Genomic DNA, 54,917 nt, shown 5'->3' with positions numbered 1-54,917 from the left:
AGGCAGCCTTTTTTGTCGCCATTAAATTGCCCCAGTTTCCGTGAATCTGGATACCCTATTAGTGAAAAGCTAAGATGAAACTTCTCAGGGGGTAGGGGACAATAATGGGAATTTGGAGAATTTATATAAATGATTGGAAAAATATTCGTCAGGTGCCGATCGTTATTTTGTTAGTGGGGGCACTCTCGCTCCTTCCATCCGCATATGCTTGGATTAACATTAAAGCGATGTGGGATCCATACAGCAATACATCTGGAATTAAAGTAGCGGTTGCCAATGAAGATGAAGGGGCCGAAATTCGAGGGGAAAAAATAAACGTAGGAAATGAAATTGTGCAAAATTTAAAAAATAACAAGAAACTCGGCTGGATATTTGTTAATCGCTCCACCGCGGAGGACGGCGTGGAAAAAGGTAATTATTATGCTTATCTAATCATCCCAAGAGACTTTTCAAAGAAACTAACCAGCATCCTTGAAATTAATCCAACAAAGCCGCAAATTCTATTCGGTGTAAATGAAAAGATTAATGCTGTTGCCCCGAAAATTGCCAGCTCTGGGGCATCGGCCGTAACAGCTCAAATTAGTCAGGCCTTTGTGAAAACAGTTGGAGATGCTATTTTTTCAGGTTTTTATAAAGCCGGAATTGAGTTAGAAAAATCATTGCCATCCATACATAATATGGAGGACCAAATCTTTACATTAGAGAAGGCCTTACCGCAGATTGAGGCTATGGGAAAGAAAGCAATCGAGCTCGAGGAAAAGCTGCCCGAAATTAGAGAAAAGGGACAGAAGATAATTGAATTGGAACAAAGGATTCCCGAGATTAACCAGGCAGGCAGCAGTATTTTAAAAGTAGAAGCTAATCTGCCACTCATCCATGAAGCCGGCAATAAGGTATTGGCACTGCAACAGAAAATGGCCGATATGAATCGTATAAATGAAATTGTAACCCAAATTGGAGAGCAATTATCTGAAATAGAGGCAAATATTAACCAAACAATCAATCGTTCCGGGCAGGCCGCAGCTCAGGTTGAGACTAGTGAAAATCAGGCACAGTTAACACAGCTTCATGAGGAACTTGTAAGTATTCACAATTCCATTCAACAGGCACGGGGTGACCTCCAGCAAAAGATATCAGAAGGAGAAGCGATTGTTAACTCCTCTGCTAATTTTATTAAAAATAATCTCCCAACAATTGAGGGGAAAATTCATAAAGCGGCAGATTTTGTTCGTAATGATCTGCCATCTCTGGAAGATGATATTCGAAAAGCCGCTGATCTTGTTCGAACAAAGCTTCCTGAATTAGAAACAGCTGTCCATAAAGCTGCTGATTTTGCAAGAAATGACTTACCAGGCTTTGAAGCACAGATCAGGAGTACAGCTGATAAACTGCGAAGATTAAAAGGCAGTGTGGATGTGAATGATTTAATTCAATTTTTAAAGCATGACCCGCAAACAGAAAGCAACTTTTTATCTAATCCGGTTTTATTAAAAACAAAAAGGATATTCCCTATCCCTAATTACGGTTCAGCGATGACCCCATTTTATACGATGCTCGCACTTTGGGTAGGGGCAACATTCCTGATCGCCTCACTTCGAGTAGATGTGGAGGACAACAATCATCAGTTTAAGAGCTATCAGGTTTACTTTGGAAGGCTGCTTACCTTTCTGACAATAGGGATCCTTCAAGCTGTGGTTGTTTCACTTGGTGATCTATATATCATTCATACTTATGCCGTTGATAAGTTATGGTTTGTTCTCTTTAGTATCTTTATTGGGATTGTTTTTGTAATCATCACGTTTACCTTATGTTCTGTTTTTGGCACAATCGGCAAAGGGTTAGCAATTATTCTTTTGGTGCTGCAAATTTCAAGTTCCGGTGCCACCTTTCCTGTAAGTACTACTTCAGCCTTTTTTCAAAGGATATATCCTTTTATGCCGTTTACATATGCGGTTAGTTTGCTGCGCGAAACGGTAGGAGGAATGGTTGAAGAAGTGGTGGTAAGAGATGTGTTTTACTTGTTAGTCTTTGTGGCTGCCAGCTTTCTTTTAGCACTTGTCTTGAAAGAACCTCTGAGTAAACGAATCCAAAAGGCAGCAGAGTTGGCAAGGTCTTCAAATATTATTCAATAAGCAACCTTACTTTTGTAATAATCCAGCATCCGTTAGGGTGCTGTTTTTTCTTGACAAAAAACAAATAAATATGTTATTAAAATAATTGTTAGCACTCGGTAGATAAGAGTGCTAAAATATAAGTATATTTTGCAAAAAGGAGAGGTCTTGATGGAAACAAAGCAGTTTAAAGCAGAATCCAAACGATTACTGGATATGATGATTAACTCTATTTACACACACCGGGAGATTTTCTTAAGAGAGTTATTGTCAAATGCAAGCGATGCGATCGATAAAATTTATTATAAAGCCTTAACAGATGACACATTAACCTTTAACCAAGATAGTTACTACATAAAAGTCACTGCTGATAAGGACAATAGATTATTGATTATCACCGATACCGGCATTGGGATGACGAAGGAAGATCTTGAAAATAACCTTGGTACAATTGCAAAAAGCGGTTCGTTAGCTTTTAAAAAGGAAAATGAACTTAAAGACGGTTACGATATCATTGGACAATTCGGGGTTGGCTTTTATTCAGCATTCATGGTAGCAGATGAAGTATCAGTGATTAGTAAGGCTATTGGTAGTGATGAAGCCTTCAAATGGGAATCTAAAGGAGCGGACGGCTATACCATCACTCCATGTGAAAAGGATTCAGTCGGTACGGAGATTACGTTGAAAATAAAAGAAAATACCGAAGATGAGAACTATGATGAGTATCTTGAAGAGTATCGATTAAAGTCTATCATCAAAAAATATTCGGATTTTATTCGCTATCCTATTAAAATGGATGTAACAGAACGTAAGCTCAAAGAGGGCAGTGAGAACGACTTTGAGGAAGTAGTCGAAGAACAAACCATTAATAGTATGGTTCCTATTTGGAGAAAGAATAAGAAGGATTTAACCACAGAAGACTATGAACATTTTTACTCGGAAAAACGCTACGGTTTTGACAAACCGCTAAAACATATTCATATTAGCGTTGACGGTGCTATTAGATATAATGCCATTCTTTATATCCCTGAAAACATTCCGTTCGATTATTACACACAGGAATATGAGAAGGGGTTAGAGTTATATTCAAATGGCGTGTTAATCATGAATAAATGCGCTGATTTGCTGCCTGACTATTTTAGTTTCGTTAAGGGAATGGTGGATTCTGAAGATCTTTCATTAAATATCTCAAGAGAGATGCTTCAGCATGACCGGCAATTAAAGCTCATCGCCAAAAATATTAATAAAAAAATCAAAAGTGAATTATTGTCGATTATAAAAAATGAACGAGAAAAGTACGAAGAGTTCTTTAAAGCATTTGGCAGACAACTAAAATATGGTGTTTACAGTGATTATGGAACCCATAAAGAAGAACTCCAGGATTTGTTAATGTTCTACTCATCTAAGGAGAAAAAGTTGGTCACTCTTGACGAGTATGTATCAAGAATGCCGGAGGACCAAAAATATATTTACTATGCAACTGGTGAATCGAATGAAAGAATTGATAAACTGCCGCAAACGGAATTAGTTGCAGATAAAGGGTATGAAATTCTATATTTCACCGATGAGATTGATGAGTTTGCAATAAGAATGCTAATGTCATATAAAGAAAAAGAGTTTAAATCAGTTTCCAGCGGTGATTTAGGATTTGAAGCGGATGAAAATCAAGATACGGCTGCGGAGCAACAAGACAATAAAGAACTATTTGATTTTATGAAAAATGTTCTAAACAACAAGGTTAAAGATGTAAAAGTATCGAAACGACTTAAAACTCATCCTGTATGTTTGTCTACTGATGGGGCAGTATCAATCGAAATGGAAAAAATCCTTAACGCTATGCCAAATAGCCAAAATGTGAAAGCAGACAAGATCCTAGAAATTAATGTCCATCATGAGGTGTTTGCATCATTAAAAGATGCCTTTGAAAAGGACAAAGACAAGTTAACCTTATATACAAACTTGTTATATAATCAAGCATTGCTGATTGAAGGTTTACCAATCGAAGACCCAGTCGAATTTACAAATCAATTATGCAAAGTAATGGTATAAAAAAGGAGGGATTGCAGAAGGCTGCAATCCCTTTTTTACTACAAAATATGAACTCTAGTTCAAATTATGTAGAAAATATGATATAATCATATAAAGAACATATTTATGGTAATTCCTAATAGATTGGATGATTATATGGCAAAATAAAATGAATAAGGAGTGGTTGAATGACAGAATTAATGAAGGGAAATTTAAAGCATCGAAAACTTCCGCTAACAAGGATAATTGTGAGAATCATTATGATCACTATCGGAGCCATCCTTATGGCGACAGGACTAGAAATATTTTTAGTTCCGAACCATGTTATTGATGGGGGAATTACCGGTATCTCCATCATGCTTGCACATATTACCGAATGGAAATTGGGACTCTTTCTATTTGTATTGAACTTGCCTTTTGTGTATATGGGTTACAAACAAATGGGAAAAACCTTTGCTTTTTCAACCATTTATGGAATTATAGTTTTATCTATTTTTACTTCCTTTTTTCACCCTATTCCCCCTTTTACAGAAGATATCCTCCTGGCAACCCTATTTGGCGGAATGATTTTAGGCATTGGAGTGGGTCTGGTCATCCGTAATGGCGGGGCATTAGATGGCACAGAAATACTAGCTCTAGTCATTAATAAAAAGGTTCCTTTTTCGGTTGGACAAATTATTATGTTTATGAACATATTTATCTTAGGGGCAGCAGGATTTGTTTTTTCTTGGGACCGTGCCATGTATTCCCTTTTAGCATATGTAATTGCATCGAAAGCAATTGATACGGTTGTCCAAGGACTCGAAGAAACTAAATCCGTCTGGATTATTAGTGACAATGCGAAAGAGATTGGGGATGCCGTTAATGACCGTTTAGGACGGGGAGTCACCTACTTAAACGGTGAAGGCGCTTATACAGGTGATAATAAGAAAGTCATTTTCAGTATCATTTCCCGAATAGAAGAATCCAAACTGACGACCATTGTCGAGGAAATTGATCCTACAGCGTTTTTAGCCATTGCTGACATAGCGGAAGTTAGAGGCGGCCGTTTTAAGAAGCGAGATATTCACTGACTTATTACGGAATGGGTAAAGAAAAAGGATCAGTCACCAAGACAGATCCCCTTGAGTACACTTAATGACCTAGTTCAACATCATCAACATGGTTAATGTGCTTTCTGTTTATTAAAATGAACAGAACAGAGATTAGGACAAAAATACCTCCGACTATAAAAGGAATGGAAGGATTATAAATTTCTGCAAGCTTACCCGCCATAAATGGTGCAATCGCACCGCCAATAAAGCGAAGGAAGCTGTAAGCGGCCGACGCTGTTGAACGTTGTACCGGTGCAGCATTCATAACAGCAGTGGTAATGAGTGTATTATTATTACCTAATAATGCACCCGCCGCTATCACGCAAGTAATGATAACTGCTTGTGAAGATGTCCATGTTCCCATAACAAAAAGAAGAATACCGAACATGACTAGCATCGCACACATGGTTTTAATGGTTCCAAACATTTGTTGTAGTTTAGGAGCCATAAAAACAGAGGTAATCGCCAATAAGATACCCCAGCCCAGGAATACAAACCCAAGCCCATGTTCATCCAATCCCATGACAAATGGGGCATAAGCGAGAAGCGTAAAAAAGCCAAAATTATAAAGGGCAGCCGTGATCCCGAAAACCAATAACGAACGGTGTTTTAAGGCACGGAAAGGATCTGCAAGTGTTGTTTTCGCCTGGCTCTTTTGATCCTGTTTAGCCTTTGGCATCAATACAATTAAACCAATAAAGGCTATTATCATCAGTGATGCAACGCCAAGAAATGGTCCTCTCCAGGACATCGCCCCTAACCATCCTCCAAGAAGCGGGCCTACAGAAATTCCTAGTCCAATCGCAGCTTCATACAGAATGATGGCTTTGGCCGTTCCGCTATTGGATAACGACACAATAGCTGCAAGAGCAGTGGCAACAAATAAAGCATTTCCTAAACCCCAGCCTCCGCGAAGACTGACAAGCGCCCAAATTCCATTTGAAAAGCCTCCAAGTGCAGAGAAGACCGCAATAATGACAATCCCTGAAAGAAGGGTCCACTTGATGCCCAGCCTAGAGGAAATCATTCCGGTAATAAGCATTGCCACTGCCATTACCGCATTATAGCTGGTGAACAATAAGGTAACTTGACTATGTGAGGCATGTAATTGTTCTGCAATGGCAGGTAAAATGGGGTCAACAAGGCCTAAACCCATGAATGCAATAATGCTGGCAAAAAATACTGCCCACACTGCTTTTGGTTGTGTTAATAAAGATGCCTGTAACTCTGGATTTGCAGTGTTTTTGCTTGAGGTTGACGCAATCGATTGCGGTGTTGATGCCATTTACATTTCTCCTTTTCTCTGAATATTTGTTCCATCCATCGTTCGTCTATTTGGGAAATGCATCAATAAAGTAACGAAATATTTCGTACGAATACCCCCTTCAGGACAATTAGTTGTATGATGAAACTATATGATTGTATTATACAACTATTTTTTACTACGTCAATGATGTTTTCACTTGGCACGACGAAAATAAAAAATTAATTATCTTATGATATGATAATGTGTAGGAATATTGAATACTGTGAGGTTATAAAAAATGAATAAAAATGCCCTAGAAATGATCGAACTTGAATTGGCGATCCTGCTTCGCCGAACGACATCTGATAATAACCATAAAAAAGTTGGGAGTCTTGACCGATCTGCCTATCTGCTGCTTCGCCGCATTGCTATGAAAGGGGCAGTAGGCGTAAAGGTCTTAGCGGGTGAATTCCAATTAGATATATCAACAGTAAGCAGACAAGCAGCTGCTTTAGAGCAGAAGGGCTTCTTGTATAAGATACCTGATCTGTTAGATGGGAGGGCATACACCTTTCAAATTACCGAGTTAGGGAAAAAGGAATTATGTGAACATATGCAGGCTCGGATGGACCGAATAACAGAATTACTAAAAGATTGGCCTGAAGAGGAGTGTCGGGTTTTTGGTGAGTTGCTTAGAAAATTCAATTATTCGTTTTTAGAAGGATAAAACGATGGTGAAAGGCTATTAAATATGGATAGAGGCAACTGGCAAGTTGTGAATAAAAAGTTGCTGGTTACCTTTATTTTTTTATTTTAATGGCCCCTTTAATGGGGGTAACAGTTGGATAAAACGTTTAAAAGGAAGTTATTTAGTTAGACATAATGACAAAATTACTGATTATTTAGCAAAAACAACGAAATATTATTATATCGACAGAATAATTAGGGGTTTGATGCAAGAATTATAGCAGAAATAGAGACATAGCTCTTTTTTACTGTTATTATTTTTTTGTATCGATAGTTGTTTATAAAAAGGAGACAGAAAGCTATGATTACAAACAGAACCGAACAAGATTTCTTAGGAAAAAAAGAAATCCCAAAGGACGCCTATTATGGTATCCAAACACTTAGGGCGGTTGAGAATTTCCCTATCACAGGGTACTCCATTCATGAAGAATTGATTAAAGCTTTGGCAATGGTAAAAAAGGCAGCAGCAATAGCAAATATGAATACAAAGAGATTATATTCCGGGCTTGGTGATGTCATTTGTCAAGCTGCCGAAGAAGTGATGGCAGGAAAGTGGAACGACCAATTTATTGTTGATCCAATTCAAGGTGGAGCCGGGACGTCCATGAACATGAATGCAAATGAAGTAATCGCCAATCGAGCGCTTGAATTGCTTGGTCATGAAAAAGGAGCTTATATTCATTTAAGTCCGAATACGCATGTCAATATGTCGCAATCGACGAATGATGTTTTCCCGACAGCCATTCATATCGCTGCTCTAAAATTACTTGAAAAATTACTCGTGACCATGAATGATATGCTTGCCGTTTTTAATGAGAAGGCAAAACAATTTGAAAACGTTATCAAAATGGGTCGGACCCATTTACAGGATGCAGTTCCCATCCGACTTGGTCAAGAATTTGAAGCTTACTCTCGTGTTCTTGAACGTGATCTTAAGCGGATTTCAAACTCTAGAAATCATTTATATGAAGTGAATATGGGTGCCACAGCAGTTGGGACGGGCTTAAATGCGGACCCTCAATATATTATTGATGTGGTTAAACAGCTTGCCGACATTAGTGGATTGCCATTAGTTAATGCCGAGCATCTCGTGGATGCAACCCAAAACACGGATTCCTATACAGAGGTTTCGGCTGCATTAAAAGTTTGTATGATGAATATGTCAAAAATAGCCAATGATCTGCGCTTAATGGCATCTGGCCCGAGGGCCGGTCTAGCTGAAATAAGTTTGCCAGCCCGCCAGCCCGGATCTTCGATTATGCCAGGAAAAGTAAATCCAGTCATGCCGGAGCTCATTAACCAAATTGCCTTTCAGGTTATTGGAAATGATCATACCATTTGTCTTGCTTCTGAAGCTGGTCAACTGGAACTGAATGTGATGGAGCCAGTATTAGTGTTTAATTTACTGCAATCAATCAGTATTATGAACAATGGATTCCGTTCCTTTACCGATTATTGCTTGAAGGGAATCGAAGCAAACGAGGCCCGTTTAAAGGATTACGTTGAAAGAAGTGTCGGTATTATTACGGCAGTCAATCCGCATTTGGGGTATGAAGTAGCAGCTAGGATTGCTAGAGAAGCCATCGTCAGTGGCAAATCGGTTCGCGAATTATGTTTGCAGCATGATGTGCTTACAGAAGAAGAATTAGATCTTATATTAAATATATTCGAAATGACCAAACCAGGAATTGCTGGAGCAGCACTTTTAGATAGAGACTAAAAATATAAGCCCTCATCCCGATGTTTTAATTACGGATGAGGGCTTTTTTGTTTTAAAGACTAAATCAGGAAAATTCGAATGTAAATGTAACAAATGTTAACAATAAGGGAGATATATACAACTAAATTGTAAAGGATGGTGTTGGTTGATGGATACATTTTTATTGCTGATGACACTCGTTTCGATTGTCATCGTTGTTCTAGGAGTATCATGGTTTAAGTGGCATGCGTTTATCAGCTTGCTTGTAGCTAGTTTGTTTTTAGCGTTAGTATCAGGGCTATCGCTGGATAAAATTGTTGCAGCCTATGAAACGGGTGTAGGCGGGGTCCTTGGACATTTAATCGGGATTTTAGCTCTAGGAACCATTTTAGGTAAAATGATGGCAGACTCTGGAGCGGGCATGCAGATTGCTGAATATTTTATTCGCGTTTTTGGTGTTAATAAATTACCATGGGCCATGATGCTTTCAGGTTTTATTATTGGTATTCCCGTATTTTTTGAAGTGGGAATTTTAATTCTATTACCTTTAGTTATTTCGATTCACAAATCATCTAAACAAAATATTTTATTAATTGCCTTGCCGTGTATCGCAGGATTATCAATCGTTCATGGACTGGTTCCGCCGCATCCTGGGGCATTGGCAGCCATCAGTATCTACAAAGCAAATCTAGGGAAAGTCCTTTTATATTCGTTAATTATTGCGATTCCTGCCGTTATTATTGCTGGTCCATTGTTTGCAATGTGGGTTAACAAAAGAGTTGTACCACAAGGAGAACCAGAGTTGATTCGAATAAGTAAGGAAGCTAAATCATTACCAGGTACAGGTATTTCTTTTTTCATTATTCTGCTTCCAGTGTTACTAATGATTCTATCAGCGGTTGCTCCTTACTTAAAATTAACTGCGGGGATAACGAAATTTCTCATTTTCATTGGAAGTCCAATTATTGCCCTCTTGATCTCTGTCTTTGTTGCTTATTATTTCCTTGGCCTACGGCGAGGGATGGGGAAAGAAGTTATTAAAAAATTGACAGAGGAATGTTTATTGCCAGTTGGTTCCATCGCTTTAATCATTGGGGCTGGTGGTGGATTTAAACAAATACTAATCGAAAGTGGAGTAGGGGATACAATCGCACGGATGGCAGAGAATTTATCGCTATCACCACTTGTATTGGCCTTTTTAATTGCTGGTTTAATTCGAATTGCTACAGGGTCCGCTACAGTAGCCTTAACCACTGCCGCTGGAATTGTTTCGCCAGTGGTAGCTGGAATGACAGACGTTAATCTTGAATTGCTGGTTATCGCGACGGGCGCAGGATCGTTAATGTTTTCACACGTTAACGACGCCGGTTTCTGGATGGTTAAAGAATATTTAGGTTTAAGTGTTCCGGAAACCTTTAAAACGTGGACAGTCTTAGAAACCATTCTTTCTTTCGTGGCGTTTGGGGGAGCGTTGCTGTTGAATATGTTTTTTTAAGAGAGACTAAAAAGGTGCCAACTACTATAGGAATGTTGGTACCTTCTTTGGTAAAAAACAAAAAAGGGCTTAGCGCCCTTTTTTCTCTAGATAAGATAATCATTTTTGCTCTTTTTCCTTCTTTTTATCAGGTTTCCGCTCACTTAAAGAGCGATAAATTTGTGTATACATACTGCCTTGTTCAATATTCTCAAGGAAAAATGGACCAATCAGCTCTATGTATTCTTCGTCTTCAAACATTTTTTTATTTTGTAATTCCATTTCTGCTAATCCCTCATAAATCGATAGGATGGCATAGGTATGATCCTCTCCGGATATTGGTGTGAGAATCTCGAACTTGTGATCATAATTTTCAGTTCTGAACTTTTTAATTTCCCTTAAATTTTCAATACTTTCTTTAAACTTATCTTGTTTTATGACAAACGTCTGATGAACATAAACAGACATTTAAGCACCTCCAAAAATAAACAAAACCTTGATATTACTATTTACCTATCGCCTGTTTTTATTCAGACTTTTTAGTGCAAAATATTTATTTTTATGTTAACTCATCAGAAAAAGTACTTTTATTATTAGGATAAAGTGATAAAATGAACCCATGATATGTTAATCTATTACAGAAAAATGGAAATGTTATTGGGATAATTAGGATAAAATATGAAACAATTTTCAGTAATAATCGTCAAATTATATAGTAATAGATTAAATGGAAAATTCAAATTAAATCACGAGTAAAAGATGGGGGAAAATGAGCAGGTTTACTAGAATAATCGCGATCTTATTGGCAGGATGTTTATTGGGGTTAGCAGGATGTAGAGAGCAGACAACAAATGAAAAGGAAGCAATTGCAGCAGGGCAGCAAAAAAACACAACAGAGAAACAAATTAAAGCAGAGAAGAAAAAGAAAGTTGAAAAACCGGTTTTTGTCAATCTTATTGATCCGAATACTAAAAGTGTTGTAAAAACCTTTAAACCAAAGGATATAGGATTTGGGACAGACGATGAAAAATATAAAGCCGAATTAGCCTTATTAACAAGGGAATTGGCCAGGGGGACAAAAGATACCCCAGGTTATGATAAAAGAATGATCCTCGATAAGCTTGATGAGAATGGACAAGTGATTAAAGGTACGCCGCAAACAATCCTTGAAGAGAAAGAACTAACAGAAAAAATCATTCAGGCCTCTTTAAAAGGCGGCGACGTCAAAATTCCGTTGTATGCTACAGCCAGCGGTTACAAGCAGGAGGAGGCTGCTCAATTGGGGGAAGTAGTCGTTGCTTCTTATACTACCTACTTTAGTAGTGGAATGGTCGGCAGGTCTAAAAATATCGTGTTATCGGCAAAGGCGATTAATAATGTCATTCTTGGCACCGGAGATTCCTTCTCCTTTAACACCACTGTAGGACCAAGTGATGCAGAGCATGGCTATCAACCTGCACCGGAAGCTCTTGATGGCAAGTTAGTGGAAGGAATCGGCGGCGGTATTTGTCAAACCTCTTCCACGCTTTATAACGCCATTGATAAACTAGCTGTCAGTTATATTGAAAGGAATCATCACTCTCTGCATGTAGGATATGTGCCGACAGGAAGAGATGCAACCGTGTCTTACGGAGGGTTAGATTTTCGGTTTAAAAATACGACTGGCGTTCCTCTGCTGTTAAAAACGGTAGTAAGAAAAGGATCTATCACTGTGGAAATAAGAACAGCAAAGGTATACCAAGATCAAGTGAAAAAAAATTAAGCAAAAAAACTCCCTGCAATGGTCCGCATGCAGGGAATTTTTGTTAGGAATTTCCTCTTTTTCAATTACCTCATTTCTTCCCAATCTGCATAATGGCCACTGCCTTGGCACCCTGGGCATTCAAATGAATTAAAGTAGGCAAACTCATTATAAGGGTACACTGTATACCCTCTACCCTCACAATCAGGGCATTTGCCTTGTTCCTTCATAGTAGAGACATGATTTTGATATCTTGCCTCTTTCCATTGATTAAATGAGTTGAGTAGTCCCATTTTCTTCACCTCATCGTTTTTCATAGTATGGGGGAAAAATGGAATATTTATGCTTGCATGTTTTCTTATTAAAAAGGGGAATTTTACTAAGTTGTTGATATATATCATTTTGCTCCTGCTATATTATATGAGAAAGCTCCCCAAAAAGTGATTACTCTGACACAGAGCTTGTACTAAATTTGAAAAAAATTAGAAAAGAACGAACTTTGGACTATATAGATGCCCAATGTACGTTCTATCTTTTTCCTTATTGCTATAAAGGATTTACCTCAAAGTTTAATTTCTTTAATCGATACTGTAAGCTTTGACGACTTAATCCTAGTAACTTCGCTGTTTTGGAAATATTAAAATCATTTTTCTTGAGGACATGCTCAATATAGGTTTTTTCAAATAATTCCAGTTGTTCTTTTAATGGTACCGTAACATCTCCCGTTTCTTTCATAAAAGTTTCAACAGTTGAAAGGGGCATCATTCTTTCTTTCATCTGCATTTTATTGCGATACTGGTAGGGTAAATGGCGGTATATGATGAAATCTTCGCCGTCCATCATGATGTTCATGGCTGCTTCTATAATATGCTCAAGTTCTCGTACATTTCCATGCCAATCATATTCAAAGAAAGAATGTTTGACCTCCTCCGATAATCCTTTAACTTGCATTTGAAACCGTTCATTGTATTTTTCAATAAATTGTTCCACTAATAATGGGATATCTTCTTTACGATCTTTTAAAGGCGGCACAAAGATGGTTACTACTCCTAGTCGATAATACAAGTCTTTTCGCATCCGATTATTGGCAACCGCGTCAATCGGATCCTCATTCATATTCGCAATCACTCTGACATCAACGGTCGTGTCCTTTGTATCCCCAATCCTTCTTATTGTTTTTTCCTGAAGGACTCGCAGCAATTTTGCTTGAAGATTTAAATTTAAGGAGTTAATTTCATCAAGCAGCAATGTACCGCCATTCGCTTGTTCAAATAATCCAGGGGTATCCGTAGCCCCTGTGAACGCCCCGCGTTTTGTCCCGAACAGAAGACTCTCAATTAAATTATCTGGTAAGGCCGCACAATTTTGTGAAATAAAAGGTCCTGATAACCGCTCGCTGCCGTTGTGAATGCTTTGTGCAAAAAGTTCTTTCCCTGTACCGGTGTCACCAACAATCAATACATAGGATGAGGTTCTGGTCGCACGTTTAGCCGTTTCGATTACTTCTTTTATTGCTGGGCTGTTGCCGATAATATGATCAAAAGTATACTTAGAAGTTCCTTTTTTCATGTTGCCTTTGATTAATTTTTCCAGCTTCGTAACATCATTAGCAATTTCCACCGCACCCCGAAGTTCATGATCAGAATAGATCGGAATTGTGTTGTTAATGGTAGTAATTTCTCTTCCCTTATTATTAAAATAGGTTTGTTTTACGTTACTAGTTTCTTTTCCTTCTTGGAGCGCTTTTACTAGAGTACTAGATTGGTCGTCTTTAAACATAAACACGTCCAGTAAATTTTTATCCATGACATCCTGAAAATCCATCGATTCCATTTGCATCATTTTTTTATTATAAATAATCGTTTTCCCTGTTTCATCGACTGCATGGACTCCTACATCGATCTCGTCCAAGATCCTCTTATACATCCCATTTAAATAGACTAAGTCATTCTTTGATTTTTCCATTGTGTTATACTCCTTGTTTTTCCTCTATGCATCTATTAAATCAAAGAAAACATTATAACGCAAAATAATTTTGCTATTCTATTTAAAAAATTAAATTTTGCGCAAAAATAATTGGCTCTTACTACTGTAAAAAAGCTATTAAACTGCAAAATTAAAGTTGGCACGGAACTTGCATTATATTTTTACGTAAAACAAAAGGGGGAAAAACAATGTATCCATACTCACATGAACCATTTACTAATTTTACGGAAGAAAAAAATATACAGGCTTTTAAAGAAGCACTTGCCTTTGTCGAAAGCGAACTCGGAAAACACTACCCAGTTATCATTGACGGCGAATCCATCACAACAGAAGAAAAAATCCAATCAATCAATCCAGCCAATAAAGAAGAGGTTATTGGCAGTGTTTCAATGGCAAATCAAGAACTTGCTGAAAAAGCAATGCAAGCTGCCTTAGCAGCATTTGAAACTTGGAAAACATGGAGCCCAGAACATCGTGCCAATATCCTATTTCGTGCAGCTGCAATTCTCCGCCGCCGTAAACATGTATTCTCTAGCTATCTAGTAAAAGAAGCAGGGAAACCATGGAAGGAAGCAGACGCAGATACTGCTGAAGCAATTGATTTTATCGAGTATTATGCTAGACAAATGTTAAGCATTAAAGAGGGTGTACCTGTAAAAAGCCGAGCAGGAGAATATAATCAATTCAACTACATCCCGCTTGGAGTGGGAATCATCATTTCACCATTTAATTTCCCGCTTGCAATTATGGCAGGTACAACGGTTGCGGCAATTGTGTCTGGAAACACGGTTCTATTAAAACCGGCTAATTCCACACCAATCGTGGCTGCAAAATTTGTGGAGCTGATGCATGAAGCTGGACTGCCAAAAGGAGTTCTAAACTTTGTACCTGGCAGCGGTGCCCAAATTGGTGATTATTTAGTAGATCATCCGAAAACTCGATTTGTATCATTTACAGGTTCGCGCGAAGTAGGCTGCCGTATTTATGAACGTGCTGCAAAAGTAAATCCAGGACAAATTTGGTTAAAACGTGTAATTGCCGAGATGGGTGGTAAAGACACCGTTGTGGTCGATAATGAAGCGGATTTGGATCTTGCTGCAGCCTCGATCGTCTACTCAGCATTTGGGTACTCCGGTCAAAAATGTTCAGCTGGATCCCGCGCTGTTGTTCACCAAGATGTGTATGATGTTGTCCTTGAAAAGGCGGTTGCGCTAACAAAAACACTTACGATTGGTAATCCAGAATTACAAGATACTTACATGGGTCCAGTTATTGACGAAAGATCATTCAAAAAGATCATGAGCTATATTGAAATTGGAAAAGAAGAAGGCAGATTAATGACAGGCGGCGAAGGGGATAACTCCAAGGGTTATTTTATTCAACCAACTATATTCGCTGACTTGGATGAGGATGCCCGCCTTATGAAGGAAGAAATTTTTGGACCAGTGGTAACCTTCTGTAAGGCGCGTGACTTTGATCATTTGATGAAAATTGCCAACAACACTGATTATGGTTTAACAGGAGCACTTATTTCAAATAACCGCGAGCACATTGAAAGAGCAAGACAAGAATTCCACGTAGGAAATCTTTATTTTAACCGTGCATGTACGGGTGCCATTGTAGGCTATCAGCCATTTGGCGGATTCAATATGTCTGGAACCGATTCAAAAGCAGGGGGACCGGATTATTTACTGCTTCATATGCAGGCGAAAACAACATCAGAAATGCTTTAAGATTGTAAGGGGTGGGGGGCATACTTTGGTGCTCCCTAAGAATAAAGGGGGAAACGAACATGACGGTTACAACGAAAACGACGGAAATTATTGAACAAACAAATAAATTTGGTGCAAATAACTATCATCCACTGCCAATCGTTATTGCGAAAGCAGAAGGTGTTTGGGTGGAAAGTCCAGAAGGCAATCGCTATATGGATATGCTGAGCGCCTATTCTGCTGTAAACCAGGGGCACCGCCATCCGAAAATTATTCAGGCGTTGAAAGATCAAGCAGATAAAGTAACGCTGACATCACGTGCCTTTCATAATGACCAGCTCGGTCCATGGTATGAAAAAATTTGTAAACTAACAAATAAAGATATGGCACTTCCAATGAATACAGGTGCTGAAGCAGTCGAAACCGCTCTTAAAGCGGCACGACGCTGGGGTTATGATGTAAAAGGTATTGCTGAAAATCAAGCTGAAATCATTGCCTGCACAGGGAATTTCCATGGCAGGACTATGGGAGCTGTGTCGTTATCATCAGATCCAGAGTACAAACGTGGATTTGGTCCAATGCTTCCTGGCATTAAATTAATTCCATATGGTGATCTAGAGGCATTAACAGCAGCGATTACACCCAATACAGCAGCATTTTTAATGGAGCCTATTCAGGGGGAAGCAGGAATCCTATTACCACCTGAAGGATTCTTAAAACAAGCTTCTGAATTGTGTAAACAGAATAATGTATTATTTATAGCTGACGAAATTCAAGTTGGTTTGGCTCGTACGGGAAAAATGTTTGCCTGTGATTGGGAAGATGTTGAACCAGATATGCTGATATTAGGAAAAGCACTTGGAGGGGGAGTATTCCCAATCTCATGTGTTGTTGCCAACTCGGACGTTTTGGGTGTATTTAATCCAGGTTCTCACGGTTCCACATTTGGAGGAAACCCGCTTGCTTGCGCCGTTTCACTTGCTGCCTTAGATGTTATTGAGGAAGAACATCTAGCAGAACGTTCGCTTGATTTAGGAAAGTATTTCCTTGACCAATTAAAAGCGATTAACAATCCAATCATTAAAGAAATCCGCGGAAAAGGCTTGTTTATTGGAGTGGAATTAACCGAAGAAGCAAGACCCTATTGCGAACAATTAAAAGAAGCAGGGTTATTATGTAAAGAAACCCATGATACTGTTATTCGCTTTGCACCTCCACTCATTATTACGAAACAGGAAATTGATTGGGCTATTGAAAAAATTCAAACCGTTTTATCATAAAAATATAACTCTACCATAATAAGGGGTGGCATAGATGCCTGCGAATCAATTGGTTGATGAAATGTCAAAGGAACAACAGAAGGAACAAGAGTCGTTAAATTTATTTTATTCCACACAAACAGTGATCCGAAAAGCATTAAATAAGTTAGGGTATACAAACGAAATGTATGAGCTCTTAAAGGATCCGCTTCGTTTATTGACGGTTCGAATTCCTGTCAGAATGGATGATGGTACTGTTAAAGTTTTTACAGGCTACCGTTCACAGCATAATGATGCTGTAGGGCCAACAAAGGGCGGCGTCCGCTTTCATCCAGAGGTGGATGAAGAAGAGGTTAAGGCATTATCGATTTGGATGAGTCTAAAGTGTGGTATTACCGATCTTCCATATGGCGGTGGTAAAGGTGGAATTATTTGCGATCCAAGGCAAATGTCTTTTAGAGAGCTAGAGAGACTCAGCCGTGGCTATGTACGGGCGGTCAGCCAAATTGTTGGCCCTTCGAAAGATATTCCTGCACCGGACGTCTATACTAATTCGCAAATCATGGCGTGGATGATGGATGAATACAGCCGTTTACGTGAGTTTGACTCACCAGGTTTTATTACCGGAAAACCCTTAGTCCTTGGAGGTTCAAAAGGCCGTGAAACAGCCACAGCAGCTGGCGTTACGATCTGTATTGAAGAAGCTTTAAAGAAAAAGGGTAAGGAATTAAAAGGTGCCCGTGTGGTCATTCAAGGCTTTGGGAATGCTGGTAGTTATCTAGCTAAATTTATGCATGATGCAGGTGCAAAGGTGATAGCTGTTTCTGACGTATATGGCGGTATTTACGATCCAAATGGTCTTGACATTGATTACTTGCTTGATAGAAGAGACAGCTTTGGGACATTCTCGCAATTATTTACTGAAACCATCACCAATCAAGAACTTTTGGAGATAGATTGTGACATTCTTGTTCCTGCGGCCATTTCCAACCAGATTACAGCACAAAATGCTGCCAATATTAAGGCCTCGATTGTGGTGGAAGCTGCCAATGGGCCAACTACGCTTGAGGCTACAACGATCTTAACAGAACGCGGTATCTTGCTTGTTCCGGATATTTTGGCAAGTGCTGGCGGAGTAACAGTTTCATATTTTGAATGGGTTCAAAATAATCAGGGCTATTACTGGTCTGAAGAAGAAGTAGAAGAAAAGCTTGCAAAGGTGATGAAGAAATCATTTGAAACTATTTATGAAACTGCTAAGTCACATCAAGTAGATATGCGTTTAGCAGCTTATATGGTAGGAATCAGAAAAGTAGCTGAAGCCTCCAGCTTCCGAGGCTGGGTTTAGAATAATCATTTCGTCATGCCGATACGAAATCATAAAATGAGGAGTGACCAACTTGCCAAGGATTGAAGAAACTGTTTACAGTCCATGTTCTGGTACCGTTGAAAAAGTTCTAACCAAAAAAGACAACCATGTATATGAATGGGAGAGATTATTTTTAATTAAAGCCAATAACGGTAAGATTGAAGAGATTTCGATTGGCATTAGCGGACATGTCACTTCATTGAATGTGAAGGACGGACAAAAGGTTGATACTGAAACTGCCCTGGCAGTCATAAAAGACGATTGGATTATAACTGGCAGTGAATGAGCAGGTAATCCCCTTTCCATTAGATGGAAAGGGGATTTTTGCATATAAGAACGCAAAATTATTTTTAAATAATGCCAAAAAAATTGGCACACTGTTCAAAAAGTGTTCACATATAAGCGTTTTCAATTTTGGCACAAAACTTGCAATATAATGATTGGAATAGTGAAAAGATTAAAAAGATTTAGCCGCTGGTAATAATAAAACCGGCAGAGATCTTTTTTATCAACGGGGGATTTTCCTGTTGAATGTTTCCTTTCCAAAAGGGAAATGGGATGGAAAAATATTGTAAGCGCATTCTTATTAGAAAAAGGGGGAAACTTAATGAATTTACAAGAAAACAAGACATCGCATGAATTAAAAAGAACAATGAAGTCTAGGCATTTGTTCATGATTTCTTTAGGAGGGGTTATTGGCTCAGGACTTTTCTTGGGCTCTGGTTATACGATTAGCCAGGCCGGTCCAATGGGTGCGATTCTTTCCTACATTGTCGGCGGCTTTATCATGTTTTTAACCATGCTTTGCTTAGGGGAACTATCGGTCGCAATGCCTGTTTCGGGATCTTTTCAAACCTATACCACAAAATTTATAGGTCCAGGAACAGGTTTTGCACTGGGCTGGCTGTATTGGTTAGGGTGGTCTGTTACTGTTGCATTGGAATTACTATCTGCAGGTCAACTCATGCAAAGATGGTTCCCGGATTCACCTGTTTGGGTATGGTGCGCGATATTTGCTATTGTTCTATTCTCTCTTAATGCACTATCTGCCCGTGCTTTTGGCGAAACAGAATTTTGGTTTTCGAGTATTAAAATTTTCGCAATCTTAGCGTTCATAGTCTTAGGGGGCGCAGCGATGTTTGGTCTAATTCACATGAACGGCGGACAACCAGCACCATTTTTAACGAATTTCACATCCCATGGTCTGTTGCCACATGGAATTACAGCTCTTTTGATTACTATGATTACCGTAAACTTTTCGTTTCAAGGTACTGAATTAATTGGGATTGCAGCAGGGGAGAGCGAAGAACCTGAGAAAACCATTCCAAAATCGATTAAACAAACCGTCTGGCGTACGTTGTTTTTCTTCGTTTTAGCCATATTTGTTTTAGCAAGCTTAATCCCAATGAAACAAGCAGGGGTGATCGAAAGTCCATTTGTTGTCGTGTTCGACAGCATCGGAATTCCGTATGCAGCAGATATCATGAACTTTGTTATCTTAACTGCGTTGCTTTCTGTAGCTAACTCTGGTTTATACGCCGCTACCCGGATGTTATATGCAATGTCAAAAGAGAAGATGGCAAGTCCTAGGCTGGCACAAGTCAACAAGCAAGGGGTTCCGTTTAATGCGCTTGTCTTAACCATTGGGATTGCACTATTATCTTTATTATCCGGCTTTTTTGCTGAGGAAACAGTTTTTGTTTGGCTGCTATCGGTTGCCGGACTTGGTGCGCAAGTTGGCTGGATTTCCATTACTGCTTCACAAATAGCTTTCCGTAGGAAATTTATTCGTGAAGGCGGTAAAGTGGAGGATTTAAAATTTAAGACACCACTTTTTCCTATCTTGCCAATTATTGGCTTAACCTTAAACTGTCTTGTACTGACAAGTTTAGCATTTGATTCTGAGCAGCGTCTGGCGCTTTATTTAGGAGTTCCTTTTGTCGTGATTTGTTATTTAATCTACCATTTTAGAATCAAGAAAAATCGTGAAATGGATGGCTTAGCTGAACAAGAATTAAATCTAAATGAAAATAAAAAAATGATTATTTAAACCAACCAAAAACGCTTGGATTCGTCCAAGCGTTTATTGTTTTTTGGATAAGAGTATGTAAAACAATGGATACTAATATGGAGGTGATATAATATGAAAGATTGGAATGAACAAGCTGCCCCAAATAATAATTTAGCACCGAAAACGTTAAAAACAGGTGAATTTGTAGGGAAAGTACCAGATCATGAATTTTCTGAGGAATTATCCGATGGTGGCGAGCGGGATCAAATCATTCAAAGACAGAAAAAGAACTTAAAAATGAAATAACAAGTGGCGATTTAGAATCGTCACTTTTTTTTGAGAAATTTTTAAATTAATCATTTACAATAACGGAATTTAACTGTAGAATTTCTATGTACCTAAAAATTCTAGGTAGGTGAGAAAAATGTTTAATCGTGAATTGGTAAAAGGAAGCACTTCGTTAATTCTTCTACAATTATTAAATGAGCGTGATATGTATGGCTATGAATTAGTAAAAGAATTAGAAAAGCGCAGTGACAATGGTTTAAGTGTAAAAGAAGGAACCCTATATCCTGCCCTGCATAAGCTCGAAAAGCAGGAATACATCGAATGCTACTGGGTTGAGCAGGAAAAGGGACCAGCACGCAAATACTACCGGATCACTGATGCGGGCAAAGAATTGTTGGGTGAAAAAACACGTGAATGGCAGGATTTTGTTCAAGTGATGAACAAGGTAATAGGGAGATCGAAGCATGGAACGGCCGAAGAGTGATTTTCTAAAACAATTAAATAATGAACTTGGCAGCCATCAAGATAAGGAGAGTATTCTCCTAGATTATGAATCCCATATTGATGAAATCCTACTGGAATCTTCGGATTGTTCAACGGAAGAGGAAGTGTTGGAACGAATTGTTTCAAGACTTGGTAGCCCTGCGGAAATTGCAGCCATATGGAAGGAAGAGTTGTCCGTTACGCCAAGTAATATGAAGTGGCTGTTTATTTTGCTGAACATCGTTTTTTTTGGCAGTGGTAGTATCTTAACACTCGCACATAATCTTTATGACTGGAGCTGGTTATCGGCCCTCTGGGGTCATTTAACATCACTTCCAACCTTAATTGCCTTTTTATACTTATTTTTCTGGGCATTACTTGGGTATGAAATTGGCAAGGGATTTGGTCATGGCGGACGGACACTTTTAAGAAAAACTTTTTTATTATCATTGATTCCTAATTTATTATTGATGATTTTAACTGTATTTGAAATTATTCCGCATGCATGGTTTGCCCCGTTGCTGACCAAAACCTTTATTATTGCTTGTATCATTTTTACAATTATTCTTTATCCGGTGAGCTGGCTAGGATACCGCTGGGGCAGGAAAGCTTCGATATAAGCAGTTTTTTTTGCTTATATACCTAGCAAATCTATATATATAGATATTCTATATTAAGGAGAGGGATATACGATGGAAATTAACGTTAACAAAAAAGATTGGCTCTTTCTAGGTTTATGCTTGTTGCTCGGGATTTTAGCAGAAGAATCCTTTTTTCGAGGATTAATCGGAATTTCTTATTTAGTGTTCATTATTGCTTTTTATGCAGTATTTTTTTGGCGCTGCCGGACTATTTATTTTGCACATCAACGCTTTGGCTATCTTGTTGTGATTTGTATTTGGTTATTATCGGCAGGTTACGTATTAAATGAAAATATCCTTTTTTATATCTTAAATATCATTGGAATTCCGGCCCTAGTTATATTTCATCTCGTAGCAGTAACTAGCCCGAAGAATTTCCGCTGGAACCAGTTCGCCTTTATTCCCTATATTTTTTCAAGGCTTCTTAACGCTATAAAATATAATATAGCTTTTACCTCATCACTTGGTAAATTAGCAAAAAGGGGTGCCGATGATAATAAGTTACTTGTTTGGAAAAAGATATTGATTGGTGTGGTCATTTCATTACCGGTGCTGGCTGTGGTTTTGCGGCTGTTGACGACCGCTGATCGCCAGTTTGCGTTGATGGTAGGCGGGATTCCTGATCTGTTTCGAATTGTTGATGCCGAAGGGGTTATGAGACTAATCGTTGTTCTTATCTGTATGGCTGCATTCTTTGGTCTGATGCAAGTACTATATATAAAACAAATGAAAGTCATGAAGCTACAGGATTGGCAGGCATCTGTAAAGCTTGATCCGGTTATTTCGGTTACTGTTCTGGTCTTGATTAATCTGGTCTATATCCTATTTACAATTGTTCAATTTAAATATTTCTTCAGCGGCAGCCTGCAGGGGGATTATACTTACGCAGAGTATGCCAGAAAAGGTTTTTTTGAACTGCTGTTTGTAACGTTAATTAATTTATCGATTACAATCGTTGTTTTATCGTTAGGAGAAAGCGGAAAGAATAGTGTCAAGAGGATGAGGCAGGTCTTACTTACAATCCTTGTAATATCGAGCGGGGTTCTCCTCACATCAGCTTTTATACGGTTAAGTATGTATGAGGAAGCTTATGGCTTTACCTTTACAAGAGTTTTATCCCATTCGTTTATGATATTTCTAGTTGTGATTTTTACCTATACATTAGTCAAAATCTGGGTGGAAAGATTGTCACTGTTTCATTTTTATTTTATCACCGCATTAATTTACTACACGACAATAAACGTAATTGATTTAGATCGGATTGTGGTAAAGGAAAATACCACTCGCTATGAGGAAACTGGTAAAATTGATGCTAATTACCTTAGCAGTTTATCAGCAACTGGGGTGTTAGGATTAATTGAGCTATATGAACGAGGCGAAAACATTCCTCATTTAGAAACGATTTTACGGGACAAACAAATGGAAGCACGTACGGAAAGTCATACTTGGCAATCATACAATCTAAATAGGGAACGAGCTTCTCAAAAATTAAACGATCTTCAATTTAAATAGTCTCATGGCATGCATGTAATGTGCATGCTTTTATTTAACAATTGTCCAAATATCCGCAAAAAGGCAGGGTCTAGATTCGACCCTGCCTACAATCTAATTAATCTCCATTAAACATATCAAAGATTCCACGTGCAATACTGCCTTCATCCTTCGCACCGCCGCGTGAAGGTGCTGCTGCAAATACTCTGCTTGCAAGTCTGCTGAATGGCAGTGATTGAATCCAGACAGAGCCAGGTCCTCTTAGTGTTGCAAAGAACAAGCCTTCGCCCCCGAACATGGCCGTCTTAACTCCTTTAACAAACTCAATATCATATTGAACACTGCTGGTCATCGCGACTAAACAACCAGTGTCAACTTTTAGCGATTGGCCTGGGAGGAGCTCCTTGCGGATAATTGTACCTCCTGCGTGTACAAAACATAGGCCATCGCCTTCGAGCTTTTGCATAATGAATCCTTCACCGCCGAAGAAGCCGACTCCGATTTTTCGCTGGAACTCAATACCAACCTGGACCCCTTTCGCAGCAGCTAGAAAGGCATCCTTTTGACAAATAATTTTTCCGCCGAGTTCACTTAAATCCATTGGGATTATCTTGCCAGGGTAGGGAGAGGCGAATGAGACATGCTTTTTGCTAGCTCCAGTATTGGTAAAGGTGGTCATAAAAAGACTCTCGCCAGTAATAATCCGCTTGCCGGCACTAAATAACTTCCCCATTAAGCCGCCGCCAGAACCACCGCTGGAACCGTCTCCAAAAATAGTCTCCATATGTATGTCATCTTCCATCATCATAAAGCTTCCAGCTTCTGCCACAACAGTTTCCTTCGGATCAAGCTCGACCTCAACAAACTGCATATCATCGCCATAAATCTTATAATCGATTTCGTGGTTATTCATTCGAATCCCTCCACTTTTTTTTCAAAATAATAGCCTATGTATATTATAAGAAATTTAGGAAAAAAGCGCTAATTTTAATTGAATAAAAGGGCATTGTAATTTGACCAGTGTCTAGCTCCAGCGCATAGCGGCTAGTAGACTTCGCTCTACTCCCTACGATAAGTCAACGCGGAAAAGCTAACGCTCTCCGTGTTTCCTTTATCTCAGTCAAAGCGCTCCAGTCTATACGCCGTTAACCGTGCGCTTCCGCTTTTCCATTAAAAAAGACGCCTGTATATACAGGCGTCTTTTGCGTATTGAGGCGAAAAACCACACTCCACATAGTGTGCTCCATAAAGGAATGTTTCTCGGCTTACACAACTCAGCTCATCGCTTAATCATTATAACACTATGATACATTGGAAAACAAGAAAAACTTTTTTTGTTAAATACTTGAATATCAGTTAGTATTACTATATATTCAAATAATCAGATATGCTAAAATAAAATGATAAGAAGGGTTACTATGTTTATTGACAAGAGATTCCATCCTTACTCTTTAGGCAGTTTTCGAAAAGACCTGCTTTCAGGTTTAATTGTCGGTGTCATCGCCATTCCATTGGGCATGGCGTTTGCGATTGCTTCGGGGGTGAAGCCGGAGTATGGAATCTACACAACGATTGTGGCGGGAATCCTGATCTCCTTACTTGGGGGTTCTAAATATCAAATTGGCGGACCAACTGGCGCCTTTATTGCGATATTATTTGGGATTGTTATGACGTATGGTTATGAAAATCTTCTTATCGCTGGCTTTATGGCGGGGATTATTTTAACGCTAATGGGGATCTTCCGCTTAGGTTCCCTAATTAAATGGATCCCGCGGCCGGTAACGATTGGTTTTACAGCAGGGATAGCTGTAACCATTTTTACAGGACAAATTGCTAGTTTCCTGGGATTAACAGGAATAAAGAAGCATGAAGAATTTATTTTAAACCTAAAGGAAATTCTTGTTCATCTAAACTCAATTAATCTATTCAGTTTGCTCACAGCAGGGATTTGTTTAATGATGGTGTTACTAACACCAAAGGTTGCTCCTAAAATTCCTGGACCGCTAATTGGATTATTGGTTTCCACACTTGTAGCTACAATTTGTTATCCTGGTCATGTAGCGACAATTGGAACAGCATACGGAGAAATACCAAGTACATTACCGCGGTTACATGTACCATCCGTTAATCTTGAGGTTATTTTGAAGCTTTTAAAACCGGCATTTGTGATTGCCATGCTTGGTGGAATTGAATCACTTCTTTCTGCGGTTGTAGCAGACGGAATGACCAGCAGCCGTCATAATAGTAACAAAGAGTTGATTGGTCAAGGGATTGCAAACATGATAACCCCGCTATTTGGCGGGATCCCGGCTACAGGGGCATTAGCCCGAACAGCGACAAATATTAAAAATGGAGCCGTTTCTCCTTTCTCCGGTATTACCCATGGGATCGTGGTCTTACTAGTATTATTGTTCTTTGCACCCAAGGCTTCTTATATACCGCTCGCTAGTATGGCCCCAATCTTAATGGTTGTTGCCTGGAATATGAGTGAACGAAAGGTATTTGCCCATATTGCCAAAACAAGATCAACAGATTCAATCGTGCTTTTGGTTACTTTTTTCCTTACCGTATTTGTGAACTTAACAACAGCCGTTGAAATTGGGTTAGTAATGTCTGCGATACTGTTTGTGAAACGAATGAGTGATGTGACTACGACGGCGAAGGCGCTGCCTAATCCACAGCATCGACAAGGAAAAGTAGAAACATCAATGGTTACTGATACCCACGATTGCCCGCAAATTAGTATCTTTAATGTGGAGGGACCGTTATTCTTTGGTGCAGCTCAAACATTTGAGAAAACGATTATGGAAACCATTAACTATCGTCCTAAAATCCTTCTCTTGCGGATGAGCAAGGTTCCGTTAATGGATACAACTGGGGAAGCCATCCTTGCAAGTATTGTGAAACATTTTTCCAAAAGTGGTATAGTGTTGATATCAGGATTGAATCCGCAGCCGGAGAGTGTTCTTAAAAAGACAGGTTTAGTGGATGTCATTGGGCAGGACCATTTTTTTGAACATACAGGGGAAGCCATTCAATATGGATTAACACAAATAAATGAAAATAAATGCCTGGGCTGTAAACATTTTGCCTTTAGGGAGTGTAAACGACTGTCAGCACAAGAGGTTGTTGAAAATAGGGCAAAGTTAACAGCCACCTTTTAACAAATGAGGATGTGATGATTTGAATTTGGAAATGCAGCAATTTAAAGCGGAATTTTTTAAAGCACTGGCCCATCCATTAAGAATCCGCATTTTGGAACTGCTGGCCGAAGGGGATAAAAATGTTAATGAGATTCAAACCCTTGTTGGCAGTGAAGGTTCTGCTGTTTCACAGCAGCTGACTATTTTACGTGCAAAAAATATTGTTACAGGTACAAAGGAAGGCAATAAGGTTATCTATACTTTGAAGGATCCAATGATAATTGAACTGCTAGCCGTTGCCCGTCAGATTTTTAATAATCATTTAGTAGATACGATTACCATACTCGATAAGTTTAAAGAAGAGGAAGAAGATGTCCTGCCACAGCCGAAGAATTAATGTCTTCGGCTTTTTTATTATGAAAGCCTGCTTCAAATTTTATAGAAATTCTAAAATTGCCAACAATCGATAGTATAAAGCAATTATGCTTTTCTAATCCGCCCAATTATTTTTCCGCAAATTACGACAAAAATGTTTTGGGATATCTTTTTGGAATGTAGAATGTAAATGAGAGAAATAGAGAATTGTAGAACCATGTATTTATATGTCAAAACTACCATTCTTGACATAATTTCTTAAAAATGATAAATTTTAAACAGCCGTTGCACACGAGATTAGATTTATGTTATAAGCTTGTTCAAAGTATTAACCGATGTTTGGATGAGGAAATGAAAGTAAAGCTATCACGTTGTAATTTGGTGAATTTTACACATGGCTTAAGTGTAAGCCCATAGGAGGATTTTTTTACATGAAAAACGGTAAAGTAAAATGGTTTAACTCAGAAAAAGGTTTCGGATTCATCGAAGCTGAAGACGGAAATGACGTATTCGTTCATTATTCTGCAATCCAAACTGAAGGTTTCAAAACTTTAGAAGAAGGTCAAGAAGTTTCTTTCGAAGTAGTTGAAGGAGCTCGTGGACCACAAGCTGCTAACGTAACTAAAAAGTAATTCTACTAAAACTACCATTACAACAGCCTGGACAAAAGTCTCAGGCTGTTTTTTATTGTTCACAATAAGATATACAAGTGATTTCCAGACTCATTCCAATTGGTATTTTGCTATAATAGTAGTATTCGAATATGCATGAGGTGACCCAAATGAAATTTATTCACACCGCTGATTGGCATTTAGGTAAACTAGTACACGGTGTTTATATGACAGAGAATCAACGTGCAGCACTTGAACAATTTGTATCGATCGTGGAAGAAGAGAAGCCGGACGCCGTTGTCATTTCAGGAGACCTGTATGACCGATCAGTGCCGCCAACCGATGCGGTTGAGTTATTAGATGAAATCCTTTTTAAAATCAATGTTGAACTAAAAACACCTGTTGTAGCCATTGCTGGGAACCATGATAGTGCGGAGCGTCTTTCGTTCGGCAGCTCATGGTATAAACACAGCCAATTCTACTTAACTGGTAAACTTACAAATAACTTAAAGCCTGTCCAGATTAATGGCGTTAATTTTTATCTGGTTCCCTATGCTGAGCCAGGTGTCGTCCGCCAGCTAGTAGAGGATGATTCCATCCACTCCCACCAAGAAGCAATGAAGGCCCTGATTGGAAAAATAGAAGAGAACCTCAATCCGAATGAACCGAATGTTTTAGTGGGACATGCCTTTGTTCTAGGCGGCCAAACCTCAGATTCTGAACGAATTTTATCTGTGGGCGGCTCAGGCTGTGTTGGTGCAGAATTATTTGCCCCATTCTCTTATACGGCACTTGGACACCTGCATAGTCCTGATGCAATTAATCATGAAAAAGTGAAGTATTCAGGATCCCTCTTAAAATATTCTTTTTCGGAAGCAAAGCAAAGAAAGTCCATTTCAATCATTGAAATGGATGAAAAGGGGAATTTTAGCCACCGTTATCGCTCGCTAACACCCAAACATGACATGCGCGAGATTGAAGGGCACATAGAAGAATTACTTGACCCTAACTTTTATGGAAATGAACAAGTGAATGATTATTTAAAAATTACCCTGCTGGATGAGGGGGCACTACTTGATCCAATTAATAAATTGCGTCAAGTCTACCCAAATGTCCTTCATTTAGAAAAGAAGATTAACCTCACTGATAGCAAGAGAAAACAATCCTACATTGCCCTAAAAAGTGAGAAAAAGTCCGAAATCGATCTGTTTGAACAATTCTACACAGACATGACCACCTCTGATTTTACAACAGAAAAAAGAGATGTTATGACAGAAATCATTCAAAAGGTGTTACGAGAGGAGGGGGTTAGATGAAACCTTTAAAATTAACCATGCAGGCGTTTGGTCCTTATGCAGGCAGAGAAGAGATTGATTTTAACCTGCTTGGCAACCGAACAATGTTTGTTATCTCCGGAAAAACAGGTGCAGGGAAGACAACCATCTTTGATGCGATTAGTTATGCTATTTATGGTAAAGCCAGTGGGGAAGACCGTAATGGGCCCGAACTCCGCAGTCAATTCGCAACAGAAGAGTTGTTAACAGAGGTTTCACTAGATTTTTCCCTCCGCAACAAAGTTTATTCGATTACGCGCTCACCGCAGCAGCTTAAGAAAAAAGACAGAGGCGATGGTTTTACCACTATTGGGGCGAAAGCGGAATTATATATGTGGGACGCAGATGGCGAGAAAAAATTGTTAGCATCTAAAACAAATGATGTGGAAGAAAAAATTAAAGAAATCATGCTGATTGATGCTAATCAATTTCGGCAAATCTTAATGATTCCACAGGGAGAATTTCGAAAGCTGCTAACGTCAGACAGTAAGGATAAAGAAGTCATCCTCCAGCGGCTATTCCACACACAGTTTTATAAATTAATCGAAGAAAAGCTGAAAGAGGAAGCAACGGAGCTGAAAAAGACAGTTGAAGATCAAGAAAAGGCACGAAATGAAGCCTTACGGCGGATCCAACCCCTTACAAATGATGAGCTCGGGCAAGTTCTAGAAAATGATCCTGCGAATCATACTGTCATTTTACCGCTTTTACAAGCTGAAATTACGGGCATGGAAGAAAAACTTGAACAATTAACGAATCAACTATCAGACAAGATTCAGGAGCAAGACAAACTAAAGGGGAAGCTTTTTGAAGCAGAAAGGCTCCTAAAACAGCTGCAAACAAAAGAGGAGTTAAAAGGGAAAAAAACGCAATTACTTGCTCAAGAGCACATATACACCGAGAAAGAAATCCAGGTTCAACGGGCACAAAAAGCTGCACTATTAGCGAAACAAGAGGAGCTTTGCCACCGGTTAAAACGGGAGTTAGACCAGCTTCAGGAAAATGTTAACATGATTGTTGGTGAAATAGAAAAACTGAACGGACTTTCTCAAGCATATGAACAACAGCTTCAAACGGAGCTTGAGCGTGAAGGGGAGCGGCAGTCTGCCCTCGATGAAGTGAATCGATTGGTGAATATGAAAGATGATGTTTACTCCTTCGCGGTATTATTAAATGAAACAAAGCAAAAGGAAAACGAGCTTAAAGCGGCAAAAGAAAAGCAATCGATTAATGAACAAAGACTTCAGAAATTGGAAGAACGGATCCAAACGTTAAAGGTCCATAAAGAAGAAATCGAAACAGGGAAGTTAACTTTTTTAGAAAATAAGAGTAAGCTTGAAAAACTGAAAGTCGATTTGACCCGACTTGAAAAGTTTGAAACACTGTTGGCACGTCATCAAAAGGCGGAACACAATTTAATCGCAATTACCGGCCGTTTCGAAAATACGGTGGCACAATATCGTGATGCTAAATCCCTTGTCGAAGAGATGGAGAAAAAATGGATCCATGGTCAGGCTGCGATTTTAGCAGCTAACCTTCATACTGGCGAAGCATGTCCTGTTTGCGGCTCCCTAAACCACCCTGCCCCTGCGATTGCACAAGAAAACAGTATTCCAACCGAAGAAGATCTGAATGCAGCAAAGGAACAAGCTCTACAATGGGAAAAGGAAAAATCAAAAGTAGAAGCGAATTTTTATCAGTGTCAATCGGAAGAACGATCACAGCAGGTAGCGGTTCAGGAAATTATTAATGAAATACGAGTCGACCGTCCAGAATTTTCAGTTGAAGAGTTAGCACATGTAAAAATCGAGGCGACTTTGGCTAAAAATGAGCTTGTACAACTTCAAAACAAGCTGGAGGAGCAAATTAAATTACTTGATTCCCTTAAGTCAGAGATTGAGTCTAGAGAGACTGAAAGAACAGCAGTACATTCTGGAATTCAGCAGCTGTCAGCATTGGTGAGTGATTTAACGGTTCAGTTTACTGAAAAGAAAACGGACCTTACTAGGATGATGAAGGTGATTCCTGAAAATCTTCGCTCCGAAGCTGAATATGAGAAGACATTGACAGCTTGTCGAAATCGTTATGATATGTTAGTGAAACAGCTTGAAGAGGCACAGAAACGCCTCCAAGTTGTGAATGAAAAGCTTTCAAGTGAAACAGCTAGATTACAAGATGCTGAGAAACATCAAGTAGCAAAACAGCAGGAGCTCGAGACAGAACGAGGTATCTTCTTAGCTAAATTATCCGAACAAGGTTTTGAAAAATACGGGATCTACGCTGCTTCTAAAAAGAATGAGGGAGAAATTCAAGGTCTTCAGGATGAAATTCGCAGCTATCGTGAGGAGTTACGCTCTGTTTCCGACCGGTTGAAGGAAATAACTGAGCTCCTAGCCGATGTGAAAACTCCTGATGTTGAGGGTATTAAGCTGGAATTGTCGAAATTTATGACTGAAATTGATAGGCTGACTCATGAACGAACAGATTTATTTGTTAAAAAACGGGACAATGAAGAAATTTATCGCCGTGTCGAGAGTCTTAATAACGAGGTAAAGGCATTAGAGGAACGTTTCAGCATTATCGGTGATCTTTCTGATATCGCTAGAGGACAGAATCATTTACGGATTACCTTTGAACGGTATGTGCTTGCGGCCTTCTTAGATGATATTTTACGAGAAGCAAATGTCCGGTTGAGAAAGATGACCTCTGGACGCTATATGTTGCAGCGGAAGACAGATCGGTCAAAAGGCAATGCCCAGAGTGGATTGGAATTACTGGTGTTTGACCAATATACCGGACAGGAGCGCCATGTTAAAACGTTATCTGGCGGAGAAAGTTTTAAAGCATCGCTTTCGTTAGCATTGGGACTAGCAGATGTAGTGCAAAATTATGCTGGCGGTGTTTCATTGGAGACGATGTTTATCGATGAAGGTTTTGGAACACTTGACCCAGAATCACTTGACCAAGCGATTGAGGCACTAATGGATATTCAAAGCAGCGGCCGGTTGGTTGGAATTATCTCACATGTGCCAGAGCTAAAAGAGAGAATAGATGTGAGACTTGAGGTTATCGCCGGGCAGACCGGCAGCCGGACAGAGTTTATGTTTTCAAATTAATTTGACAAAGCAGTGGGTTTCCTTTAATAGGGAATCTCACTGCTTTTTTGTTTTCGAATTCTGTATGTACCCGCGAGTCGTGAAAAATAGTAGGAACGATCAAAATAAAGGGTGATTGTGCCCGCAAGTTGGAAAAAATAAATGGAACGGTTAATATAAAAGATAATTGTGCCCGCGAGTCGTGAAAAATAGTAGGAACGGTCAAAATAAAGGGTGATTGTGCCCGCGAGTCAGAAAAAATAAATGGAACGGTTAAAATAAAAGGTAATTGTGCCCGCTAATCCCGAAAAATGGATTAAACAGTCATAATAAATCTTAATTTTGACCTTGAGCCAAGAAAGATAACTTCAGCAGTCACAAATAATACTTATAATACCCGTAATCAGATTCCAACAGGAACAAACACAAAACTTAACCACTTAGTTCCTGTGCAAGTGCACAACCAGCTTGTCTTCCGGTAAACAGACAGCCCCCGACAAATGTTCCTTCAAGTGAGCGGTAGCCATGAATACCTCCGCCGCCAAAGCCTGATACCTCCCCGGCAGCATATAGTCCGGGAACAGGGTTTCCTGAAGCATCAAGCACTCTTCCAGATAAATCTGTTTGCAGGCCGCCTAGCGTTTTCCGGCTGACAATATTTAAGCGGACAGCAATTAACGGCCCCATTTTAGGATCAAGAATCTTATGTGGTGGTGCCACTCGGATTAGTTTATCTCCCAAATAGTGACGGGCCCCGCGCATGGCTGTAATTTGTAGATCTTTGGTAAATTTATTATCGATTTCCCGGTCGCGCGCTAGAATTTGGCGCCTAACTGCTTCAACATTTAAGAGATGATCCCCAGTTAACTTGTTCATTCCAGCAACCAGTTCATCCAGCGTCTTTGCAATAACAAAATCCTCCCCTTTGTCCATGAACGCTTTTACCGGTGCAGTTGGTCCGGGTAGGACACGAGCCAGTACTTTTTTTATACTCTTTTCTGTCAAATCCGGATTTTGCTCAGAACCGGATAAGGCAAATTCTTTTTCAATGATCTTCTGTGTTAAAATAAACCACGAATAATCGTAACCTGATTTCATTATTGCCTCAAGGGTACCAAGAGTATCGAACCCCGGAAAGTTTGGTGCAGGCAAGCGGTTTCCTTTAGCGTCAAGCCAGAGGGAGGAGGGGCCAGGTAGAATACGAATCCCATGGTTAGGCCAAACCGGATTCCAGTTTTTAATGCCTTCCGTATAATGCCACATCCGGTCACGATTCACAATTCGGCCGCCCGCTTTTTCTGTAATCGTGAGCATTCTGCCATCAACATGTTCAGGCACACCGGAAATCATATGTTTTGGTGGCTTACCTAACCGGGAAGGCCAATTTTTCCGAATCAACTCATGGTTTCCGCCGATGCCTCCGCTTGTTACCATAACGGCTAGAGCGGTGAACTCAAAATTCCCGATTACCTCACGGGAGCTTGCTTCCCCGCGGGCAGCGGAACTAGGGGTTAGAATATTACCCCGGACGCCGATGACGGCTCCGTTATCCTTTATTAATTCATTTACACAGTGGCGTGGGCGATAGTCAACAAGGCCCTTTGCCATTGCCTGACGGACTCGTTCCTCAAATGGCTTAACAATTCCTGGACCTGTTCCCCAGACGATATGGAAGCGGGGCACGGAGTTCCCATGTCCTTCCGCTGTATAACCACCACGCTCAGCCCAGCCAACCACTGGGAAAAAACGGACCCCCATATCATAAAGCCATTGACGTTTTTCTCCGGCGGCAAAATCAACATAGGCCTCTGCCCATTTTTTGCCCCAGTAATCTTCATCGTCTTCACGGTCAAAGCCTGCTGCTCCTAACCAGTCCTGCCAGGCAAGCTCCCTTGAATCCTTTATGCCCATTCTTCTTTGCTCAGGTGAGTCCACTAGAAACAGACCGCCAAATGACCACCATGCCTGCCCGCCAAAAGAGGCTTCAGGTTCTTGATCAAGAAGGAGAACCTTCTTACCAGCGTCAGCCAGTTCGGCAACAGCTACTAATCCAGCAAGTCCAGCACCAACCACGATCACGTCGTTCAAATTTTCTCCCCCATTCTACTGTTTAAATATGTATTTTTTCTGAATAATCAATATTTTTATTATAACATGGATGAGCATTTGAAGCTGTCAAGTTCTATACATATAAGCGGCGATTAATCGACAATTGACATGGAAAAGAATAGAAGCTCAGGAAATGCCGAATAATATGTTCAACTATCGTTAGGGGGGATTTTCTTTAATGAAAAAAATAACAATGATCATCTGGAGCCTGATCATCATAATTTGCCCACTCAATACCCGGGCAGATGAACTGCCCAGGTTATCTTCGGATTGCTTAGAGGGGATGAAAAATCGGGATGAAGAGTTTAATAAAGCCATTATGAAGGATATTATTACAGGATTTGGCCTAGATATAGATCATCAGCATTACATAGAAGTTTCAGATAAAGACCTGGAAGCCGCCCATCTTATTTATGGCGGTAAAGAAGTCGATGAGAATTATCAATCCTTACATGAACAATTCATTGTGGCATCTCGCGGCAAACCGACACTTTTTATACAACCAGCCGAAGCCTATTTACTTTATAAACAGCCTGATAATACAAATGTGGCTATTCATTTGAAACTTTCTGATCTCAAATGGGTGGTAGTAGGAAAGAAAAAGGAAGAAGGAAAAGCCATTCATTACAAACTGTTAAAATGTGAAAAAGAATATTTACAGAAAAAACGGGAGTACTCTAACCAATAATCTTATTATTAGCGGCACATACAAAAAATCTCCTGAGAAATTAATCCTTAAGTAATAGGCACCCTAAGACAATCAATGAAACAATCGGAGGGAAAAGCAATTGTCGGATTATTGTCCATTCTTATGGCCGGAGGAGCCGACTCCGGAAAAATATAAAAATTGTCGGGAATGTGGGCTTGATAATCATGGATCAAGGATGATCTGGGGAGAAGGAAACCCTAATGCACCGATTTTGATTCTTCTTGATAATCCCGGGGCTCGTGAAGACCGGGAAGGGAATCCTTTGTATGCGGGACAAGACAAACACTTCAACAGGCAGCAAAAGAAGCAGGGATAGCCGATGAAGATTTGTATGTAACATATATATTAATAAGAAAACCTGTCAGAGCCTATGATAAGGATGATGTTCGGAGAAGATGCATGATGCATTTAAATCATCAGCTCTCAGTCAAAAAGCCTGAGTTTATTTTTTGCCTTGGCAATGTAGCGGTTCAGTCCTTTTTTCAGGATTCTGAAGTGGATGTAAAAAAATTACACGGGAAATTACATATAGTCAATGGTTATCGAACTACTGCAAGTTACCATCCTTTAGCAGTAAGGCGACGTCCTAACCTCTGGCCGATTTTTATGAAGGATTGGAATTTCTTAGCGGACAACTATAGGATTCATTAATAAAATAGAGCTATTTTCCCGCAATTAACCAATCATAACCCTTTGTACTATAGCCCAAAATAAGATAGTTCACTCATTCAAAACAAAGGGGTTGTTGGGGTTGAGATGGCATAAAACAATACTTTCTATGATTCAGCAGCGGCAGGATAAAAGGATCGCATTAGCAGTAGATACCTCTACAAATGAGGCACCAGTAATTCTTATTAATAACATAGTGAAACTGTTTGAACAGCTAAAGCCCGATACCTTGCTGGTTCAAGCAGATTTTAAAATCAGAAACATTTCCCCGATCCAAAGCGATTCAATTAAGTATCATACTCACGGGAAATCATCTTATACATTAGTTTTAGAGTGGGCAAAAGAAGAAAAGATTGATACACTATTTTATATAACCGATGTCACTGGCTTCTTCGCTGAAGACATGGAAAAGGTCGATTTTGAACTATTTTGGCTTGTCCCGGGGGATTTCTTACCGCGCGTGCCATTTGGTAAAGCGATTAAGGTTGCATGATGATTTTATCCCTCACTTGGTGGGGGATTTTTTAAATTAGGTGGGAGGATAAGCAAAATGATAAGAGAACTAGATTTAAATTTAAGGAATACGGTAAAAGAAGTATATGATCTTCAAAGAGCATCCTACCAGATTGAAGCCCAATTAATTAATTTTTTTGAGATTCCCCCCTTAACAGAATCCATCGAAGATTTAGGAGCTTGTGATGAAACATTTTTAGGGTATTTTGAAGGGGAAACCCTTGCAGGTGCAATCTCCTATACGGTTAAGGAACATGAATTGACGATTTGCCGCATGGTCGTTCATCCGAGCCATTTTAGGAAAGGAATTGCCCAAAAGCTGCTGAAAAAAGTAGAGGAACAGAACGAAGATATATCTGTTTTATATGTATCAACAGGTAAGGAAAACCCTCCCGCTAAAAATTTATATTTGAAAAATGGTTTCCAATTTGTTTCTGATCAAGAGGTGGTACCTGGTTTATATATAAGTCATTTTATAAAGGAAAAACACCAACCTAAGTGAGCTGGTGTTTTTCTTTTTTATCGTAGGAAATTATAAAATTTTCGCTTGTGGATAACTGTTAATAAAAGGACTGTCGACGTCCAGCTACAGCGCCTAGCCCCTCGAGGTCATAAGCCACTTAGGGAATGAAGGCAAAGAACGCCCTCTTTCCCTAAGCGTCTTATGCTTGTCGGGGCTGTTCAAGGCGCTTGCGCTTTTGTTCTTTCGTTTAACCCATCAAAACCTGCACAACCATCCAAATGTTTAAGCCAAGGATGATTAAGGCAAATAGGGAAGATAGAACAGTGGTAATTCTTTTATTCGTTAGCACGCCCATTAAATCCTTCCTCTGAGTAAAGTAAATCAGCGCAATAATAGGAAATGGAAGGACAATGCTTAGGATTATCTGGCTAATAATAAGTGTTTGGGTTGGATCGACGCCAAGCGCAACAATAATAACAGTTGGAAGCATGGTTACTAACCGCCGAATCCATAACGGAATGCTAAAGCCGACGAACCCCTGCATGATCACTTGACCGGCCATCGTTCCGACCACTGAGCTTGAGATACCGGAGGCAAGCAAGGAAATTAAGAAAACACTAGCAGCAGCCGAGCCTAAAAGAGGTGTAAGCGTATGGTAGGCTGTTGTTAAATCGGCAATATGACTTTGCCCGGTTGTATGAAATACGGATGCAGCCATATACATCATGGCAAGGTTAACGAAGCCTGCAAGTGTCATGGCAATAATAATCTCTTTTGTACTAAACTTTTGTATTTTAATCTTTTCAGTATCATTTCTTGGTACAATTCGATTCTGGGTTAAGCTTGAGTGTAGATAGATCGCATGCGGCATAACCGTAGCTCCAATCACACCAACCGCAAGCATGATACTTTCATTATTGCCGAGCCATGGAACGACACTATGATAAGCGATTTGTGAAAAATCAGGCTGTGATAGTATCGTTTCTACTAAGTAACATAAACCAATTAACATCGCGAAAGCCGCAATAAACTTTTCTAACGGCCGGAAGCCGAATCTTTCAAGCATTAATATTAGATAGGTAACAATACCAGTTATAATAGTAGCGTATAACATCGGAATCCCTGCAAGTAAATTTAAAGCAAGAGTCGCACCTAAAAATTCAGCCAGATCGGTCGCCATAGCAGCAAGCTCCGAAACAACCCACATAATTATCGTTAACCATTTTGGCATCCGATCACGACATATTTCAGGTAAACTCTTTCCAGTAGCGATTCCAAGTTTACCTGACATGTTTTGTAGAAGCATCGCCATCAGGTTCGCTAAAACAATGACCCAAAGCATTTTATAACCAAAACGGGCACCACTTTGTATATTGGTTGCAAAGTTTCCCGGATCTACATAAGCAATTGATGCAATAAAGGCTGGACCAAGGAATGGTATTAAAGCCCGAATCCCTTTTACTTTTCCATTTATGGCATCTCTTGCAGCAGAAACCGTCTTAAGTTCTGCGGCCCGAGCCTTATCAACTGCAAGTGAATTTGTTTGACTCATAAGACACCATCCTTTCTCAATTTGTTTTTCGTAGGCGCAAGGTTTGTTCGCTAATCAACAAAAGTTGCACTCGTGCAAATTCTTTAGATTTATTATAATAAATTTTATAAAATTTGTGTATCTTTTTGCCTAATTAGATGAAATTTTTTTAAAAAAAAGAAATTATAAACATACCAGGAGATCACTGGTTGAACGAGTATTCATCTGTCTAAAAAAGTTCGCTTGAACAAATATGTTTTTAAGGCTACAGTAGTATGGTAGAACGATTAAGAAGGTGTTTATCTTGGAAAAACGTTATTTTACGATTGGGATGGCCGGCCATATTGATCACGGGAAAACCTCATTAACGAAAGCATTAACCAATGTTGATACCGACCGTTTAAAGGAAGAGAAGGAACGGAAAATTTCCATTGAGTTGGGTTTTGCGCCCCTTTATGAAGACCAAGAAATTCAAATATCTGTTATTGATGTTCCAGGTCATGAACGCTTTATCCGTCAAATGATTGCCGGGGTAGCCGGGATTGATTTAGTTGTTCTTGTGGTAGCAGCGGATGAAGGGGTTATGCCGCAAACAAAGGAGCATCTCGACATTTTAAAATTTTTAGGTGTGAAAAATGGTATTATCGCCATTTCAAAAATAGACCGGGTAGACGAAGAGTTTATTGAATTGGTGAAAGATGACATTTTAGGAGAACTTACAGGGACTGTTTTTGAGGATGCCCCCTTTGTTCTAGTTGATAGTTTATCCAAAAAAGGCATTGATGAAATAAAAGAATTAATTATAAAAACCTTAAAGGATCAAGAAATGCGAGATGCAAAGGGGGCTTTTCGTCTGCCGATTGATCAGGTGTTTACTGTCAAAGGGCAAGGGACCGTTGTACGCGGGACTGTTTATGAAGGAACGGTGGAAGAGGGACAAGTTCTTAAAATCATGCCAAAAGGCCTTGAAGTTAGGGCAAGGCAAATTCAGGTCCATCATCATTCAGCTCAGAAAGCCTACGCTGGGCAAAGGGCAGCAATTAACCTATCAAATGTATCAAAGGAAGAGCTCGAACGAGGTGCTGTTTTAGTTTCCTCCGAGCATTTTATTGTGACCAAAACAGTAGATGTTGCGATTCGCGTTGTCGAGGATCTTGAACATATTGTTAAGCAGCGGATGCCTATTAAGCTTCATATAGGAACCGCCGAGGTAATGGGCCGGATTGTTTTCTTTGATCGTAATGAGATTAAAGAAGAAAATGGGGAAATTCTTTGTCAGCTTCGGCTTGAAGAGGAGATTCTGACAAAGCGGGGTGACCGTTTTATCCTGAGACGCCCAAGTCCTCAAGAGACAATTGGCGGAGGCTGGGTGATCGACCCGAGAGCAAATAAATATCGCTTCGGAAATGAGACGATTGAAGAGCTTGAAAAGAAGAAAGCAGGAACACCAAGGGAACGAATTACGGCTGCACTTATGGAAGCAAAAAGCCTCACTCTAACTGAATTAATAAAACGGACGGCACTGGATGAAACGACCTTAACAGACCATTTAACTAATCAGGAATTTGTTTTATATAATGGCAAGGAGTATACACTTACACTGTTAATTGATGCAATTGAAGAAGATATTTTTGACCAACTCCAAGAATTCCATCAAACTCATTCGATGAAGCCCGGGATCAATAAAGCGGAACTCTTACAGTCCCTGCAAAAAAGGTTCCCTAAATCATTGCTTGATGTTGTTGTAGAAAATGGAATAAGCAATGGGGCGTTTAAGAGAAAAGAACAATTTGTATCCCTCACAACATTTGTCCCACATGTGCCGAAAAGTTGGGCGAAGCGGACAGAGAATCTTCTTCATGATTTGAAGAAGGATGGACTGAAGGTACGCTATCTAAAAGAATATTTTTCTGCAGCAGGTATACCTGATTCGATCGAATATGATTTAAGAAAATTTCTTGAAGATCAAAATTCACTCGTGCAACTTGACGATCAATTTGCTTATCATGGGGAAGTATTTATGGAAGCAGTTGAAAAGCTTCAAAGCGGAACGGGAGCAGAATTCGATGTCGGAGCGGCAAAGGATGTTCTCGACCTATCGAGAAAATATATGATCCCATTTTTAGAAAGATTGGACGCAAAAGGTCTTACCAAGCGTGTCGAAAATAAACGGGTGTGGAAAAAATAATCTAGAAAAGCCTCCATTCACATTAGGATTGGAGGCTTTTCTTTAATAGGTAAGAAAGTATAAAAGATTATACCTAGAGAATTGTCCAGCTCCAGCGCCTAGCCCCTCGAGGTCACAAGCCAATCCGTCCAAAAGGTTAAAGAGCAACCTTTCGGCCGGCTCGTCTTGTGCTTGTCGGGGCTGACCAAGGCGCTTACGCTTTTCTTATTGTCTACGAAAGAAACTCAGCTGGATTTAAGCCAAGCTCTCGGCAAATGTCAGTAACCATTTGCTGTTCATTTTGATCAAAGTTTCCATCAGCATAACCGATGGCGATACAGTATCGGGCAACTAATCGAGCTACTTCAGGTTTTGTCCTAATTTTTCCGAGGGCACGAAAAGCTTCTGCACGGCCCATCATTCGGTCATTTTCCATCCTAGATACAAAGAGATTGAATTTTTGAATAACTTTATTTGTATCAAAAACGCGTAATTCCTCACTTTGATGAACAAATTCAATCATTTTTTGCCGCTCTGCTGGATCTAAATAACCATCAGCCATGGCCACTAAAGCACAAGCGGCTGTCACTGCGTCAAGAAGGTCTTGACTTTTATAGCGATTGAACAATTCTTGAGCCCTTCTTTTTTGATTATTAGCCCATTCTACATAATCTGTTTGTGATGGAGACCATGCATTGCCGCAATGATTACAAGTGAACTTTAATTGGTTTTTTCCAATAAAACCGCCTAGTAACCCAACAGGTCCAAGGATTAACCCGCCGATTGCGGCTTTGCCTAGACCAAATCCTTTTTTCCCTGTTCTCACATTAGCTGAATGGCAGCGAGGACACACAATCTCATCTCCAACGTAAGAAGAAGGGCTGGAAATAGGGGAAGCAGACTGTGTCGACTGGGGATACCCATAGGCAGGCTGACGGTGAGTCGATTCGGGCTGAAGATGAACACGCTGTTGATTCCCATTTTGGTTTAACTGGCTCTGCTGGTATGGATCAGAGTTTGTTTGGTTTAGTTGATATGGATTATTTTGACTCGTGTTATTGGCATGATTTCTAGAATCCTGCTGGTAACTTGGATCCAGAACCTGTGTATTTTGCGGAGGGTCATCAACTGTTACACCGAAGTTCTGGCATAATGCTCCTAGACCTCCTTGAAAACCGCTGGCAATCGCATTAAATTTCCATTCCCCGCTATGACGGTAAAGTTCTGCCGCAACTATGGCGGTTTCAACTGTAAAGTCTCTACCAAGGTTAAACCGCAATAATTCTTCATTAGTTAGTTCATTAAAAATACGAACATAAGAATCTGAGATTTGTCCAAAATTTTGCCGTTTTACTTGTGCGTCATGGATTGTGATCGTAAAAGCAATCCTGTGAATGTGGTCAGGAACCTTCTTTAAATCTATTCTAATTTGTTCATCATCACGTACACCTGAACCAATTCGGTTATCGCCGCTGTAAATAATGGAACCATTACCGCCAGAAGGATTATTATAAAAAACGAAATCTTGATCGCTGTTTACTTTCCCCGATGGTCCTAATAAAAAGGCCGAGGCATCCAAGTCAAAATTAGAACCAAGCTGGCTAATATTCCAGCCTAGCCCGACAACCACATTTTGCAGGCCAGGGTGTGATTTCGTTAAATCCACCTTTTGCCCTTTGCTAAGTGTTACACCCACTATTTTCACTCCTTATCCAAATTAGACACGTCCAGCTCCAGCGCCCAACGGCTAGTGTCCTTCGCTCTTTTCCCTACGATAAGTCAACACGAAAAGGCTAACGCTCTTCGTGTTGACTTTATCCCAGTCGAAGCGCTCCAGGCCATACGCCGCTATACGGGCGCTTCCGCTTTTGCTTTTATGTACATTATACCGGTAATTCTAAAAAGGGAAAAATTTCAAGTTTAGCTTTGTGAGAAAGCCGCTCTAGTAAGTACGAATGAAGAAAGGAAAAGTTTCAAGCAGGTAAAAGAAAAAAGCACACAGTCCGGAAATTCTCCTTCCATTATTCCTTTAAGGAAAAGTTAAGAAACAAAGATAATAATAGGCTTATTCAAATGAAACGATTATGAAAAGGAGCCAGCACAAATGAAAAAATGGATTATGATAGCAGTGGCTGCAGTAGTCATTAGTATTGCCGGTTATCAATGGTACGCAGCAAAAACTAGTGCCGAGACAACATCAGAGGTGCGGACTGCAGTTGCTAAAAAAGGCACATTAGATGTAAACATTAGTGGATCTGGATCTGTTCAGGCAGTGACCAGTCAAGATATCATGTCCACATTTAATAATGATGAAATTGATGAAGTATTGGTTGCAAGTGGTGAGAAGGTAAATAAAGGCGATGAATTGATTACATTTACGGACGGCAGTGATCCGATTACTACTGCTGCTGCTGGGAAGATAACAACGGTATCAGTAGCTGCAGGGGATAGCGTTACTTCCGGACAAGTTCTCGCCCATGTAACGGACTATAGTGGATTGCAAACAGCTGTTCAAATTGATGAACTAGATATTTCTAAAATCCAAAAAGGGCAACCGGTCAACTTGAAGGTAAGTGCATTCCCTGATGAGAAGTATACAGGAAAAGTAACGGATATATCCAAAGAAGGTATCTCTTCTAATGGTATTTCTACTTTTACGGTTACAATTACGATTGATAAAATTGCTAACCTTAAAGTGGGTATGAGTGTCGAGGCTAGTATCCTAACTGAAAGTAAAAAAAATGCCATTTATGTTCCACTAGATGCCGTCTATACGTCAAATGGAAAAAAATATGTCAATGTTGTTTCATCGGATGATCCTTCAAGCAGTACAAAGAAAACAGTATCAACCGGCATAGCAAATGAAGATTATGTAGAGATCACGGAAGGAATTTCAGAAGGTGAGACCGTACTGCTGCCAAAATTAGCTAAAGCAAGCTCTACGACCTCTACAACACAAACCAATACGCTGCAAAGTAGCCTAAGTGGCATGGGGGGAACGGGCTCGATGAAATCAATGTATCGTGGCACTGGTACCGGAAGGAGTGGACAGTAATGGCAAAACCGATCATGCAAATTAGTAACCTAAAGAAAGCTTATAGGTTGGGCGGCGAAATCGTCCATGCATTAAATGATGTTTCAATTGAGATTCAAAAAGGAGAATTTCTAGCGATTATTGGCCCATCAGGTTCAGGTAAATCAACGTTAATGAACATGATCGGATGTCTCGACAAGCCACAAACGGGAAAATATCTCCTTGATGGGAAGGATATCTTTAAAATGAATGACAATGAATTAGCGACGATCAGGAATCAAAAAATCGGCTTTATTTTCCAAAACTTTAACTTGTTAACTAAATTAACGGCGATCGAAAATGTTGAGCTCCCGTTATTATATGCTGGGGTATCCACAAAGGAACGAAGAGAGAGGGCAATCGAGGCATTAGATAAAGTTGGATTAAGAGATAGGGCAGGTCATTTGCCAACACAACTGTCTGGCGGACAGCAGCAGCGGGTTGCTATAGCTAGAGCACTTGCAGGAAATCCGGCAATTCTCCTAGCTGATGAACCAACTGGTGCCCTTGACAGTAAAACCAGTAAGGAAATCATGCAGATTATGAAACAATTAAATGAATTGGGCCATACGATTATCCTTATTACTCATGACCTAAACATTGCCAAACAAGCAAAACGAATGGTCAGCATCCAGGATGGACAATTACAGGAAAATGGAGGTGAACTCATTGGGCATCTTGCAATCCATTAAAATGGCTCTTAAAAGTATAAAGGGAAATAAACTAAGATCTATTCTCACCATGCTGGGCATGATCATTGGGGTTTCATCCGTAATCGTCTTGGTTTCCATTGCCCAAGGTTCTTCTAAAAATGTGACGAGTCAAATTAACCAATTAGGGACTAACTTATTAACCGTTAGTACATTTAACACGAATTTGACATTAACAGATGAAAAAATTAATGAACTTAGTAAAGTGGAGGGTGTAAAAGAAGTATCACCGGTTGTTACTGGACGAGTAAACGTTAAAAAGGACCGGACTACATCCCAAGTGACCTTGACAGGAACGAATGCGGCCTATTCAGAGGTGCGTGATACTAAAGTAAGTGCAGGACGATTTATCACTGATCTGGATATTGAATATAGGCAAAAGGTTGCCGTCATTGGTTCGACTACGGCCACAACTTTTTTTGGAACAGAAGACCCTGTTGGTCAATACCTGCAAATTGAAGGAACTTCATATAAAGTTGTCGGTGTACTTGTTTCAAAAGGAAGCTCAATGGGACAAGGTGGAGACAATACGATTATAGTCCCACTTAGCACGGGCCAGCGCTTAATTGGAAGTACTACGATTAGCACAGTATACTTAAAAGGAGAAAGCGAAGACCAGATGGATGCTGTTATGAATTTGGTTGAAACGAAAATGGCCTCCCTTTTCCCAGGGCAAACGGATTCTTATAGTGTCACAAATCAACAGGATGTCATGGACACGATGAGCTCTGTATCGGACACCATGACGTTGATGCTGGGGGGAATTGCAAGTATATCATTACTAGTCGGCGGAATCGGTATTATGAATATAATGCTTGTATCTGTTTCCGAACGAACAAAAGAAATTGGTATACGTAAAGCGATAGGAGCCAAAAGGCGAGATGTCCTTGTCCAATTCTTAATTGAAGCGGTTGTATTGAGCGGTGTCGGCGGGCTAATAGGGATTATCTCAGGGTTAGGTATAGGAAAATTAGTATCATCTCTATTTAGCTTAAGCGTCTCCTTCTCTACAAACGTTATCCTATTCTCGTTCTTGTTCTCGTTAGTAGTTGGAGTGGTATTTGGTGTATTCCCAGCAAATAAAGCCTCCAAGTTAAATCCAATTCAAGCATTAAGGTATGAATAATCGGGAAAATGAAGCGGTACGCTACTGTTGCGTCCGCTTCCTTTCCTATATAATGAAAGAATTCTATTTATTTTAAGGAGAGATAGAAATGCGTTTATTGGTGGTAGAGGATAACCTTTCTTTATTAGAATCCATCGTTCAACTTTTATCCGATGAATTTGAGGTTGATCAAGCTGCAAATGGGGAGGATGCTTTATTTTTAGCGATGCAAAATATCCATGATGTGATTGTTTTAGATGTCATGATACCTGAAATTGATGGCTTTGAAGTGCTGCAGACAATCCGGAAGGAAGGATTAAAAATCCCGGTGTTATTTTTGACAGCAAGAGACTCTTTAGAAGACCGCGTAAAAGGACTTGATTTTGGCGGGGATGATTATTTAGTAAAACCATTCCAAGCTGCCGAATTAAAGGCTAGAATCAGGGCGTTATTAAGAAGAAGTGGCAGCTTAACGACGGACCAAACAATTAAATATCGCGGCATAGAGTTATTAGGCAAGGAACGCGACATTCTTGTCGATGGAGAATCGATTAAACTAACAGCTAAACAATATGAGTTGTTGGAATATTTAATTCAAAATAAGGGAGCAATCCTAACAAAAGAACAAATTTATGATCGTGTATGGGGATTTGACTCTGATACAACCGTTGCAATTGTTGAGGTGTTCATGCACCATCTCCGCAAGAAATTAGAGCCGTTCGGCTACCATGCTGATATTAAAACCATCCGCGGTGTCGGCTACATGCTGAATGAAGAATAGGGGCAGCATATGTTTCGTCAAACACATATTCGACTTACATTTATCAACTCAATTGTTTTTATTGTTTTAATTAGTATACTAGGGAGCATTATTTATTTTTACACGGATAATAAACTATATCAGGATGTTAACCAATCACTAATGGAATCTGTCAATCATTTTCAACAGCCAATGGGGCCAGAAAATAAGCAAGCTGATAATCTCGACGGCAATGAGGCTGAACCAAAATTCATGCGAAGAGATCCGCGGATTACCACGCTGATCTGGGATGAAAAGGGTCAGCTATTGGCAGAGCAAGATCGTGGTACAGCGTTATTTCAGGATAATGCAAATCTCATCCGTCCAAAAAAATACGGCACCTTAGAGGATGTTGAAGTAGAGAACTTTACGTTTCGATATATGGCTTTCAAGGCTGAATTGCCTCAAATAGGGAAAATAACAGTCCAAGTGATTCGAAATGTGGATTCTGAAAAAGACCTATTAAACAGACTCATATTAATCATGTTAATAGGTTGTGGTGTGGGAATCATCTGTGCAGTCGTTTCGGGTTATTTCTTAGCTGGCAGGGCATTGGTGCCAATTAAAAAATCTTGGCAAAAGCAGCAAGAGTTTGTTTCCGATGCATCACATGAGTTAAGAACGCCGTTAGCAGTCATTCAGGCCAAAACGGATATCCTATTCCGCTCCCCATCCGCAACCATTCAGGAAAAAATATTAGATATCTCAACTATTTCAAAGGAATCAAGGCGGCTCTCCAAACTAGTAACCAATTTGCTGACTCTGGCTAGATCTGATTCCGATCAAATTGAAATGAAAAAGTCCACTTTTCAATTAGATGAGCTTTTATCAGAAATTATTCAGCAGTATGAAGATATAGCGTTGTACCAAGAGAAAACGTTGAAATTAGAGACGGTAGAGCCAGTTACATTTTTTGCAGATAAAGAAAGAATCCATCAATTGATTGTTATTTTATTAGACAACGCCATAAAGTATACAAAAGAGGGCGGGGAAATCTCACTTTCATGCACCCAGAGTCATTCCTCTATCTTCCTAAAAATAAACGATACTGGGATTGGAATTCCTGAACAGGACATTCCAAAGATTTTTGACCGTTTTTACCAAAGCGATAAGGCACGGACTGCAGCGGAAGGAACAGGGCTGGGGTTATCGATTGCAAAATGGATTATTGAAAAACATCATGGTAAGACAAAGGTTCAAAGCGTCCTTGGTCAAGGAACAAAAATTGAAATCACCTTTCCAAAGTCCCAAAAATAATTTTTGGGGCTTCTTTAAAATTTTGATTGTGTAAGAGATTATTGTTGTTTTTAACATGTTGATTGGAGCGAAGCGCCTGAAGCGGAAATCAACAGCCAAGTTTAAAACACAAAATCTTAAGAAAAACTTAAGGAAACCTCTTCATAATGTGCTTATCTACTTAAACAAGCTCATGATTTTGAAGGGAGAATAACAGATGAAGAACACCAGAAAAGCCCATTTATGGATTGGATTAATTGCGTCTATTTTTATCTTTATGGAGTCAATAACAGGTCTATTGATGAATGAACCGTGGTTAATCGGACAAATATCGATGGAAGGCGGAAAGGGCAATTTTCAATCAGGTCAAATGAATCAAAATCAATTTAACAACGGTCAAACTAATCAGGGACAAACTAAGCAAGGAATGACCCAGAACTCTGGACAAACTGCCGGTCAAACACAGGGGCAAAACGGCAATCAAAACCAAAAGTTTAATGGAAATGGCCAATTCCAAGGACATGGTAATTTTGGCGGGAATGGAAATTTTCCAGCGGGAATGACGATGAACAGAGAAGGAATGGGACAAACCTCCGCTATGGGCATCATCCGCGGTCTGCATGAAGGCAGAATTGGCAATACCGATATTAAATGGTTAATAGATTTAGTTGCGCTTGCCATGATCGCTTTAACAGGTACGGGAATCTATTTATCCATTAAGGTACTAGGTGCGGAAGCGAAACGAAAGAAACGCCAATCAGATATGTTAATCGAAATTTAATAAACAAAAGCACACGAGTCATGACCCGTGTGCTTTTTGGCTTACTCTACAATGATTTTCCCCGTAAACATTTGCATTCCACAGCTAAACGTATATTCACCTGTTTTATCTGGAGTGAATGAAAGTTTTGTCAATCTAGTTTTAAGGTTAATATTGTTAATGTTGAAATCCGGGATCATAAAGGTGGATAAACAGCTGCTGCTGTCTAATGGGTTCGTAATCTCAAGTTCAACGGGAATGCCTTGTTTGACTCTGATAATGTTCGGCGAATATCCTTTCTCAGTTACAAGCATTTTAATTTTTGGTGCCCTCTCTCCGGACACATCTACTTCAGTTTTGTCAGCCGTTTGACTGTTGGTTTCTTGTGTTGGCTGTGTTTGAGCCGTATCGTATTTACCTGGAATCTTTATCATATCACTGCTGTACATAAATAAGAATAATGAAACAAGGACAATGCCGCCTGCAATAATTGCAAAAGGTGAAAGTTCTTCAGTGTTGATTGAAAATTTGGCGTTCGTTGCCACCTGAATATAAATAATGACAAAGCCGATAATCACAACGTAAAATCCTAATAAGATTCCTAGTAAAATCGTCGGGTTGATATTTTGGAGGAAAAGACCAAGAATAGCCCCGTTTATCCCGCCCATTAACCCAGAAATGGCTCCCATTAATATCGCTAAGATGCCGACCGGATGGCCCGCTAAGAAACCAACCACAAAGCCAATAATTATGCTGATACCTACAGTCAGGAAGGTCTCACCAGATACAATCCCAATGATACTTCCGGCAAGTAAACCCGTGATCACAGCGATTACCATACTAATCAGGATTCCCGGAGTATTATTAAATTTGTTTTTATGAAGGTATACTAGAAAAATAGAATAGCCTGTGCCGATCGCCACAAATGCTGCTGAAATAATCGAAAATATATTCATGTTTCGTCTCCTCTTATGTGCCTTTATAATTAAACAACATAAGAGTATTATAAATTTAAATAATGGTTGGAAATTTGTATATTCCGTGATATATATGAACGTTTTATGACTCTTGGTGCTAGTCTTTGTTTTTATCTAATGTGTTCTTATAGATTCTTTTAAGGGCTTCATTTTGAAGTTTCATGTATTCGAGTAATATTTCTTTTTCTGCTTTTTCTTTTTCAAACTCATCCTTTTCTTTGGTCATGCGGCACCCCTTTTTGTCCTAAATTTGGTTTACTGAGTAAAATAATCCATAAATGATTTGACTTTTATTATAGAGAAATATATAATTTTTTCAAAAATACTAATTGAAACGATGATGGGGATTAGTAAAATGACTTGGTCTTACCAAGAGAGGAAACCAGTGGTGTGAGGTTTCTTAAGACATTCATTTGAACCTGCCTCTGAGTTCTGTATCGGATTATTGTTTGAAGATACATGCGGATAAAATCCGTTATCATGTGAGAGAGTTTAAAGCAATTGCTTTATGAATTTAGGGTGGTACCGCCAGACCTTGGTCCCTTTTTTAGGATCAGGGTCTTTTTGTATTTAAATAAGCGGAAATCCTTGTTTAGCGGCAAAGGCGCTGGACAATTCTTTCTATATTTTAAAAAAATAATGAGGTGTCAAAATGGCAAAAGAATTTGTAAAAGATGTAACCAGCATGGACGAGGATTTCGCCCAGTGGTATACAGATGTTGTCACGAAAGCTGATTTAATTGATTATTCAAGTGTTCGTGGTTCGATGATTATCCGCCCATATGGTTATGCATTATGGGATAATATTAAAAACGAGCTGGACCGACGTATTAAAGAAACAGGGCATGAAAATGTATATATGCCATTATTTATTCCTGAGAGCCTGCTTCAAAAGGAAAAAGACCATGTTGAAGGATTTGCTCCTGAAGTGGCCTGGGTCACTCATGGCGGTTCTGAGCCATTAACAGAACGCTTAGTCGTCCGCCCGACATCAGAGGTATTATTCTGTGAGCATTACAGTAATATCATTCACTCTTATCGTGATTTGCCAAAGTTATATAACCAATGGGCTAACGTAGTCCGTTGGGAAAAAACAACCCGTCCATTCTTACGTACATTGGAGTTTTTATGGCAGGAAGGTCATACTGCCCATGCAACGGATGAAGATGCAATGGAAGAAACGATTAAGATGTTAAATGTCTATGCAGCTATTTGTGAAGAGATTCTTGCTATTCCTGTAGTAAAGGGCCAAAAAACCGAGAAAGAGAAGTTTGCTGGTGCGAAAGCTACTTTTACAATTGAAAGCTTAATGCATGATGGAAAAGCATTACAATCCGGAACTTCCCATCACTTTGGTACAGGGTTTGCTGAAGCGTTTAATATTCAGTACACAGATAAAGAAGGTAAGCTGCAATACGTTCATCAAACTTCATGGGGTTTTACAACCAGAATCATCGGTGCATTAATCATGGTTCACGGCGACGACCGCGGTTTGGTAATACCTCCAAAAGCTGCTCCAACACAGGTCATGATTGTTCCTATTGCGCAGCATAAAGAGGGCGTGCTTGATTTTGCTTATGATTTGAAAAAGTCTCTAGCTTCTGTTGCTCGTGTTGATATTGATGCCAGCGATAAAAAACCAGGCTGGAAGTTCAATGAGTATGAAATGAAAGGGATCCCTGTTCGTCTTGAAGTCGGTCCCAAGGATATTGAAAATAAGCAGGTTGTGTTGGTTCGCAGGGATACCTTAGAAAAGGTTGTTGTTTCTTTAGACGAGTTAGAAACAAAGCTTGTTGAATTGTTAGATGATATTCAATCAAATCTTTATAATAAGGCGTTAAATCATCGTGAAGAAAGAACTTCGGTTGCGACTAATCTAGGGGAGTTAAAAGATACCCTTGAAGCTAAACCAGGGTTCATTAAAGCAATGTGGTGCGGTGATTTAGCCTGTGAAGAAAAGATCAAAGAAGATACTGGCGCAACTTCCCGTTGTATTCCATTTAAGCAGGAAAAAGTCGCTGATAAATGTGTATGCTGCGGTAAAGAAACAGATAAGATGGTTTACTGGGCAAAGGCTTACTAAAAAATATGAAGGCTCTTCCATTATGGGAGGGCCTTTTTTATATAATAGAAAAAAACGGGCATGTGAAGGCATCATGAGTTCATGAGGACAATACAAGAGAAGAAACCGCGCAACCTGTCCTCATGATACTTTTCAAAAAAACTTGGGTCGTAAATCTAGTGAATTTTTTGCAATAGATCTCTCAAATTGACACCTATAAAAAAGGGAAACTAAAGACCTATAGCGAATTTTAATCATTCAGAAGGGAGATGTACCTATATGAAACCAATCTTAATAGATTTTTCAGATGAAATTTATACTGAGAGATTATATATTCGAAAGCCGATGCCCGGAGATGGTAAAAAGGTGTTTGAAGCCATTCAGGCATCTTTAAATGAGCTAAAGCGATGGATGCCATGGGCCAATAGGGAGCAAACCGAGCAAGAGGTCGAGGCCAATATGCGTGATGCACATGCGAAATTTTTAACCAGAGAGGATCTTAGACTTCATATATTCAATCGGGAAACCGGTGAATTTATCGGGGCTTCCGGTTTGCATCGGATGAACTGGGAAGTACCAAAGTTTGAAATTGGCTACTGGATTAATACAAGCCTTAGCGGAAATGGGTATATTACAGAAGCAGCTGAGGCAATCACAGAATTTGCCTTTCAGGAACTAAACGCAAAACGCGTAGAAATCCGTTGTGATAGTAAAAATACCAAAAGCCGAGCAATTCCTGAGAAATTAGGTTTTACATTAGAAGGGATACTAAAAAATGACGGAATTTCTGCAGATCGACAAGAACTCCGCGATACTTGTATCTATGCAAAAATCAAATAATAAACAAAAAACTCGACACCGTCGAGTTTTTTTACTAGAAACCGATTATATATCTCTCTATATAGAATTTTGTAATCGCTAAATATTCACGTGAGTAGGACTTTATTACTGCTGACCAAGGAGTCTTAGCAGATAGACCCTCCACACGTAAACCTTGGTAATAAGCAATAGAAAGAGCGCGATATAAATGGAAAGTGTTCGTTACAACTACGCCTTGTTCAGCATTAGGAGGAATGAATTCCTTCGAGAACTCAATATTTTCATATGTATCCGTAGAGCGCTCTTCTAATAGAATACGAGATTCGTTAATACCTTGACTTACTAACTCCCTTTTAATTGCCTCCGCTTCAGATATATCTTCGCCTGGACCTTTGCCCCCTGAAGCAATCACAAGTGTATCAGTATTTTCCTTTAAGTACTTTGCTGCAGCATCGATCCTACTAGCTAATACCTTAGATGGTTCCTTACCTTTAACCCTTGCTCCAAGGACAATTAAATAATCGGCGTTTTTAGGAGTAATTAAATGACTATATTGACTAATTATAATTTGTAATATGGCAACATATATCAGCCCCATTACAACAAAGGAACTTATAATCCATTGTAATCTTTTGTTTTTCCTCATCAGTTCAAATCCATTCCAAATTTATATGACTATATTATATTAAATAATCTAACATATTTTTGAAATGAAGTATAATATTAGAAGATGTTGATATTCTACGAATGGCACCATAAAGAAATGGGAGGAATATAAAATGTCATCCATTAGTTTATTGAAACAAAAAGCAGGAATTGTTTTAGAAAAAAAGAAGCTTACAAATGTCGTTGCTAGAGTTGGATTAGTGTTGGATATTTCAGGGTCTATGAGAGGGTTATATAAAAATGGTACTGTACAAAGGGTAGTGGAGCGAATCCTTGCTGTTGCCAGTCAATTTGATGATGATGGTACTTTAGATGTTTGGGTATATGATAATGCATTTTCCCGATTAAAATCAGTTACCGAGCAGGACTTCGTCAATTATGTTGAAGAGTATATTTTAAACAACGACCTGATACATAAATTTGGTAGAAACGATGAGCCTCCTGTCATGGAAGATGTAATTAAAAAATATACGATTGAATCACCTTCCTCGGATCCTGCTTTTATCGTTTTCATAAACGATGGAGGATGTAAAAGAACAATTAAGAAACCAGTAGTTAAATCATCGACTAAGCCAATCTTCTGGCAATTTGTCGGCATTGGGGATTCAAATTTTGAGGTACTTGAAAAATTGGATATAATGGAAGGCCGCTTTGTAGATAATGCCAACTTTTTTCATATAAAAGAGTTTGAAAAAACAACAGATGAGGAATTGTATAACCAGTTGCTAAATGAATTTCCGGGATGGGTAACCGAAGCGAAAACAAAAGGCATTTTATAGAAGGAAAAAAGGACTGATGAGAATCAGTCCTTTATTCACATACCCAAGAAAGCCCGATTGTCCCAACGCCAGTATGGACACCCGCAACGGTGATAAGCATCAAAACCTCTGTTTCAATACCAGGGAAGTTTTCGTTAATGTAATTTTCAATCTCTGCAGCTTTTTTCGGATCGTTCGCATGAACAACCGCGACCTTTTTGACTGTTTTTGTTTCAAGATCTTCTTTTAATTTAGATGCCAGCCAGAATATCGCTTTTTTATCGGTACGAACTTTGTCTTTAATCTGTGCAGCACCGTCTTCAATGGCCAAAATCGGTTTTATATTAAAAAGAGAGGCCAAGATTTTTTGGCCGCCAGACACCCGTCCACTTTTATGAAGCTGATCCAAATTCGATGGAACTAAATATAATCGAGTATTGCTGCGTAAAGCATTTAGCTGTTCAACCACTTCCTCGGCATCCACACCCTGCTCCACAAGCTCGATCCCTTTTTTTATTAAAAAAGAAAGTGGATAGGAACCAATTTTAGAATCGATTGCAAATAACTTGAAATCTTCCATATTAGCGGCCATGACGGAGGACTGATAGGTCCCTGTTAAAGTACTAGAGGCATGTATGGCGATTCCAAAATCATATTCTTCTTTCAATTTTTTATAAAGTTCAACAAAGTCGTTAATGGAAGGTTGAGACGACTGAAACTTTCCTTCCTCGTTTTTCATCCGCTCATAAAATTCTTGTTCCGTTATATCAATCGTTTCTTTATAAAATTCATCGTTAATGACAACGTGTAAGGGAATGACATATATATGATGTTTCTCAATAAATTCTTTGCTAAGAGAAGCAGTTGTGTCTGTAATCCATGCGATTATTGCTTTACTCATATCTTTTCCTCCGGTAAATACTTTCAATATAGTTAACATTACTATACTGAAAACAGTTTCACTAGTTATATTTGTCATATTAAACTTTGAACAATTTGTGAAAATTTATAGAAGTTATTATTTAAAAATATAAAAGTGTGATTTGAATCACTTATATGAGATGATTTATTTTATATAATCACTATGGATATAGTGATAACTAAATAAGGAGTGTTTCATTTGTTAGATCAAAAAACAATCGATATTATCAAATCAACAGTACCGGTATTAGAAAAACATGGAGAAACCATAACAACCCGCTTTTATCAATTAATGTTTGGAAACCACCCAGAATTATTAAATATCTTCAATCATGCAAATCAAAAACAGGGTAGACAGCAAAAGGCATTAGCTGGAACGGTATATGCCGCTGCCATGTATATTGATAACCTTGCAGCAATCCTGCCAGTAGTTAAACAAATCGCACATAAACATAGAAGTCTTGGAATTAAGCCAGAGCATTATCCGATTGTCGGAAAACACCTATTAATGGCTATTAAGGATGTATTGGGTGATGCAGCGACAGATGAAATTATCGATGCTTGGGCACAAGCTTACAATTTAATTGCTGACGCCTTTATCAGTGTGGAAGCGGAAATGTATGATGAAGCTACACATCAACAAGGGGGCTGGAGCGGCTTCCGGAATTTTGTTGTTGACCGTAAAGTAACCGAAAGTGACGTTATTACATCTTTCTATTTAAAACCTGAAGATAAACGCGAAATCGCCGGTTTCATCCCTGGTCAGTATATTAGTATTAAACTAGATATAGACGGTGAGAAGTTTACTCACATCCGTCAATATAGTCTTTCAGATGCCCCTGGCAAAGATTATTACCGCATCAGTATTAAAAAAGAGGCTGGAACAGCAAACCCGGATGGAATGGTGTCTAATTACTTGCATGACAAGGTGA

General features: G+C 39.3%; 49 protein-coding genes and 1 other annotated feature (1 of these 50 running past the window's edge). Of the genes, 37 read left to right on the top strand and 12 right to left on the bottom strand.

Translation table 11 applies throughout. The features are described from left to right. Positions 1–104: 104 nt before the first annotated feature. The 3 genes from AAHB15_RS10790 (at position 105) to AAHB15_RS10780 (ending at position 5,212) form a co-directional block, all read left to right on the top strand. The gene (locus AAHB15_RS10790) at positions 105–2,132 is read left to right on the top strand and encodes a YhgE/Pip domain-containing protein (RefSeq protein WP_342042366.1); all 2,028 of its coding nucleotides are present in this window, start codon (positions 105–107) and stop codon (positions 2,130–2,132) included. A 150-nt stretch (positions 2,133–2,282) separates the two neighbouring features. Beyond that, positions 2,283–4,160 (top strand): molecular chaperone HtpG, encoded by a 1,878-nt coding sequence (gene htpG / locus AAHB15_RS10785; RefSeq protein WP_342042365.1) that lies wholly within the window; start codon positions 2,283–2,285, stop codon positions 4,158–4,160. Between the two features lie 167 nt (positions 4,161–4,327). Next, a complete protein-coding gene (locus tag AAHB15_RS10780) occupies positions 4,328–5,212 on the top strand; it encodes a YitT family protein (protein WP_342042364.1) in 885 nt (294 codons plus the stop codon). Between the two features lie 61 nt (positions 5,213–5,273). On the opposite strand, the gene AAHB15_RS10775 is transcribed toward AAHB15_RS10780, so the two are convergent. Continuing rightward, a complete protein-coding gene (locus AAHB15_RS10775) occupies positions 5,274–6,518 on the bottom strand; it encodes an MFS transporter (protein WP_342042363.1) in 1,245 nt (414 codons plus the stop codon). Between the two features lie 259 nt (positions 6,519–6,777). Between AAHB15_RS10775 and AAHB15_RS10770 the strand changes: the two genes are divergently transcribed. The 3 genes from AAHB15_RS10770 to AAHB15_RS10760 all read left to right on the top strand — a co-directional run bounded on the left by AAHB15_RS10770 (position 6,778) and on the right by AAHB15_RS10760 (position 10,420). After that, positions 6,778–7,206 (top strand): MarR family winged helix-turn-helix transcriptional regulator, encoded by a 429-nt coding sequence (locus AAHB15_RS10770; RefSeq protein ID WP_342042362.1) that lies wholly within the window; start codon positions 6,778–6,780, stop codon positions 7,204–7,206. A gap of 321 nt (positions 7,207–7,527) precedes the next feature. Next, positions 7,528–8,946, top strand: coding sequence for an aspartate ammonia-lyase (aspA, locus tag AAHB15_RS10765; protein ID WP_335573968.1), 1,419 nt, complete (start codon positions 7,528–7,530; stop codon positions 8,944–8,946). Positions 8,947–9,094: 148 nt separating this feature from the next. After that, complete coding sequence (locus AAHB15_RS10760; RefSeq protein WP_098528120.1) at positions 9,095–10,420, top strand: GntT/GntP/DsdX family permease; 1,326 nt, start codon at positions 9,095–9,097, stop codon at positions 10,418–10,420. Between the two features lie 99 nt (positions 10,421–10,519). Here the strand turns inward: AAHB15_RS10760 and AAHB15_RS10755 are convergent, their stop codons facing one another. Next, positions 10,520–10,867, bottom strand: a complete 348-nt coding sequence (locus tag AAHB15_RS10755) for a hypothetical protein (RefSeq protein ID WP_342042361.1) — start codon at positions 10,865–10,867, stop codon at positions 10,520–10,522. Positions 10,868–11,168: 301 nt separating this feature from the next. Here AAHB15_RS10755 and AAHB15_RS10750 point away from each other — a divergent pair, with 301 nt between their 5' ends. Next, positions 11,169–12,161, top strand: a complete 993-nt coding sequence (locus AAHB15_RS10750; protein ID WP_342042360.1) for a VanW family protein — start codon at positions 11,169–11,171, stop codon at positions 12,159–12,161. Positions 12,162–12,226: 65 nt separating this feature from the next. On the opposite strand, the gene AAHB15_RS10745 is transcribed toward AAHB15_RS10750, so the two are convergent. Further along, positions 12,227–12,433: a methionine aminopeptidase gene (locus tag AAHB15_RS10745; protein WP_144562111.1), complete on the bottom strand. Its 207-nt coding sequence runs from the start codon at positions 12,431–12,433 to the stop codon at positions 12,227–12,229. 253 nt (positions 12,434–12,686) lie between these two features. Next, positions 12,687–14,105: a sigma-54 interaction domain-containing protein gene (locus tag AAHB15_RS10740; protein WP_144562110.1), complete on the bottom strand. Its 1,419-nt coding sequence runs from the start codon at positions 14,103–14,105 to the stop codon at positions 12,687–12,689. A 209-nt stretch (positions 14,106–14,314) separates the two neighbouring features. Between AAHB15_RS10740 and pruA the strand changes: the two genes are divergently transcribed. The 9 genes from pruA (at position 14,315) to AAHB15_RS10695 (ending at position 23,401) form a co-directional block, all read left to right on the top strand. After that, positions 14,315–15,859, top strand: coding sequence for an L-glutamate gamma-semialdehyde dehydrogenase (gene pruA / locus AAHB15_RS10735; RefSeq protein WP_342042359.1), 1,545 nt, complete (start codon positions 14,315–14,317; stop codon positions 15,857–15,859). Between the two features lie 59 nt (positions 15,860–15,918). Next, positions 15,919–17,118, top strand: coding sequence for an ornithine--oxo-acid transaminase (locus tag AAHB15_RS10730; RefSeq protein ID WP_335573119.1), 1,200 nt, complete (start codon positions 15,919–15,921; stop codon positions 17,116–17,118). 61 nt (positions 17,119–17,179) lie between these two features. Then, on the top strand, positions 17,180–18,445 hold the full coding sequence (locus AAHB15_RS10725) for a Glu/Leu/Phe/Val family dehydrogenase (protein WP_335573122.1): 1,266 nt from the start codon (positions 17,180–17,182) through the stop codon (positions 18,443–18,445). Between the two features lie 52 nt (positions 18,446–18,497). Next, positions 18,498–18,752, top strand: coding sequence for a hypothetical protein (locus AAHB15_RS10720; protein WP_335573118.1), 255 nt, complete (start codon positions 18,498–18,500; stop codon positions 18,750–18,752). 321 nt (positions 18,753–19,073) lie between these two features. Further along, positions 19,074–20,516 (top strand): amino acid permease, encoded by a 1,443-nt coding sequence (locus AAHB15_RS10715; RefSeq protein ID WP_144562106.1) that lies wholly within the window; start codon positions 19,074–19,076, stop codon positions 20,514–20,516. Positions 20,517–20,609: 93 nt separating this feature from the next. Beyond that, positions 20,610–20,783 (top strand): hypothetical protein, encoded by a 174-nt coding sequence (locus tag AAHB15_RS10710; RefSeq protein ID WP_186446329.1) that lies wholly within the window; start codon positions 20,610–20,612, stop codon positions 20,781–20,783. 118 nt (positions 20,784–20,901) lie between these two features. Next, positions 20,902–21,249, top strand: a complete 348-nt coding sequence (locus tag AAHB15_RS10705) for a PadR family transcriptional regulator (protein WP_144562105.1) — start codon at positions 20,902–20,904, stop codon at positions 21,247–21,249. Beyond that, a complete protein-coding gene (locus AAHB15_RS10700) occupies positions 21,230–21,868 on the top strand; it encodes an HAAS signaling domain-containing protein (protein ID WP_335573117.1) in 639 nt (212 codons plus the stop codon). Before AAHB15_RS10705 ends, AAHB15_RS10700 begins: the two co-directional genes overlap by 20 nt. Before the next feature lie 72 nt (positions 21,869–21,940). Next, positions 21,941–23,401 carry a DUF4153 domain-containing protein gene (locus AAHB15_RS10695; RefSeq protein ID WP_342042358.1) on the top strand — a complete coding sequence of 487 codons (1,461 nt, stop codon included), beginning with the start codon at positions 21,941–21,943 and terminating at the stop codon, positions 23,399–23,401. Between the two features lie 97 nt (positions 23,402–23,498). Here the strand turns inward: AAHB15_RS10695 and AAHB15_RS10690 are convergent, their stop codons facing one another. Next, the gene (locus AAHB15_RS10690; RefSeq protein ID WP_335573115.1) at positions 23,499–24,293 is read right to left on the bottom strand and encodes a TIGR00266 family protein; all 795 of its coding nucleotides are present in this window, start codon (positions 24,291–24,293) and stop codon (positions 23,499–23,501) included. A 505-nt stretch (positions 24,294–24,798) separates the two neighbouring features. On the opposite strand from AAHB15_RS10690, the gene AAHB15_RS10685 reads away from it, so the two are divergent. The 5 genes from AAHB15_RS10685 (at position 24,799) to AAHB15_RS10665 (ending at position 31,959) form a co-directional block, all read left to right on the top strand. Next, the gene (locus AAHB15_RS10685) at positions 24,799–26,544 is read left to right on the top strand and encodes a SulP family inorganic anion transporter (protein ID WP_342042357.1); all 1,746 of its coding nucleotides are present in this window, start codon (positions 24,799–24,801) and stop codon (positions 26,542–26,544) included. A gap of 19 nt (positions 26,545–26,563) precedes the next feature. Continuing rightward, entirely contained in the window at positions 26,564–26,920 is a 357-nt protein-coding gene (locus AAHB15_RS10680; RefSeq protein ID WP_144562100.1) for an ArsR/SmtB family transcription factor, read from the top strand. Positions 26,921–27,329: 409 nt separating this feature from the next. After that, on the top strand, positions 27,330–27,530 hold the full coding sequence (locus tag AAHB15_RS10675; RefSeq protein ID WP_007083969.1) for a cold-shock protein: 201 nt from the start codon (positions 27,330–27,332) through the stop codon (positions 27,528–27,530). A gap of 149 nt (positions 27,531–27,679) precedes the next feature. Then, on the top strand, positions 27,680–28,825 hold the full coding sequence (locus tag AAHB15_RS10670) for an exonuclease SbcCD subunit D (protein ID WP_342042356.1): 1,146 nt from the start codon (positions 27,680–27,682) through the stop codon (positions 28,823–28,825). Then, positions 28,822–31,959 carry an AAA family ATPase gene (locus tag AAHB15_RS10665; protein WP_342042355.1) on the top strand — a complete coding sequence of 1,046 codons (3,138 nt, stop codon included), beginning with the start codon at positions 28,822–28,824 and terminating at the stop codon, positions 31,957–31,959. Before AAHB15_RS10670 ends, AAHB15_RS10665 begins: the two co-directional genes overlap by 4 nt. Positions 31,960–32,370: 411 nt before the next feature. Here the strand turns inward: AAHB15_RS10665 and AAHB15_RS10660 are convergent, their stop codons facing one another. Next, the gene (locus AAHB15_RS10660) at positions 32,371–34,026 is read right to left on the bottom strand and encodes an FAD-binding dehydrogenase (RefSeq protein WP_335573111.1); all 1,656 of its coding nucleotides are present in this window, start codon (positions 34,024–34,026) and stop codon (positions 32,371–32,373) included. Between the two features lie 199 nt (positions 34,027–34,225). Here AAHB15_RS10660 and AAHB15_RS10655 point away from each other — a divergent pair, with 199 nt between their 5' ends. The 5 genes from AAHB15_RS10655 (at position 34,226) to AAHB15_RS10635 (ending at position 36,440) form a co-directional block, all read left to right on the top strand. Beyond that, positions 34,226–34,735: a hypothetical protein gene (locus tag AAHB15_RS10655; RefSeq protein ID WP_335573110.1), complete on the top strand. Its 510-nt coding sequence runs from the start codon at positions 34,226–34,228 to the stop codon at positions 34,733–34,735. A gap of 100 nt (positions 34,736–34,835) precedes the next feature. After that, entirely contained in the window at positions 34,836–35,072 is a 237-nt protein-coding gene (locus tag AAHB15_RS10650; RefSeq protein ID WP_335573109.1) for a hypothetical protein, read from the top strand. Then, positions 35,069–35,407, top strand: coding sequence for a uracil-DNA glycosylase family protein (locus AAHB15_RS10645; protein WP_335573120.1), 339 nt, complete (start codon positions 35,069–35,071; stop codon positions 35,405–35,407). Before AAHB15_RS10650 ends, AAHB15_RS10645 begins: the two co-directional genes overlap by 4 nt. Positions 35,408–35,507: 100 nt before the next feature. Then, positions 35,508–35,918: a hypothetical protein gene (locus tag AAHB15_RS10640; RefSeq protein WP_098996829.1), complete on the top strand. Its 411-nt coding sequence runs from the start codon at positions 35,508–35,510 to the stop codon at positions 35,916–35,918. A gap of 57 nt (positions 35,919–35,975) precedes the next feature. Continuing rightward, on the top strand, positions 35,976–36,440 hold the full coding sequence (locus AAHB15_RS10635; RefSeq protein WP_342042354.1) for a GNAT family N-acetyltransferase: 465 nt from the start codon (positions 35,976–35,978) through the stop codon (positions 36,438–36,440). A 208-nt stretch (positions 36,441–36,648) separates the two neighbouring features. Here the strand turns inward: AAHB15_RS10635 and AAHB15_RS10630 are convergent, their stop codons facing one another. After that, positions 36,649–37,953: an Nramp family divalent metal transporter gene (locus tag AAHB15_RS10630; RefSeq protein WP_335573107.1), complete on the bottom strand. Its 1,305-nt coding sequence runs from the start codon at positions 37,951–37,953 to the stop codon at positions 36,649–36,651. A 283-nt stretch (positions 37,954–38,236) separates the two neighbouring features. On the opposite strand from AAHB15_RS10630, the gene selB reads away from it, so the two are divergent. Continuing rightward, positions 38,237–40,120, top strand: a complete 1,884-nt coding sequence (selB, locus tag AAHB15_RS10625; RefSeq protein ID WP_335573106.1) for a selenocysteine-specific translation elongation factor — start codon at positions 38,237–38,239, stop codon at positions 40,118–40,120. A 211-nt stretch (positions 40,121–40,331) separates the two neighbouring features. Here selB and AAHB15_RS10620 read toward each other — a convergent pair whose 3' ends face one another. Next, a complete protein-coding gene (locus AAHB15_RS10620) occupies positions 40,332–41,795 on the bottom strand; it encodes a TerD family protein (RefSeq protein WP_335573105.1) in 1,464 nt (487 codons plus the stop codon). A gap of 408 nt (positions 41,796–42,203) precedes the next feature. Here AAHB15_RS10620 and AAHB15_RS10615 point away from each other — a divergent pair, with 408 nt between their 5' ends. The 6 genes from AAHB15_RS10615 to AAHB15_RS10590 all read left to right on the top strand — a co-directional run bounded on the left by AAHB15_RS10615 (position 42,204) and on the right by AAHB15_RS10590 (position 47,803). After that, positions 42,204–43,154, top strand: coding sequence for an efflux RND transporter periplasmic adaptor subunit (locus AAHB15_RS10615; RefSeq protein ID WP_335573104.1), 951 nt, complete (start codon positions 42,204–42,206; stop codon positions 43,152–43,154). Next, positions 43,154–43,864, top strand: coding sequence for an ABC transporter ATP-binding protein (locus tag AAHB15_RS10610; protein WP_335573103.1), 711 nt, complete (start codon positions 43,154–43,156; stop codon positions 43,862–43,864). The genes AAHB15_RS10615 and AAHB15_RS10610 overlap by 1 nt, the downstream gene beginning before the upstream one ends. Continuing rightward, positions 43,842–45,008: an ABC transporter permease gene (locus tag AAHB15_RS10605; protein ID WP_335573102.1), complete on the top strand. Its 1,167-nt coding sequence runs from the start codon at positions 43,842–43,844 to the stop codon at positions 45,006–45,008. Before AAHB15_RS10610 ends, AAHB15_RS10605 begins: the two co-directional genes overlap by 23 nt. Before the next feature lie 88 nt (positions 45,009–45,096). Further along, positions 45,097–45,768, top strand: a complete 672-nt coding sequence (locus AAHB15_RS10600; RefSeq protein ID WP_144562089.1) for a response regulator transcription factor — start codon at positions 45,097–45,099, stop codon at positions 45,766–45,768. Positions 45,769–45,777: 9 nt separating this feature from the next. Continuing rightward, positions 45,778–47,043 carry a sensor histidine kinase gene (locus AAHB15_RS10595; RefSeq protein WP_342042353.1) on the top strand — a complete coding sequence of 422 codons (1,266 nt, stop codon included), beginning with the start codon at positions 45,778–45,780 and terminating at the stop codon, positions 47,041–47,043. A 196-nt stretch (positions 47,044–47,239) separates the two neighbouring features. Beyond that, complete coding sequence (locus tag AAHB15_RS10590; RefSeq protein WP_335573100.1) at positions 47,240–47,803, top strand: PepSY-associated TM helix domain-containing protein; 564 nt, start codon at positions 47,240–47,242, stop codon at positions 47,801–47,803. 41 nt (positions 47,804–47,844) lie between these two features. Here the strand turns inward: AAHB15_RS10590 and AAHB15_RS10585 are convergent, their stop codons facing one another. Further along, positions 47,845–48,738, bottom strand: coding sequence for a cupredoxin domain-containing protein (locus AAHB15_RS10585; RefSeq protein ID WP_335573099.1), 894 nt, complete (start codon positions 48,736–48,738; stop codon positions 47,845–47,847). Positions 48,739–48,856: 118 nt separating this feature from the next. After that, the gene (locus AAHB15_RS10580) at positions 48,857–48,985 is read right to left on the bottom strand and encodes a hypothetical protein (protein WP_335573098.1); all 129 of its coding nucleotides are present in this window, start codon (positions 48,983–48,985) and stop codon (positions 48,857–48,859) included. A 102-nt stretch (positions 48,986–49,087) separates the two neighbouring features. Then, positions 49,088–49,306: a binding site (T-box leader), on the top strand. A 105-nt stretch (positions 49,307–49,411) separates the two neighbouring features. On the opposite strand from AAHB15_RS10580, the gene proS reads away from it, so the two are divergent. Both proS and AAHB15_RS10570 read left to right on the top strand, forming a co-directional pair. After that, positions 49,412–50,842 carry a proline--tRNA ligase gene (gene proS, locus AAHB15_RS10575; RefSeq protein WP_335573097.1) on the top strand — a complete coding sequence of 477 codons (1,431 nt, stop codon included), beginning with the start codon at positions 49,412–49,414 and terminating at the stop codon, positions 50,840–50,842. Positions 50,843–51,100: 258 nt separating this feature from the next. Further along, positions 51,101–51,661, top strand: a complete 561-nt coding sequence (locus AAHB15_RS10570) for a GNAT family N-acetyltransferase (RefSeq protein ID WP_342042352.1) — start codon at positions 51,101–51,103, stop codon at positions 51,659–51,661. 34 nt (positions 51,662–51,695) lie between these two features. On the opposite strand, the gene AAHB15_RS10565 is transcribed toward AAHB15_RS10570, so the two are convergent. Further along, positions 51,696–52,286, bottom strand: coding sequence for a YdcF family protein (locus AAHB15_RS10565; protein ID WP_335573095.1), 591 nt, complete (start codon positions 52,284–52,286; stop codon positions 51,696–51,698). 133 nt (positions 52,287–52,419) lie between these two features. Between AAHB15_RS10565 and AAHB15_RS10560 the strand changes: the two genes are divergently transcribed. After that, the gene (locus AAHB15_RS10560) at positions 52,420–53,085 is read left to right on the top strand and encodes a vWA domain-containing protein (RefSeq protein WP_335573094.1); all 666 of its coding nucleotides are present in this window, start codon (positions 52,420–52,422) and stop codon (positions 53,083–53,085) included. A gap of 31 nt (positions 53,086–53,116) precedes the next feature. Here the strand turns inward: AAHB15_RS10560 and AAHB15_RS10555 are convergent, their stop codons facing one another. Beyond that, positions 53,117–53,965: a DegV family protein gene (locus AAHB15_RS10555; protein WP_335573093.1), complete on the bottom strand. Its 849-nt coding sequence runs from the start codon at positions 53,963–53,965 to the stop codon at positions 53,117–53,119. A gap of 219 nt (positions 53,966–54,184) precedes the next feature. On the opposite strand from AAHB15_RS10555, the gene hmpA reads away from it, so the two are divergent. After that, positions 54,185–54,917 carry the 5' portion of an NO-inducible flavohemoprotein gene (hmpA, locus tag AAHB15_RS10550; RefSeq protein ID WP_342042351.1) on the top strand. It continues 482 nt past the right edge of the window, so the window shows 733 of its 1,215 coding nt (coding positions 1–733); its start codon is at positions 54,185–54,187; the stop codon falls past the right edge of the window.

The organism is Bacillus sp. OTU2372, assembly GCF_038440275.1.
Lineage (GTDB): Bacteria > Bacillota > Bacilli > Bacillales > Cytobacillaceae > Neobacillus > Neobacillus bataviensis_B.
Note: the sequence above shows the minus strand (reverse complement) of the source record. Positions and strands in the feature narration are given on the sequence as shown.

Bases quoted from the DNA above. Each gene is read 5' to 3' on its own strand.
- AAHB15_RS10790 (WP_342042366.1), top strand. From the start codon at position 105: ATGGGAATTTGGAGAATTTATATAAATGATTGGAAAAATATTCGTCAG.
- htpG (WP_342042365.1), top strand. From the start codon at position 2,283: ATGGAAACAAAGCAGTTTAAAGCAGAATCCAAACGATTACTGGATATG.
- AAHB15_RS10780 (WP_342042364.1), top strand. From the start codon at position 4,328: ATGACAGAATTAATGAAGGGAAATTTAAAGCATCGAAAACTTCCGCTA.
- AAHB15_RS10775 (WP_342042363.1), bottom strand. From the start codon at position 6,518: ATGGCATCAACACCGCAATCGATTGCGTCAACCTCAAGCAAAAACACT.
- AAHB15_RS10770 (WP_342042362.1), top strand. From the start codon at position 6,778: ATGAATAAAAATGCCCTAGAAATGATCGAACTTGAATTGGCGATCCTG.
- aspA (WP_335573968.1), top strand. From the start codon at position 7,528: ATGATTACAAACAGAACCGAACAAGATTTCTTAGGAAAAAAAGAAATC.
- AAHB15_RS10760 (WP_098528120.1), top strand. From the start codon at position 9,095: ATGGATACATTTTTATTGCTGATGACACTCGTTTCGATTGTCATCGTT.
- AAHB15_RS10755 (WP_342042361.1), bottom strand. From the start codon at position 10,867: ATGTCTGTTTATGTTCATCAGACGTTTGTCATAAAACAAGATAAGTTT.
- AAHB15_RS10750 (WP_342042360.1), top strand. From the start codon at position 11,169: ATGAGCAGGTTTACTAGAATAATCGCGATCTTATTGGCAGGATGTTTA.
- AAHB15_RS10745 (WP_144562111.1), bottom strand. From the start codon at position 12,433: ATGGGACTACTCAACTCATTTAATCAATGGAAAGAGGCAAGATATCAA.
- AAHB15_RS10740 (WP_144562110.1), bottom strand. From the start codon at position 14,105: ATGGAAAAATCAAAGAATGACTTAGTCTATTTAAATGGGATGTATAAG.
- pruA (WP_342042359.1), top strand. From the start codon at position 14,315: ATGTATCCATACTCACATGAACCATTTACTAATTTTACGGAAGAAAAA.
- AAHB15_RS10730 (WP_335573119.1), top strand. From the start codon at position 15,919: ATGACGGTTACAACGAAAACGACGGAAATTATTGAACAAACAAATAAA.
- AAHB15_RS10725 (WP_335573122.1), top strand. From the start codon at position 17,180: ATGTCAAAGGAACAACAGAAGGAACAAGAGTCGTTAAATTTATTTTAT.
- AAHB15_RS10715 (WP_144562106.1), top strand. From the start codon at position 19,074: ATGAATTTACAAGAAAACAAGACATCGCATGAATTAAAAAGAACAATG.
- AAHB15_RS10710 (WP_186446329.1), top strand. From the start codon at position 20,610: ATGAAAGATTGGAATGAACAAGCTGCCCCAAATAATAATTTAGCACCG.
- AAHB15_RS10705 (WP_144562105.1), top strand. From the start codon at position 20,902: ATGTTTAATCGTGAATTGGTAAAAGGAAGCACTTCGTTAATTCTTCTA.
- AAHB15_RS10700 (WP_335573117.1), top strand. From the start codon at position 21,230: ATGGAACGGCCGAAGAGTGATTTTCTAAAACAATTAAATAATGAACTT.
- AAHB15_RS10695 (WP_342042358.1), top strand. From the start codon at position 21,941: ATGGAAATTAACGTTAACAAAAAAGATTGGCTCTTTCTAGGTTTATGC.
- AAHB15_RS10690 (WP_335573115.1), bottom strand. From the start codon at position 24,293: ATGAATAACCACGAAATCGATTATAAGATTTATGGCGATGATATGCAG.
- AAHB15_RS10685 (WP_342042357.1), top strand. From the start codon at position 24,799: ATGTTTATTGACAAGAGATTCCATCCTTACTCTTTAGGCAGTTTTCGA.
- AAHB15_RS10675 (WP_007083969.1), top strand. From the start codon at position 27,330: ATGAAAAACGGTAAAGTAAAATGGTTTAACTCAGAAAAAGGTTTCGGA.
- AAHB15_RS10670 (WP_342042356.1), top strand. From the start codon at position 27,680: ATGAAATTTATTCACACCGCTGATTGGCATTTAGGTAAACTAGTACAC.
- AAHB15_RS10665 (WP_342042355.1), top strand. From the start codon at position 28,822: ATGAAACCTTTAAAATTAACCATGCAGGCGTTTGGTCCTTATGCAGGC.
- AAHB15_RS10655 (WP_335573110.1), top strand. From the start codon at position 34,226: ATGAAAAAAATAACAATGATCATCTGGAGCCTGATCATCATAATTTGC.
- AAHB15_RS10635 (WP_342042354.1), top strand. From the start codon at position 35,976: ATGATAAGAGAACTAGATTTAAATTTAAGGAATACGGTAAAAGAAGTA.
- AAHB15_RS10630 (WP_335573107.1), bottom strand. From the start codon at position 37,953: ATGAGTCAAACAAATTCACTTGCAGTTGATAAGGCTCGGGCCGCAGAA.
- AAHB15_RS10615 (WP_335573104.1), top strand. From the start codon at position 42,204: ATGAAAAAATGGATTATGATAGCAGTGGCTGCAGTAGTCATTAGTATT.
- AAHB15_RS10610 (WP_335573103.1), top strand. From the start codon at position 43,154: ATGGCAAAACCGATCATGCAAATTAGTAACCTAAAGAAAGCTTATAGG.
- AAHB15_RS10600 (WP_144562089.1), top strand. From the start codon at position 45,097: ATGCGTTTATTGGTGGTAGAGGATAACCTTTCTTTATTAGAATCCATC.
- AAHB15_RS10595 (WP_342042353.1), top strand. From the start codon at position 45,778: ATGTTTCGTCAAACACATATTCGACTTACATTTATCAACTCAATTGTT.
- AAHB15_RS10590 (WP_335573100.1), top strand. From the start codon at position 47,240: ATGAAGAACACCAGAAAAGCCCATTTATGGATTGGATTAATTGCGTCT.
- AAHB15_RS10585 (WP_335573099.1), bottom strand. From the start codon at position 48,738: ATGAATATATTTTCGATTATTTCAGCAGCATTTGTGGCGATCGGCACA.
- AAHB15_RS10580 (WP_335573098.1), bottom strand. From the start codon at position 48,985: ATGACCAAAGAAAAGGATGAGTTTGAAAAAGAAAAAGCAGAAAAAGAA.
- proS (WP_335573097.1), top strand. From the start codon at position 49,412: ATGGCAAAAGAATTTGTAAAAGATGTAACCAGCATGGACGAGGATTTC.
- AAHB15_RS10570 (WP_342042352.1), top strand. From the start codon at position 51,101: ATGAAACCAATCTTAATAGATTTTTCAGATGAAATTTATACTGAGAGA.
- AAHB15_RS10565 (WP_335573095.1), bottom strand. From the start codon at position 52,286: ATGAGGAAAAACAAAAGATTACAATGGATTATAAGTTCCTTTGTTGTA.
- AAHB15_RS10560 (WP_335573094.1), top strand. From the start codon at position 52,420: ATGTCATCCATTAGTTTATTGAAACAAAAAGCAGGAATTGTTTTAGAA.
- AAHB15_RS10555 (WP_335573093.1), bottom strand. From the start codon at position 53,965: ATGAGTAAAGCAATAATCGCATGGATTACAGACACAACTGCTTCTCTT.